Below are 57,671 nucleotides of genomic sequence, written 5' to 3'. Positions count from 1 at the left end.
TGAAGTTTAATAAAGACCACCCTGAAGTGATGAAGTTTCAGGTACATATGGGACAGGGTGCAGGAAAGGCTACAGGGCTTGCACTTAGCATAAACGGCAATGACATCCCTGCTAAGAACTTCACTATTGACGAAGAAGGACTGGTAACTGTTTATCCGGATGCGTTTAAGGACTTAAAGAAGGGACATTATCAGATAGATGTTAAGTTCAACAATGACTTTGGAACACATAGCAATACCAATCTATCAGTAACTATTTCTGAGGGAGATCTTCCAAAGAAGGCAGAGCCTGCAAAGCCTGCCGAGCCTGCTAATCAGGCGGAATCAGCAAAACCGGTAGAGGCTGCAAAACCAGCAACTCCTGAATCAGCAAAACCTGCAGATACAACAACTACTCCTTAATTATATAAGGAAATATGTCCTACCTGCTCCAAGAGTACATAGTTATTTTATGAAAATGAACGAATAACGAATATTTTGAGGCCAGAAATAACCCAAGAGTTTTTCATAGGAGATTGCAATAATATTTCCTATGAAAAATATTTTGGAGTAGTGGTAAAAGGTATTAATTTTTAACATAGGTTAGCCGATATTATCTTTGTGGAGGTGAGGATGTGAATATAAATAATGGAAGTTTGGGCTCCATTGAGCAGATTAGAGGTAAATATCTTGGCAAGCAGGAAAACAAAAACCAAGATGCGGCCGCCCTTAAGGGGAATAGCTTTAGAGATGTACTTCTAAGTCAGGCTCAAAAAGACGAAGGAACACTCAAGTTTTCAAAGCATGCCAATGAAAGACTTGCCAGTCGTAATATCAATCTTTCAAATGAACAGATGTTAAGGCTTTCAGAAGGAACTGACAGAGCAAGGCAGAAGGGAATCAAAGAATCACTTATAGTAGTTGATGAGCTTGCATTTATAGTAAATGTAAAAAACAACACTGTAGTAACTGCTGTAGGAGATAGTGAAGATAAGATTTTCACAAATATTGATGGAGCTGTGATAAGCTAAAGCCGGACCTTTATGGAGGCTTTTGTTTCTGAATGACAGATGAAACACTTATCAAAACAATAAAAGTTTAATATGGAGGTCATTTATTATGATGAGATCACTTTTTTCTGGTGTCGCAGGTCTTAAGGTACACCAGACCAAGATGGATGTTATTGGTAACAATATTGCAAATGTTAATACAGTAGGATTTAAGTCCAGTTCAGTAGTATTTTCTGATGTTTTCTATCAGACTACTCAGTCTTCATCAGGTCCTAACAAGGAATCAGATGTAGCAGGTATTAACTCAAAACAGATCGGTCTTGGCGCAGGAGTTTCTGCTATATCTAAGAATATATCAGGAGCAGGCGGTTCTCAGGCAACTAACAACGCATTCGACTGTATGCTTACAGGAGATTCATTCTTTATTACTAAGAATGCGGGAAGAACTTATTTTACAAAGAATGGTGCTTTTACAGTAGATGCTGACGGTACACTTACAACTTCAGACGGAGCTAAGGTTCAGGGATGGCAGGTAGATCCTGATGACAAGAAAAAGACTAAGCCGGGTCCTGTATCTAACCTTAACATTATGGCACCTGAAAATATGTATACAGATCCTGAAGCTACAACAGCAGCTTATATGTCAGGAAACATAGATAAGACTGACACACAGCTTGCATCAGGTTCAGCAGGCCGTACTTTCCAGACTAACTTCTATGATAACTTAGGATATGAGTATACAGCTAAGTTTAATATGAAGCAGAGTTCAGTATCTGACAATGCTTACTACATAGAGCTTAAGGATATACTTAAAGATGGTAAGTCTATGCTTTATACAGCTACAACAAATGATAGTGGAACTACAGAATATACTGCTACAGGCTGGGGTGCGAACGTTACCACTGAGAAGCAGGATTTAAGTGGTGTTGGTGCACCTGATGTAACAGACGGTAAGCTTACTTTTGCTGATAACTTTGCATTTATGGCTGTATTTGACGGAACTACAGGTAAGTTCAAGAGCCTTGCTGCTGACGGAGCAGATCCTGCTTATGATTCAACAGGTCTTGATGAAAACGCCAACATTAAGAAAATGTTCTTAAATATCGGTGGTAAGTCACCTAACCCATTCAAGAACATCGAGATTGACTTCTCACAGATGACAATGTTTGCTAGCTCAACATCATCTAAGATTGAATCCACCATGGGTGATGTAGACGGTAACGGTAAGGGTAAGATGAAGGGTACCTTAAAGGGTGCTTCCATTGACAGCTCAGGTAAGATTTACGGTTCTTATGACAACGGAGATCTTAAGCTCCTTGGTCAGATTGCTGTAGCAAACTTCAAGAACCCTGCAGGACTTGAATCTGTAGGTAATAGTAACTTCGTAGAGACTATGAACTCAGGCAGGTTTGACGGTGTTGGAAAAGACGTTACTTCAGAAGGCGGCAAGATAAGCACAGGTATGCTTGAGATGTCAAACGTAGACCTTGCTGCACAGTTTACAGATATGATTACTACACAGAGAGGTTTCCAGGCTAACTCAAGAACAATCACTACAACAGATTCAATTCTTGAAGAGCTTATCAACCTCAAGAGATAATAGATATACTTAATAACTTTGCCCAACAAAACTTCCCCTATAAACAAGAAAAGCCACAAGGCAGCAATGCTTTGTGGCTCTTTCCATATTTACAGACAGATGTCTATTTGTTATACTTTATGATACGAGTAGAAAAAGATAGTGATTTTAAAAACTGAGAAAGAAGAATACTTATGACCTTTGATATTATTATACCCACTTACAAGCCTGGAGAAGAGCTTAGGGCTTTGCTTAAGGGAATTCTTATCCAGACTTTAAGGCCTGATAACATTTATATAATCAATACGGAAGAGAAATTCTGGAAAAAGGAATATGAGGAGATACTGCCTGTGAAGGTAACCCATATTAAGAAGTCGGAATTTGACCATGGTGCTACCAGAAGACTTGGGGCTAAGATGTCTGAGTCTGATGTTTTTGTCTGTATGACGCAGGATGCAAGACCTAAAGATGGCAGGCTTTTTTCTAACCTGCTTTCAGGCTTTAATGACGAAAAGGTTGCAATAGCCTATGCCAGACAGGAAACTGATGAAAAGGCTGGGGAGATTGAAAGATATACGAGAGAGTTTAATTACCCTGACAAGGACAGGATTAAGACGGTTGAGGATATAGAGACCATGGGGATAAAGGCCTGGTTTTGCTCCGATGTCTGTGCTGCCTACAAAAAGCAGATTTATGAGGAAGCAGGAGGCTTTGTACATCCTACGGTGTTTAATGAGGACATGCTGATGGCGGCTAAGGTTATGGAGCTTGGCTACAAGGTGGTATATAAGGCGGATGCAAGGGTGGTTCACTACCACGAATACAGCCTGTGGCAGCAGTTTAGCAGGAACTTTGACCTAGGAGCCTCACACAGGGAGTACAGGGAAGTATTTTCAAAGGTATCCTCATATAAGGAGGGTGGCAGGCTTGTAAAGGATATCGCCGTTCACTTATTAAGGAAGGGGAAGTTTTATCTGCTTCCTAAGCTTGTATTTCACAGTGGTGCTAAGCTAATAGGCTATAAGCTAGGCAAGAACTATGACAGGCTGCCTAAGAAGCTGGTGCTTAAATTCTGTATGAATAAGGATTATTTTAAATGATTGCAATAATAATGGGTGTGTACAACGGTGAAAAATACATCAAAGAACAGATTGGCTCAATAATAGCGGGTGACTGTAAGGACTGGAAGCTCTTCATCTTTGATGATGGCTCTAAGGATAATACCGAGATTATAGTTAAGGAGTTTATTAAAAACTATCCTGATAAGATATATTTTGAAAAGAATAGAGAGAACTTTGGTGCGGCAGGGAATTTCTTTAACGGAATTAAGAAGGTTGCGATAGAACTTGCACCAGAGGCAGAGTACTTTTGTTTTTCTGACCAGGATGATGTGTGGGTGGAGGATAAAATAAGCCGCTCACTTGCTAAAATAAAGGAAATAGAGGGGGGGAGACCTGCCCTTGTGTTTTCCGATGTGGCAATTACGGATAAAAACCTTAAAGTGACGGCAGATTCTTATTTTAAGGCAGAAAAGGTTGATAATACTAAGATAGCCCTTAATTACCTCCTTATGGAGAATAAATTCATAGGTGGAACTGTTATGATGAACAAAGCTTTGGTGGATGCAGAGCTAAAAGCTGAAGAAAAGGGACTCATCCCATATAAAAAGGCCAAGATGCACGACTGGTGGTTTGGTCTGATAACTGCAGGACTTGGAAGAATAGGAGAAGTTAAGGGATTTACCGAATACTACAGGCAGCATGGAGGCAATGTAGTGGGTGGAGAGACCTTTGGCTCATACTTTGTAAGCAGAATCAGCAAGTTTAAGGAAATAAGGCAGAGGATTTATCAAAATATAGAGCAGGCAGAGGAGTTTCTCTTATACTTTGGAGACAGCCTCCCTCCTGATAAGAAAAAGATAACTGAAGAATTTGTAAAGCTTAAGGATAGGGGATTTATAGGAAGAAGGGTGAGTCTTATTAAGAACCGCTTTTTTAAGTCAGGCTTTATAAGAAACATAGGATTATTTATATTTATATAGCAGTGAGAATCAGTGAAATAGGAGATTTAAATGAAGATTTCTACTAAAGGTAGGTATGGGCTAAAGGCCGTACTTGATATAGCTATGCATGATGAGGCTTCATCAGTTAGCAGCATAGCGGCAAGACAGTGTATATCGGAGAACTATCTTGAGAGACTTATAGCCATGCTTAAAAAAGCAGGGATTGTCAATAGCTTAAGAGGTGCCCAAGGAGGCTATGTGCTTGCAAGGCCTGCGGAGGAAATCTCTGTAGGAGAGGTGCTAAGAGTTCTTGAAGGAGACCTAAATCCGGTTGACTGTGCCGAGATAGATGGCTCGGGAGACTTTTGTGAGGGAGCAGAGACCTGTGTGACCAAATTTGTGTGGAAGAGGATATCTGATAGTATAAATCAGGCAGTAAACAACCTGATGATATCTGAGCTTGCTAGAGATGGTAAACACCTGATAGAAGAAAACGGTGGGGATAAGAGTGCAAGCCCCGTATGTAACAGAAGATAAAGGAGAAAAATGTCAAAGAAAGTAGTAGTTGGAATGTCCGGAGGGGTAGATTCATCAGTAGCTGCCTATCTCTTAAAGGAGGAGGGCTATGAGGTTTATGGTGTTACCATGGATATATGGACAGAAGGAGCTATCGATACGGTAAACGGAGGCTGTCTTGGAAGCAAGGCAAAGGAAGATGCGGCAAGGGTTGCCAGCCATCTTGGCATACCTTATGAGATAATAGATGTAAGAGGAAGATTCCGTGATAATGTTATGGATTATTTTGCGGATTCGTATAAGAATGGGCAAACTCCAAATCCCTGCACCCTTTGTAACAGAATGGTAAAGTGGGAGGCTCTCTTTAAGGGGGCCCAAATTTTTGGAGCAGACTATGTGGCGACAGGCCATTATGCCAAGATAAGAGAACTCCCAAACGGAAGATACTCTATAGCAAACTCACATACGGCTGCAAAGGACCAGACCTATGCCCTTTGCAATCTTACTCAGGAACAGTTAAAGAAAACCCTGCTTCCTATAGGAGATTATGAAAAGAGCGAGGTTAGGAAGATAGCCCAAAAGGCGGGAATAGAGGTAGCCTCAAAGCCTGACAGTATGGAGATTTGCTTCATACCTGATGGAGATTATGCGGCCTATCTTGAAAATGAATATGGAATAGTGGCTAAAAAGGGCAACTTTATAGATGTGAGCGGCAAGGTTTTGGGAGAGCACAGAGGAATAGTGCATTACACCGTAGGTCAGAGAAAAGGACTTGGAATTACATTTGGAAAGCCGATGTTTGTAAAAGAAATAAGGCCTGAGACTAATGAGGTGGTACTTTCTGACAATGAAGGACTCTTTAGCACTAGAGTAGTGGCTGAAAGGGTTAACTTCATGGCTGAAACCAAGGAAGAGATAGAGAGTGGCGACAAGACCTATATGGCAAAGATAAGATATAACCATAAGGGCGGAGACTGCAAGCTCTCCTTTGATGGAGAGAGAGTGGTGGCAGAGTTTCTAGAGCCGCAAAGAGCATCTGCCCCGGGGCAGACCTTAGTGGTCTACAACGAGGCAGGCGAAGTTGTCTGCGGTGGCAGGATAGTTAGAAGTTGATTTTTATTGGCTTTCTATTTTCAAAAATATAATATCCGTCAAAGCCCAGTTCTTTTAAGAGGACTTCACATTTATTAAAATCATAGGCAAGATGTTCAGGTTTATGGCCATCTGAGCCTATGGTTATTTTTGTGCCACCAAGCTTTATGTAGCGTTTAAGTACCTCAGGCTGTGGATTTGGCACTCCAAGACCGTATTTATATCCTGCAGTATTTACCTCAAGAGCCTTATCAAGCTCAATTACTCTCTTAAGTATCGGATCTATGAGACTGGCATATTCCCTGTATGCATAGTGGGATTCGCCGGGGTTCCCTGCCTCATCTCTTATGTATCTAAAGATATAATCGAGATGACCCAAGGTATCAAAGTCGGCAAACTTGTTTATCATATCAAGCATTATAGTAAAATACCTCTGCACAGCATTTTTGCTGTCGTGGTATAGCCAAAAATTCGGATAATAAGGATCCATTCCGTCTATAAGATGGATGGAGCCAATGACAAAGTCAAAGTTATTCTCCTTTAATAACTCCTCGTATTCAGGCAAGGCTTTTTCACAAAGTCCAAGCTCTATACCTGTAAGGATGTTTAACTTCCCGTCAAAATTACTTTTCAACTCTTTTATCTTAGTGATATAATTAGGAACATCTAGCTTAAATATATTGACGGGATTACCATATTCATCCTGTACCTCAGGGTAATACAGGTCTTCGTGGTCGGTAAAACAATAATGTTTCAGACCTAGTTTAACGGCTTTTTCAGCCTGTTTTTCCATAGGAGTTTCCGAATCTCCCGAAAAATCTGAATGTGTGTGCATATCTGCTATTATCATATCTGCCTCCTATATCTGTCTAAGTTCTGATATATCAGAATCAGTTGTTAGAGAGTAATTGGTATAGTAAACTACAAAGCCGGGCTTTGCACCGTTTGGCTTCTTTATCTCTTTTTTCTGTACATAGTCCACGTCATGCTTAGTTCCATCACCCTTAAGGGAGGATGAGGTATTTACACTTGAGTAGTGAAGGGCAAGCTTTCCCGCCTCTTCAAAGGCTCTGTCAGGAACCTCCCTGCCGTTTGTCACGAGGAGGACATGAGAGCCTGCACATTTTTTAGCATGGAACCACCAGTCATTGTTAGCAGCTAACTTGAATGTGAGATAATCATTTTGTATATTATTTTTCCCCACGTAGATGTCAAATCCATCGCTTGATACAAAGTGAAGTGGAGTTCCCTTAGCTTCTTTTGCCTTACCCTTTTTAGAGTTTATTCCTGTTTTCTTGGCATAGCCTGCACTTTCAAGCTCTTTCCTGATTTCTGCAAGGTCTTCCTCATTTTCTGCTAATTCAAGTGACACCTTGATTGACTCTAAGTGGCTTAATTCAGCCTCGGCCTCCTCTTGCTGTGAAATCACAGCCTCATAAGTTCTTTTAAGACGGGCATATTTATCAAAGTATTTTTTAGCATTTGCCATAACAGGGATGGTTGTATCAAGGCTTATATTAACTTCCTTACCTGAATAGTAATCAGTACAGGTAAGCACCTTATCTCCCTCCTTTGCCTGATAGCCGTAGGTAGTTATCAGTTCTCCGTATATCCTGAATTTATCTCTATTTTCGGTATCTCTAAGCTGCTTAGCAAATATATCAAGCTTGTTAGCAGTCCTTGATATAGCGTTGGTTATGAGCTTTCTTAGGTCTGCTGACTTTTGCCTCATTCTGTCATTCTTATCCTTTGAATTGTAGAACTCCTCAAGGAGGGATGAAAGACTGGAAAAGGTCTTACTCTCCATAGTCTCATAAATGCTGAGAGAAAAAGCAGCAAAAGCCTTAGGCTCGAGGTTATTACCATAGTATATTGTAGGGGTGAATTCACCTTTTTGGATGAGACTTATAAATTTACTAAAATTCTTAAAAAGCTCATTTATATTCTCTGCATTAAGTGAGGCTGTGGACTGGTCTGCGTCAAGCCCTGAAAGAGAGCAGATTTCATTAGCTATCTGAGGAGAGAAGCCCGTAAGTGAGGTATAAATTGCCTTTCCTATGGCATTTGGCTTACCTGCTATCACATTTACAAAGTAGTCATAATCAGCATCAAAGGGGTTTATCCTACCCTCCTGCTCAGGCACAAAGTAGCTTCTCCCCGGAAGTATCTCTCTGACCGAGCTTACAAGCAGGGATACATGTTTTATACTGTCTATTACTTTTTCTTCATCATCTAGGAGGATGATATTGCTGTATTTTCCCATTAGCTCTATGACTAACTGTTTCACTGAGAGGTCGCCCATCTCATCCAAATGCTCGGTCTTAATTCTTATTATTCTCTCAAGCCCCGGCTGTGAGATGTCTAGTATTTTAGCACTTCCCAGATGTTTCCTAAGAAGCATGCAAAAGTTTGGAGCTGTCAAGGGCGACTTGCGGCTCTCCTCTGTAATGTATGCAAGAGGAAGAGAAGCGTTGGCAGATAAAAAAAGTCTATATTGAGTTCTGTTATTTTTAACGGTAAGCACGAGGGCATCCTTCTCAGGCTGTGCAATCTTTGTTATATAGCCACCGGTAAGGCAGGTGCGAAGCTCATAGGTTATGCCTGCCACCACTGTTCCATCAAAAGACATAATATTTCCTTTCTGGTCTGAACAAAATAAAGTAAAAATTCTCAACCTAATTATATAACAATCATAAAAAAAGTAAATGTACAAATATGTAAAATATTGAGAAAAACAAGAGATGGTATTAATTACTTTGGATTATCATCCGATATATAATTATGATATTTATGTATTTTTGCTAAAAAACAAGTCTTTATGAAGATGCAGCTTAAGAAGTCTACAATCTGTATCACTATAATATGACTTACTATGATAACTAGAGGAGAAATTTATGTGGAAAAAATATAAAGGTAGTTTTTTAAGCTTCATACTTATAATCGGATTAGTTTTATCGGGACTTAGCGTGCCTTCATATGTAAGTGCAGCTCCTCCTGCAACGGATAATGTAACCAATACTCAGGCAGTTCTAGACCACAGCATGGTATTTTTCCAAAATGGACAGGAAATCACGCAGACTGGTAATAATAAAGTAGATTTGACCACTGATATAACGGCTACAATCAAGGATAAGTTCAAATTTGACAAAAATGCTACACATCATATAACAGATAATTCGTATGTAGAATATGAACTTGGTGCACCGTTTATACTGCCTAATGGAGTTCTTAGTAAAGAAGAGTATACTAAGCCCGACATTGCTCTAAGTCCTGTTGAAATTAGAGGTAAGAATATATGTAAGACTTCTTTTGTGACAGACGCACAAGGTAAGGTTAAGGTTAGATTTGATTTTTCAGAAGCTGATCCTGTTATGTTTGACCAGGATGAGATTGAGATAAAAGCAGTAGTTAAGCTAAGAGTAGATGTCAACAAACTAGAGGCTCCTGCAGGTAATGGTAAGGTAAAAATCTCAGACTACGAAGTTGACGTAGATGATACCAAGGAAGACCTAAGGACTGAGAAAAAAGCTGAACTAAACATTCCTAACGGAACGGTGGACTGGACAGTGACAGTTGATAAAAAGATACTTGGCTCAGTTAATTATCAGTTAAGCCTTAAAGACTATGTATTTGTAGATGACCTTACAAAGGTTGGTGAGTATAAGAGTGGTTCCCTGACTATCAATGGACAGACAGTAACTCCGAGCTATACAGATAAGGTGCTTAAATACACCATACAGCCATCTGATGTACCTGATCCTAACATAGGAAGGGCAGTGATTAGATTCAGTACCAATATATCAAATGATGAATACAAGTATGGCAAGGTATATAAAAACAGCGCAGAGCTATACAAGGATGGAAAGTTAGAAAGTAAGACCAATGAAGCAACGGTAAAGCTCATTCCTTTTGGAAAGAAGGAAGGACTTACATCAGCTGATAACAAAAGTATTACCTGGAGTATTGTGTTCAATGAGCTTGATGCAAATCTTGGGACGGTAACTGTTAAAGACAAACTTGCTAATTCAACTATCGGAAACATTGCTCAGACAAGAAAAGAGAGCTACTATCAGGTATGGGATGAAACTAAAGGAGATTGGTCAGAAACCAAACATAACGTTAATCCTGCCGGTACTGATAATGATGAGTATACCATCCCAAGCGTGACTAAAAAGACAAGACTTACCATAGTTACTAATGAATTAACCCTTCAGGACAACTATTATGAATTTAAGAATGATGCCATCATAGGCTGGGGCGGAGTGAATGAAAGAGTCAAGTTCTCCGCAGTTGCCAAAATCGGTAAGAAAAAGTTAGAAAAGATAGCCAAAATATACGAGCTTGAACCTGGAGAGACTGAAAATGAAGATGATAGAAGACTTGAGGAGAATTCAGGTGTCAAGATAAGAAGGGCTGCATTTGAAACCGAGTGGAGTGCAAACTTTGTAAGAGAAAATTCAGATACTAATACTTACTACATTTACGATACCTTTATCTTTGACAATGATGTAAAAGCAAATAGAAAGGGTCTGGAGACAGGCTACAAGATAACAGGCTTAAATGACACAACCACAAAAACACTTAAAACAAATCTTACCTTTGATAAGGTAGTAAGTGTGGATGCACAGAATCATCAAAGGCTGGTAAATTCTTCTTCACCGCTTCTCGAAAATAACTCAGGGATTGAGTACGAAGTGTACGCTATAAGGGATAATGCAGATAAGCTGGTAGGACACTTGCTTGAATTAAAGATGGACCCAGCAAAAGGAGAGGCACTTCCGGATAATAGGAAAAAGACTGTAGTTAAGTTTAGGTCAAAGCTTGTGGAGCCAAAGCAGGTTATGGATACAAGGGATACAGCGGCATATAACTTTATGAATCTCTTTAAGCCTGATGGAACCCTTATAGAAGAAGCAGCGAATGCAACCAAGTATAACACCAAAATGCTTAACAAGCAGGTGCTTTCAAAGGATGCAGCGAAGAGATTTGTAAACAATCTAGCTGTATCAGCAGGCAACAATATAATAAATGATGATGTCTTTGACTATGCGGCTAAAACTGCCAAAGACAATAAGGCAGTGGCTTATAACAGGGAAGATAAGTCTATCATCTACAGAATAAGTGTGAATGCAGCGGGGGTAAACGATGTAGACGGAGACCTCGGTGCAGTTACCCTTACCGACATCATCCCTGAGGACTTTGAACTTGCTAAGATAAACGGGAACAACGACTATCTCATTTACAACGGTAAGGCAGCTACTAGCTTAGCAAAGGCTGATGCAACTGTACTTGCAGAGGGTTCACCACTTTCCCTTGGTACGGATAAGCTTACATTTACAAATGATGTTTCTCACAATAAACTGATATTTAAATTTACAAAGCTGGATGAGACTTATGTTATCCTTTTTAAGCTGCGTATTAAGACTGATAAGGTAGATTCTTATTTGAACAAAAGGGAAAACATAGTAAACAAGGCTGAAATCACCGCTGAAAAGAAGTGGATAGATACCAACGATGCTGACAGAAAAAAAGAAGTAAAGATAACTGACAATCAGGGAGTGGACGTAAACGAAGAATTCATCTGGAAAACCTATGATGAAAATGTCTCAAAATATGCTGAAAAAGGCTTTATAAAGTGGAGTATAGTATACAGACCATATAAGACTTATAGTGCAGGTGAAAAGGTGCATTTTGAGGATGGCCTTAGTAACAATATCATAGTAAGGAAGAAAAAGAACAGCCCTGAGCTCGTATTCCAGGGAGACAACTTTAGGATATTTGAGGGAACCGTAGATGACAATGGTAAGTTTATACCACAGCGTGAAATAAAAGATAATCTTAGTGAGATATTTAAGTATGAAGATACAGGCAGAAAGTTCATTATCAACCTGCCAAACAGTAATGCAAACTACAAGATTACTTACATAACAGATTTCAGTGCTCCGATTAATTCGGGTGAAGAGGTAAGAAATACTGTATCTCTTTTTGAAGACTTGACTGAAAAGGTGGTAAAGAAGCCTGATGTAGGCTATGCTGTAAATGTATCCTCAACAGGAAGGGTATGGGGCTTTGATAAGCTAACCGTATTCAAGACCAATCAGGCTAAGGATAAGTTCCTCTCTGGGGCAAAATTTGAGCTAACAAAGGATGGAGCGCAGGTATACGGCTCACCTAAGACAACTGATGCAGAAGGAAGGATTGAATTTGACAGAATAAGTTCAGGTGACTATGTGCTTAAGGAAGTTAAAGCTCCTGAAGGATATAGGCTAAATCCTACAGAATACAGGATAAGAGTTACTGAGCTTCAGGTAGGCAGGATGATAGAGCTACTTGACTCATATGGCAATGTCACTCAGGATGGCAATGAACTGACTATAACCAACTTGTCAACATCAGAATCAGGAGGCGGTGGAATTGCACCTCCTTCTGGAGGTGAACCAGACCCTAATCCTCCTAGTGAAGATAAACCAAATGCTCCAAAGAAACCGGTTAAGCCAAGCGTACCTAATACGCCTGTAAAACCTACACATCCTAATCAGCCGTCAGACCCGTCAGCTCCTGAAAGCCCAAGTGAACCGGGTACTTCGGAGAAGCCTTTAGAGCCACATCCTACACCTGGCAATAATACAAATCCCAACATACCTACCTACAATCTTGACAATGTTCCTGACCCAAACGATCCGAACAGCAGTTATGAGATTATTGTCATAGATGATGATGGCTATCCTCTTGGACATTTTGTAAAGAAGACAAAGCCTGACAAGCTGAAAGAGTACGTGCTTAAAGATGATGGTACCCCTCTGTCTCATTTTATACAAAACAGAGCGAAGAGAAGACTCCCAAGAACAGGTGGGGCAGGAACTCTTTTGTATTATGAGCTTGGAGCAGGACTACTCTTAATAGCTGTGTTTACAGGAAGAAAGCGTAAAGAGAAAAGAGAATAATAAGCAGTTTAACTCCCCCTATGCATAATATTGTACAGGGGGAGTAAGTCTATACTGCTACAATGGTGCAGACTTTTATGAGTTATGACTATAATCTGTGGTAAAAGACTGTCTTAATATGTAAATGTAAAATTATAGAAATAAAAGGCATGAAGTGTTAACTTTTTAACTTATTAGCCGATATAAGTAAGTGTGAGGAGTTATTAAAACATCACAAATGCTGTACTTTTATTACTCCAGATAAGCTTTTATGAATTGTGGTAATAAAAGAAAAAATAAGTTGAAGGAGGACTTTATGTGTCGAAATTATAAATATAGTGTTGTACGATTTATACTTATTTCAGTGATTATTTTGGCAGGATTTGGAAGTCCTGTGTATGCGAAAACCACGCCTTCTGCGGCTTATGATGAAACAAATACCGGAAAGGTAACGCAGTACAGTGCTACCGCATCAGCAAGTGCTGTAAGAGAGATAAAGTCAAATGGAGACAATGAATATGAGGTTACTGAGGATGGTACTCCTTTAGCCGGATTTAATGCAAATAAGGCTGATACATCACCATCAGACTCGATAATACCTGATGGCTGGTACTACTCAGTAGGAGCAATCCTGATTCTTGTTGCAACCTTTGCAAAAAGAAAGATGGAAGTTGAACATTAGTAATCAAAAGCCCTGCACATATATGTGCGGGGCTTTTGACTATGGTGGGATTTAAGAGACCACTGTAGTAGCAGGATTTCTAAGGTTGTCGAGGAACCATGTTGCATTTAAGCCCCAAAACTACACCTTCAACTTGCAGCCACATATTTTAAAAAACCTATTGACATTTCCCTCATAAACATTTATAATACCCTTGTTGTTTTGAGAGAAGTCTTGAAACTGATATGGCGAAGTAGCTCAGTTGGCTAGAGCACACGGTTCATACCCGTGGTGTCGGGGGTTCAAGTCCCTCCTTCGCTATGATACAGGGTGCCTGAGTTACAGCAATGTAGTCAGGTGCTTTTTTTATAACCAAGAACTGTGGGAGAATGTATGGAAAGAAGAGATAAGATAAACTATTACCTTGATATAGCGGAAGTGGTATCGCAAAGAAGTACCTGCCTTAGAAGACATTATGGGGCAGTCATTGTAAAGAACGACGAAGTAATTGCAACGGGATATACAGGGGCGCCAAGAGGCAGGAAGAACTGTTCAGATCTGGGCTTTTGTATGCGTGAGAAGTTAAAGGTTCCAAGAGGAGAGCGATATGAGCTTTGCCGCAGTGTTCACGCAGAGCAGAATGCCATCATAAGTGCTTCAAGGGAGGAGCTTATCGGAAGCGACATCTACATTGTAGGTATTGAAATGCGCGGTGGTGGCTATGTTGAGAATGCCAATAGCTGTGCTATGTGTAAGAGGGTAATCATCAATGCCGGCATAGAAAGAGTCTACATAAGAGATGATAAGGACAACTTTAGAGTAATAAGCGTGAATGACTGGATAGAGAATGATGACTCCCTAAGCGGTATGTTTGGCTACTAGATATAAGGAGAAAAATTGAGGTATTATATTTCAGATTTGCATTTTTTCCACGAAAAATTAAACAACGAAATGGACAACAGAGGCTTTAGAGATGTAGAAGAAATGCATAATTATATTATAAAGCGGTGGAATACCAGAGTAAATAAAAGGGATGAGGTCATCATACTTGGAGACCTCTCCTATGGTAAGGCGGAAGAAACCAACGAACTCCTTAGCAGACTAAACGGAAAGCTCTGCCTTATAAGGGGGAATCACGACAGTCTCTATCTTAAGAAGACAGCCTTTGACGAGAGTAGATTTGAATGGATTAAAGACTATACGGAGCTAAAAGACAATAACAGAAAGATTGTGCTTTGCCATTATCCCATTATGTGTTACAATGGGCAGTACAGACTTAATACTGAGGGAAAGCCAAAGACCTTTATGCTCTATGGTCATGTTCACGACACTCACGACCAGAGGCTCATAGAGGAATTTATAAGGATTACACGTGAGACCAAGTCCTGCTATAAGGACGGTACGGTTAAAAATATTCCCTGTAACATGATAAATTGTTTTTGCATGTATTCAGACTACACTCCCTGGACTTTGGACGAGTGGATAGTGTACTGGAGAGAAAGAGGAACGGTTGAATAATGAGAATAGGAAACGGATATGATGTACATAGGTTGGTAGAGGGCAGGAAGTTGATTCTCGGAGGTGTTCTGATACCATTTGAAAAGGGGCTCCTTGGGCATTCTGATGCCGATGTGCTAACCCATGCCATTATGGATGCCCTGCTTGGGGCAGCGGCAGAGGGTGACATAGGCAGACATTTCCCGGATACAGACGAGAGATATAAGGATGTGGACAGCCTTAAGCTCCTTGCTGTAGTCGGTAAAATTATTGAAGATAAGCTTTATGTAATAGAGAACATAGATGCAACCATTATGGCCGAGAGGCCAAAGCTTGCGCCTTTCATACCTGATATGGTCAAAAACATAGCAAAGACCTTAGGGATAGAGGAAAGTCAGGTAAATATCAAGGCTACCACAGAGGAAGGCCTTGGCTTTACAGGGACTGGAGAGGGGATGAAGGCTCAGGCAGTGTGTCTTCTTAAAGAAGCAATCAATGAAGATGATTATATGATGGGCGGCTGCGGTGGCTGCGGCGGCTGTGGAGGGTGCGGCAGATAATGGGATTTATTAAATTTTTTAAGGAAGAATGTGCTTCCATACGTCAAAGAGATCCTGCCATCAAATCAAAGTATGAAGTCCTGCTTTACCCGGGATTTAGAATAATGATGAGATATCGTATTGCTCATAAGCTTTACTTAAAAGGGCATTTTTTTCTTGCTAGAAAGATAATGCAAAAAGGGGCTGACAAGACGGGTATAGATATCCATCCTGGTGCAACAATAGGAAATAACTTCTTCATTGACCATGGCATAGGAGTGGTTATTGGTGAAACTGCCGTAATCGGCGATGACTGTACCCTTTATCAGGGAGTTACCCTTGGCGGTACCGGAAAGCAGACAGGGAAGCGCCATCCTACCATAGGCAACAATGTAATGATTAGTGCGGGTGCGAAGGTGCTTGGCAATATTACCATTGGAGATAACACTAAGATTGGTGCAGGAAGTGTGGTGCTTAAGGATATTCCGTCAAATTCTACAGTTGTAGGAGTGCCTGGAAGAATAGTTAAGCGAAACAATATCAAGTGTGAGCATATTGACCTTGACCAGATTCATTTTCCGGATCCGGTGCTTAGGGATATTACAGCCTTAAGAGAAGAGAATAAGAAGCTTAGAAAGAAGCTGGATAAGCTTGCTAAGAGTTTTGAAGAATATACGAAGGGAAGAGAAGATGAAAATACATAATACACTTACAAACAAAGAAGAAGAATTTACACCGATTGAGCCTGGTAAGGTAAAGATGTATGTCTGCGGTCCTACAGTGTATAACTTTATGCATATAGGAAATGCAAGACCTATCATTATCTTTGACACTATCCGCAGATATTTTGAATATAAGGGATATGATGTGAACTTTGTATCTAATTTTACGGATGTGGACGACAAGATAATAAAGCGTGCCAACGAAGAGGGTGTAAGTGCATCAGAGATATCAGAGAGATATATTAAAGAAGCAAAGACTGACATGGAAGGCTTAAATGTGCTTCCTGCGACCAAGAATCCCAAGGCTACCGAAGAGATAGACGGGATGATAGAAATGATAGAGGAGCTCATTAAAAAAGGCCACGCCTACGCTAAAAACGGCAGCGTTTACTTTAGAACCAGAAGCTTTGAGCCTTACGGCAAGCTATCCAATAAGAATATAGATGACCTTGAAGCAGGCGCGAGGATTGCCATCAATGATGAAAAAGAAGATCCTCTAGACTTTGTACTCTGGAAGCCAAAGAAGGAGGGAGAGCCTTTTTGGGTATCACCTTGGGGTGAAGGAAGACCGGGCTGGCATATAGAGTGTTCTGTTATGAGTAAGAAGTACCTTGGTGAGCAGATAGACATCCACGCAGGTGGAGAAGACCTTATCTTCCCTCACCATGAGAATGAAATAGCCCAGAGTGAGGCTGCAAACGGCAAAGATTTTGCCAAGTACTGGATGCACAACGGTTACCTTAGGATTAACAACGAGAAGATGAGTAAGTCTCTCGGAAACTTCATTACCATAAGGGATGTAAGCAAGGAATACGACCTTGGTGTGCTTAGGTTCTTTATGCTTGGAGCTCACTACAGAGGACCTATCAACTTCAGCCACGAGCTTATGGAGGCGGCTAAGACAGGGCTTGAGAGGATTACAAATGCGGTATCAAACCTTGATTTCCTCCTTGAAAATGCTGTATTAAGAGAGCTAACTGATGCAGAAAAAGAAACGAAAGAGAAAGCTTTAGCTTTCAAAAAGGACTTTGAAGCATCCATGGAGGATGACTTCAATACTGCTGACGCCGTTTCTGCTATATTTAACCTCGTAAAGCTTGCTAACTCTGAGATAAGTGCTGAATCTTCAGCAGAACTAATCAAAGAGATAAGAGGAATAATAGTGCTTTTATCTGATGTTCTTGGATTAAAGGTAGTAAAGCAAAAGGAGATTCTTGATGAGGAGATTGAGGCTCTCATAAAAGAGAGGACAGAGTCAAGAAAGGCCAAGAATTTTGCCAGAGCAGATGAAATAAGAGACATACTTACATCAAAGGGTATAGTTTTGGAAGATACCAGAGAGGGTGTTAAGTGGAAAAGGATATAGATATATCGGGACTTTCGGTAAATGAAATTGAAGGCTATTTTGACATTGAAGACAAGGATATAAGGAGCTTTTCCCCTCTTACCCTTGCCTACATAGGCGATGCCATTTACGAGGTTGTGATTCGTACTATAATTGTAGAAAAAGGGAATGCCCCTGTCAATAAGCTCCACCACAAGGCAAGCTCCCTTGTAAAGGCGACTGCGCAAAAAGAGACTATGGAAATCATACTGCCACTCCTAAGTAGCGAGGAAGAGGCTGTGTTTAAGCGTGGAAGGAATGCAAAGTCTTATACCTCTGCTAAAAACGCCAGTATTATAGACTATAGGATAGCTACAGGCTTTGAGGCTTTGATGGGATATCTTTATCTTACAGGTAAAAATGAGAGGATGCTTGAACTAATAAAGGCAGGCGCAGGTTCAAGACTATGAAGATATTAGGCTTATAGCTTACGGAATTTAAGGATTTATTGCAAATAATTATGAAACTGTGCTTTTTGCTAAAGGAGAAAAATGAAAGAAAATTATAATGATAATGAGGAGACTAGCCTTGTTATTTACGGTAGGAATGCCGTACTTGAAGCTTTTAGGTCAGACAGGACAATAGACAGGCTCTATGTGCAGGAGGGAGTAGCAGATGGAACCCTGCAGTCCATACTAAGGGCAGCCAAAAAGACTGATGCTATCATAAGCTTTGTAAGCAAAGACAGGCTTAATAAGTATGCTGAGGGAGACAAGCATCAGGGAGTTGTGGCTATGGCTGCAGCCTATGGGTATGCTGAGGTTGACGACATCTTAAATGCCGCCAAGGAAAAGGGAGAGCCGCCTTTTGTCATAGTTCTTGATGATATAGAGGATCCTCATAACCTTGGGGCTATAATAAGGACTGCCAATCAGGCGGGGGCTCACGGGGTTATCATTCCAAAGAGACATGCTGTAGGACTTACTGCCACTGTGGCAAGAACTTCAGCAGGTGCCATCAATTATACACCTGTAGCCAAGGTTACTAATATCAGCCGCACCATAGATGAACTTAAAGAAAAGGGAATCTGGTTTGCTTGTGCGGATATGTCAGGAGAACTTATGTATAACTGTAACCTCACGGGAGCTTTAGGACTTGTTATAGGCTCTGAGGGAAGCGGAGTAAGCAGGCTTGTTAAGGAAAAATGCGATTTTGTAGTAAGGGTGCCTATGTTTGGGCAGATTGATTCCTTAAATGCTTCAGTTGCGGCAGGAGTACTTGCATACGAGATAGTAAGGCAGAGACTTACCACAAATAAATAATGGGGATATTTTAGTTTATGAATTTTGAAAAATTCACAGACGAGGAGCTCTGTGAGAAGGCAAAAGAGGGAGATGTAGAGGCTGAGAGCTATCTTATAAACAAATATAAGAATCTGGTAAGGGGTAAGGCTAAAACCCTGTATCTGCTTGGAGGAGACAGAGAAGACCTGATACAGGAAGGGATGATAGGACTTTTTATTGCGGTAAGAGATTTTGACAAGTCAAAGAATGCTATGTTTTCAACCTTTGCCAATATGGTCTGCGAACGAAGGATGTATAACGCAATAAAGGCAGGGCAGGCAGGTAAAAACCGACCTCTTAATACCTATATTTCGCTATATGCAGGGCAGGCTACGGGAGAGGATGCAGATGATATAAAGCTCATCAACAATCTCCGTGCAAGCAGTCTCTTTGAACCTGAGGGCTTTGTGGTAGACAAGGAAAATACAATATTTCTACTTGAGAAGCTTAGCGAGTCCCTATCAAAGCTTGAGGAAGAGGTGCTTGATCTCTATCTGTCAGGAAAGGACTATGTGGAGATAGCAGAAGCTCTTGAGAGAAGTCCTAAGTCCATAGACAATGCGCTTGTAAGGATAAAAGCCAAGTTTAAGAATATAATTGAAAGCGAGAAATAGGAGAAGCTTATTTGATGAGTGACAAGTTTACTATAAAGCTAAATGACTTAAATCTAAAGCAGATAGCTGATTCAGGCCAGATATTTAGGATGAATGAAGAAGAGGAAGGGCTGTACAGGGTTTGGTTTAGAGAACACACTACTCTTGTAGAAGAAAAAGACGGAAGCTTTGTATTTCACTGCAGTGAGGAAGAATTTAATAAAGTCTGGTATGATTATTTTGATTTGGGACTGGACTATGCTAAGGTCAAGGCCTTGGTGGACGCGGAGGATGAATACTTAAAGACTGCCATAGAGCATGGCTATGGGATAAGGATACTGAGACAGGACCTTTGGGAGATAATCATTTCTTTTATAGTTTCACAGAATAACAACATTCCCCGTATAAAAAACAGTATAGCAAAGCTTTGTGCCTTAACAAAAGACGGAAGCTTTCCCTCTGCAGCAGTTTTAAGCCAGGTACCTGTGGAGGAGTTACATTCTTATGGTCTGGGTTACAGGGATGAATATATACATAGACTTGCTCTTAAGACGGTAAAGGGGGAGTTTGTGCCTGAAAGCCTCGTTGGACTTTCTTATGAGGAGGCAAAGAAGGCACTTATGGCAGAACATGGCATAGGTAAAAAGGTGGCTGACTGTATTTGTGTTTTTGGCCTTCATCACCTTAATGCCTTCCCTATAGACACCCATGTAAAGCAGATACTAGCCGCACATTATAAAGATGGCTTTCCTTTTCATAGATATAAAGGCTATGCCGCTATCATGCAGCAGTATATGTTCTACAATGACCTCTTAAACTCTAAAAAAGTTGCCAAAACAAGCCCACAGAAGGTAAAGAAAACAAAATCCCAATAAGATATACCACCTGTGGGAGGCAAGGATTATGTCTAGCACCAGCCGCCATCAAGAGAAATAATCTGACCGGTCAGATAATCATTTCCTGTGGCAAGACTATAGGTAAGCTCGGCTACTTCTTCGGGCTTTCCAAGTCTTGATGCAGGAATTTCGTCTATAAGGGCGGCAAGTTCATTATAGTCTAAAAAGCTGTTCATTTCTGTATCTATGGCTCCACAGGCTATGGCATTTACCTGTATATTGCTTGGGGCAAGCTCCTTAGAAAGAGCCTTAGTAAAGGAGTTCATTCCGCCCTTGCTTGCGGAGTAGGCGACCTCCATAGATGCGCCTACATTTCCCCAAACAGAAGAAATATTTATTATTTTACCTGCACTTTTTCTAACCATGTCAGGAATGACAAGGCTTGAGAGATTGTATAGAGAGGTAAGGTTGGTGTTTATTACCTCATTCCATTCATTAGGCTTCATATCTGAAAGCAGTCCTATATGAGATATTCCTGCATTGTTTACCAGTATGTCTACACTTCCAAGAGTGTTTTTTACCTCATCGACAAAATCTTTACAAAACTCATAATTTCCTACATCGCCCTGCCCCACTAGCACTGGCACACCTAAAGAGATGAGATAATCTTTGGTTTCTTCAAGCTCATCTTTAGATTTGTTTGCATTTATTGCTATCTTATATCCCTCTTTTGCAAATCTTGTGGCAATTGCCCTACCTATTCCCCTGCCTGAGCCGCTTATAAGTACAGTCTTATTCATCTTTCCTCCGATGTATATAATCCGCATTATACCCCGTGTTTACAGACTGAAAACAGTTTGTCCTACTTTGCCATCACAAAAGGATGTATACTATGGGGTGAAGAATCCGGGTTGCTTAATGTATTATACTTTTTGATACTTATATCTATGTTAGCAATAATTTTATAACTGTGCAAGTTAGTAGTGAAAATAGATGAAATTTATGTTATACTCTTATGTGGGGAATTCTTTCTCACATATTAACTTGTAGGAGGAGATTATGAAAAATAAATTGTTTGTTGTGCTTCTAAGTGCGACAGTAGGTATATCAACATTGTTTAGTACAGAGGCAGTAGCAGCGGCTAAGAACTACCTCTACACTTCAAAGAAACCTGTCACCAAGAAAACCATTTATGTGGGAGGAGGCAGTGTAAAGCTAAAGTATAATATCGGTGGTAAGACCAAGGGCATTAAAGGTACCTGGAAGTCGGATAATAAGGGTAGGGTTAAGGTAAGTAAGAACGGAAGCTGTAAGGCCGTAGGAAACGGGAAAGCCACAGTCAGCTTCAGATATAAACTTGGAAAGAAAACCTATACTCTAAGATGTAAGTTTACAGCAGAGACTAAGGCAGGTGAGGTAAGTCTTTTAAACGCCGCTGGAACAGCTGATGATGTCGAGGTAGAAAGCGGCTCTACCTATAGGTTTAAGTCCAAAATCACCCCTGTGGATGAGGCGCTTGAGATAAACGAAGGCATTAAGTCAACTGACAAAGTGTTCTATCAGCTTTTTGCGGATGAAGACGTTTTGACTAAGTCAAATCTTGGAACCATAGACAAGAACGGTATCTTTACAGCGGGGGATAAATCAGGAACCTTGTATGTGAGGGCTTCTGCAAAGAAGAGTACAACATCAAAGGATGATGTTGTAAGTGATTTAATTAAGATTAGCATTACAGGCGGCTCAAAGAGTGATGATACAAAGAAGGATGACAATACTTCCGCTAGTAATAATGTGAATGGAAAGCCTGCAAGGATTGAACTTTCTACCAATGCTATTGTAAGGGATATGACTGTCCAAAACGGTGTATTATTCGCAGATGTATATTTTAAGGTCATAGATGATAAGGGAAAAGAAATTACTGCAAGTCCTGATATTCTTAACGACAGGTTTAGCGTAACCTGGAAGGGAGACAGCGTTTCGGTAAATGAAGCAGGCAAGGTAACGCTGATTTTTCCTTCCAATATACCGAACCAGCCTACGCCAATTGGCTCCTCGGGAGAGCTTAAAATAAGCTATAAAAATGCTGACAACAGCGAGATTAGTGCTACACAGATTGTTAGAGTTGTACCGCCATCATTTATTATGTCTGCTGAGTTTAAGGGAATTTACAGATGCGTATACAGAAATACTGTAACATCTTCAGGTATATTTTACGAGCCTGTGGTTGACAAGGATGTAACAAAGCTTAAAAACGGCGATGTAATCAGGGATTTTGGGAGCAATGTCTGGGTAAATATGAATCCTGACAGTTATTATCTGCTTATCAAGGTATCCGATAATTACGGTAACAACATTAACACAATGGGGCTTAAGGATACTAAGCTTTCTGTGTCTGCAACAGGAAGTGCCTTGGTAAGTGTAGATACTGTGCTTGAAAATGGAGTAGAAACCAAGGAGTCAATAAGGCCTATAACAGTTGACGGTGTTAGTTATCTGACCTATCCTTTAAGTGCAGGCACTGTTAAGTCGGGTGAAATAAACATAACCATACAGGGTGGTTCTGTAAGACAGGTCATAAAGAAAACAATAACCGATGGAAGTACTTTAAGTATATTCTACTTCACCGGCAACAATAATTACTTAGGTCAGGACAATATTGTGCCTTATGCCCTTTATACAAGCAGTGGGGCAGCAATAAAAGACTATAATTCAGTCCTTTATTACCTTGGACTTACAGATCAGTTCAATCAGGGAGTGATTATCCTTCCTACTGACTCAAAGGTTATGTCCTCTTCTAAGGGGTCAACTTTTACGATAAGAAGAAATGCCATTACCGGGGAGGCCGAGATTCACTATCAGCCAAACCCCAACGTACTTATAAACGGAAATGTGATGCAGGATTTTGGCACGGATGAAATCACGGTATTAAAGGGATTTGGGCCAAATCTTGAGAAAAAATTACAACTGATTGTTACCAGAAAGAGGTAGTAAGGCGGATGACTAAGAAAGTAGCAAAGATATTCGTGTTAACAACAATCATAATTATGTTGTTAATTATTGCTTTATTACTTGTCTACATCTATAAGTTTAAGGATGCAGATAACGGGAGCGGAGAGAATACAAATAATACTAAGAAAGATATTAAAATAACTCAGACTACTCTGCTAAATAAAGCCCTGCCTGATGCGGCTACCGAAGAGGTTATAAGAGGTATAATCTTCATAGGTGATAAGGAGGACAAGGAACTTATAAGTTCTGCTTATTTTGTAAACTTTGACAAACAGGAGAATAAAATCAGTTTTTATAGTTTCCCGGGAGACATGAAGTTTGAAGTCTCAAATGAGCTATTCAAAGAGATATCCACCTCACTTGCCGATGTGCCACAGGTACTTACTTTGTCGCACCTGTATAAGTACAGTAAGAATAAACAGGGGCTTAAGGCTGGGATGTTGATGCTTGAGGACTACCTTGAACTGGGTATCTCACATTTTCTATTCTTAAGTGCAGAAGATGCCGACAAAGTATTCTACTTTAATACAAAGGGTGACTCTACATTTTTACAGACCTTCATAAATAGTGTTATAAACGCGGATAAAAATGCGAAGTCCGAATTTGTTAAAAGCCTGTATAACAGCAAGTTCACAGATATTAAAAAGAGTACCTATGTGGATATCTTAAGTAAACTACAGGAAGTAAGTAAGGACAACATCAGGTTTATCTCCATACAGGGGGAGAGATTTGATGGAGGTGTGATTATTAAGAAAGAAGATATAGTAAATATGCTGTCTTCGGGCAGTAAATAAAATTAGAGAGGTTAATTACTAAAATGATTCAGACAATTACAAAGATGCAGAAATCCAAATACAGAAAGTTATTCGATGTTGTATTAATATTACTCGGAACCTTTTGTATGTCAGCACCGGTAAAGCTTATCTACGAGCCAATGAAGATGGTTATGGGAGGCTTTGGAGGCTTCGCTATAGTTATCAAGTATTTTGCGCAGAACTTCGGGCTTGATATTCCTGTATGGCTAAGTAACGCCCTGTTAAATGTACCGGTATTTATCATAGCTTTGATTGTACTTGGTAAAGACTTTGTGGCTAAGACACTGCTTGGTGCAGTTGCATTTGCCGCCTGGCTCTATGTAATCCCTACCTACAATTTGTGTGGTGGAGACTATTTCCTTGCAGTAGCACTCGGAGGCTTGCTTGACGGTGTAGGCATAGGACTTATCTTCCTTACCAACTCCACCAGTGGTGGTACTGATATGGTAAGTGCCATTGTCCACAAGTTCCTTAAACACTATTCAGTACCAAGTATTCTCTTTGTAGTAGACGGACTTATAGTCGTACTCGGTGCCTTCGTACTGGGCTTTAGAAATGCAATGTACGGCATTATTACTATATACGTATTAACCAAGATATCAGATACCATGCTTGAGGGTGTGAAGTTTGCTAAGCTTGTATATATAATATCAGACAAATATGACGAGATAGCAAAGCTTATAATGAGTGAGATGGACAGAGGCGTAACAGCTCTTTCTGCAAAGGGAATGTATACCAACAATGATAAAAATATGCTTTTTTGTGTAGTTGGCAAGAAAGAGATTGTAAAGCTTAAGGAAATCGCATCTATTACTGATCCTAAGGCCTTCATCATAGTAAGTGATGTAAGAGAAGCCTTTGGAGAGGGCTTTATAGAGTATTCACACAATAGTGCGGTTAAATAAAATCAAATCAAGCCACCTGACTAAGGAGAGAAGACTATGGGATATGTATTGGGAATAGACCTTGGAACAAGTTCATTAAAAGGACTTTTGATGAATAAAAGCGGTGAAGTAGTGGCATTTGCAGGCGCAGACTACCCTCTGCTTCATCCTAAGAAGGGCTACAGTGAGCAAAACGGTGAAGAGTGGATAAAGGCCTGTGAGGTTGTATTTAGTAAACTTCTTGAAAAGGTTTCTGATTTTAAGAAAGAGCTTGAAGGAATAGCTATATCAGGGCAGATGCATGGTCTTGTTACCCTTGATGAAAATTATAATACAGTAAGGCCTGCAATACTTTGGAACGATACCCGTACGACGGCTCAGTGCGCAGAGATTATGGAGGGCTTTGGAGAAAGACTTATAGAAATTACCAAAAACAAAGCCCTAGAGGGATTTACCTTACCGAAGATACTCTGGATGAAGGAAGAAGAGCCAAAGCTTTGGGAAAAGACAGCTCATATCATGCTGCCAAAGGACTATCTTATCTTCAGGCTTACAGGAGAACTTGCAACAGACTACTCTGATGCAGCAGGAACTCTGCTCTTAGATGTGGCGGCAAAGAAGTGGTCTGATGAAATCCTTGAGAAATACGGCATTGATGCAAAAATTCTTCCAAAGCTTTACAATTCGATTGACTGTGTTGGAAAAGTTAGTCCTGAATATAGAGAGAAATTTGGCTTTGAAAAAGAAATAAAGGTGATGGGAGGTGGTGCAGACAATGCCTGTGCAGCAGTAGGCTCAGGTATAACTGTAAGTGGACTCGGTATGGTAAGCATAGGTACATCCGGAGTATTCTTGTCATATGAAGAAGAGGCGCACAGCCACTATAAGGGACAGCTGCACCTTTTTAACCACGGTATCCCGGATGCGTATTACTCGATGGGAGTGACTCTGGCAGCAGGACATAGCCTTAACTGGTTTAAGGAGACATTTGCTCCTAATGAAAGCTTTGAAGAGCTGCTTTCTGACATCCGAAGTATACCGGCAGGCTCAGATGGCTTGCTTTTTGCCCCTTATATAGTGGGGGAGCGTACTCCTTATGCTGACAGCAAGGTTAGGGGAAGTTTTACAAGGATAGATACAACTCATACCAGGAGCCATTTTGCAAGGGCGGTTCTTGAGGGAATAACCTTCTCATTGAGGGATTCTAAGGAGCTTATGTCGGGGCTTACAGGAAGAAAATTTGATAAGATTCTTTCGGTAGGGGGAGGAAGTAAGAATAAAGAGTGGCTGCAGATTCAGGCAGATATCTTTGATACTGAAATTATAACCCTTACCACAGAGCAGGGACCGGGACTTGGAGCAGCTATGATGGCAGCAGTGGGTCTTGGTTGGTTTAACAATCTAAATGAATGTGCCGGGACCTTTGTGCATTACAAATCAGCCGCTCATCCAAAGAGTGAGAATGTCCGTAAGTACAATGAGGTTTATGAAAGCTACAAAAAAGTCTATGAGGCGACAAAGGATTTGTAGATAAGATGATAATAAAAAGCTCAATGACAGTGATGATTCATTGCCATTGAGCTTTTTGCCTGATAGTAAATCTAGGAGAAACTCCCTATTAAAAATTCTCTCTCAGTATCCGCAGTGTGAGATAAGTAAATGTCACTTAAGTCTAAGCATCACCAAATAATGTCTGATTTAGTGCAGACTGTAGATATTCCTGTCTTCCGCTACCAGGCATCTTAGGAGAACCCATATTCTCAGCATAAGCTGCAAGTTCTTCAAGGCTGGCTGACTTGGAGCGGATTTTCTTACCTATTTCACTCTCAAAGCTTTCGTAACGCTCTTTTATAAAGTTGTCAAGAGTGCCTTCTTCAATGAGCTTAGCAGCCTTTATAAGACCAAGGGCAAAGCTGTCCATACCGAGTATGAAGCCATAGAACATATCTTCATAGGTATAGCTTGGGCGGCGGTTTTTTGCATCAAAGTTAAATCCACCTGTAAGTCCGCCATTTTTAAGAACCTCATACATGCACATTGTTGTATCATATACATCGAATGGGAATTCGTCGGTATCCCAGCCAAGAAGGGTATCGCCCTGATTTGCATCAACACTTCCAAGCATGCCGTTTATAGCAGATATACGAAGCTCATGCTGGAAGCTGTGTCCTGCAAGAGTAGCATGGTTTGCTTCTATGTTTAACTTAAAGTCTTTATCAAGGCCATAGCTTCTAAGGAAGCCTATTGCTGTTGCTGCATCAAAGTCGTACTGGTGCTTCATTGGTTCCTTTGGCTTAGGCTCTATGTAAAAGTCTCCCTTAAAGCCTATGCTGCGTCCGTACTCTACGGCCATCTTCATAAGGTTTGCTATATTTTCCTGTTCAAACTTAACATCTGTATTAAGTAAGGTTTCATATCCTTCTCTACCGCCCCAGAATACATAGCCGCGGCCTCCAAGCTTAACTGTAATATCAAGAGCCTTCTTTATCTGTGCTGCAGCAAAGCAGTATACATCAGCACTGTTTGTAGAGCCTGCACCATTTACAAATCTTGGGTTGCTGAACATATTGGCTGTTCCCCAAAGGCACTTAATATCAGTTCCTTTCATTTTCTCCAGTATGTAGTTCGAAATCTCATCAAGGCGGGCATTTGTTTCCTTTATGTCTTCTGCCTCGGGAACAAGGTCAACATCATGGAAACAGAAGTATTTGATCCCAAGCTTCTCCATAAATTCAAATCCGGCATCCACCTTAGCCTTTGCATGTTCCATACTTCCATTTTCAGTACCAAAGTCCTTGTTTGCTGTACCTCGTCCAAACATATCCGCTCCTGTAGCACAGAGATTGTGCCACCAAGCCATAGCAAAAGGAAGGTGCTCCTTCATTGGTTTTCCGAGTATTATTCTATCCGCGTCGTAGTAGCGGAAAGAAAGAGGATTCTTTGATTTTGGCCCCTCGTAGGCAATTTTAGGTATATTGTTAAATAATTCAGCCATAGTACTTCCTCCTATAAAAAGTATTATTGTTTACTACAATAAGAATTATAAAGTTTGAATATCGAAAGCTTTTGCGTTTGCATCCTTATAATGCGAACTGTAGTTAATTGCTTCATAATTGGATTATAGACTTAAGTAGCACTATTTACAATTATTTTTATGCGATTTCAGTACGACAATCTTGCGATTTCAATAAGAATTAAACTACTTACAAGTTTGATTGTATTTAATTAAATTTAGTTTAATTGTAGAGTGAATGATGGGCTTTGTATTTGTAAACTTAAAAATGAAGTAAAAATTACCTAAAAAATCCTCAAAAAATTGTGCAAATTTTCTATTCAGTGCGCACTTTTAATGTTTTTAGGACAAATGTAACAAAAAAAAGGTTTCGATTTTGTGTAAAAAAAGAATGGTTTAGTTGACTATAATGGTGTATTATGTATTCATAAAGATTTGTTCACTATTATTACTTTACATAGATTGTTTAAAATCTGGTAAAAAGTTTATAAGGGAGGAAGCTATGGCAAGTTTATCATTAAGAAACGTAACAAAGAAGTATCCAAACGGTTTTGAGGCTGTTAAAGAATTCAATCTTGAAATCGCAGACAAAGAGTTCATCATTTTTGTTGGACCATCAGGTTGTGGTAAGTCTACAACACTCCGTATGATTGCAGGTCTTGAAGAGATTTCAGGTGGAGATCTTTACATTGGAGATAAGAGAGTAAATGATGTTGAGCCTAAGGACAGGGATATCGCGATGGTATTCCAGAACTACGCTCTTTATCCACATATGTCAGTATTTGATAATATGGCATTCGGACTTAAGCTTAGAAAGACTCCAAAGGAAGAGATTAACAGACTCGTTAATGATGCTGCTAAGATCCTTGACCTTGAGAAGCTTCTTGACCGTAAGCCAGCAGCTCTTTCAGGTGGTCAGAGACAGCGTGTTGCTATGGGACGTGCTATCGTTCGTAATCCTAAGGTATTCCTTATGGATGAGCCTCTTTCAAACCTTGATGCTAAGCTTCGTGTACAGATGCGTATCGAGATTAGTAAGCTTCATCAGAGACTTGAGACAACCATTATCTACGTAACACACGATCAGACTGAGGCTATGACACTTGGTACCAGAATCGTAGTTATGAAGGATGGTTATATCCAGCAGGTAGATACACCTCAGAACCTTTACGAGAAGCCTGTTAATAAGTTCGTTGCAGGATTTATCGGTTCTCCTGAGATGAACTTTATCGATGCTCTTGTTAAGAAAGAGGGCGAGACAGTTACCCTTGAATTTGCAGGATTTAAGGTTAAGGTTCCTAACGAGAAGGCTAAGGCTCTCATTGAAAAAGGATATGATGGAAAGACAGTTGAGTTTGGTATTCGTCCTGAGGATATCCATGATGAAGAAGTATATATCAATAGCTCACCTGATACTACTTTTGATGCTACTATCAGAGTATATGAGCTTCTTGGTGCAGAAGTATTCCTCTACTTCCCTGTTGGTGATGTAGAGTTTACTGCAAGAGTTAACCCTCGTACTACCGCAAGAGTAGGAGATGCAGTTAAATTTGCGCTTGATCTTTCCAAGATGCATATCTTTGACAAGGAATCAGGTCTTGCAATCGTGTTCTAATTAGCAAAATAATATAATAGTTATGCCGGTCTCATTAGAAATTATTAATATGAGACCGGCTTTTCTTTACATTTTGACAAATAAATGGTAGAATTAGAGTTGGGTTATTCAAATTACTCACAAAATTAACTTTGAATAGCTGATTATGCCTGTAGGGATTGGCATGTGAAACACTAAAACAATAATATGCGGGGTGAGCTAATGATATCAAATCAGATTTTACAGAGCACCATAGAAGGACTTAAGGGAATCACAAGAGTTGATCTCTGTGTGATGGATACTGAAGGAAAGAATCTTGCTTCTACTTTTGATGGCGCGGAACAGTATGAGGAAGCAGTACTTAATTTGGTGGAGTCACCTGCTGATAGTCAGGTGCTTTCCGGCAATCAGTTCTTCAAGGTTTTTGATGAACAGCAGCTTGAATATATTATCATTGCCAGAGGTGACAATGATGATGTGTATATGGTGGGAAAGATTGCAGGATTCCAGATTCAGAATCTTATCGTTGCCTATAAAGAAAGATATGATAAAGATAACTTTATTAAGAATCTTTTACTCGACAATCTTCTTTTGGTTGACATCTACAACAGATCAAAGAAGCTTCACATAGATATTGAAGCAAGGCGTATTGTATTCCTTATTGAGACTAAAATCGAGAAGGATTCAAATGCACTTGAGACAGTTAGAAGCCTCTTTTCAGGAAAAACAAAGGATTTTATTACAGCTGTTGATGAAAAAGATATAATTGTGGTTAAGGAGCTTGAACCGGAAGAAGACTATGCAGATATGGATAAGGTAGCCAAGACTATGCTTGATATGCTAAACGCTGAGGCAATGTCTTCAGTGAATATTTCTTATGGTACTATAGTTCCTGAGATTAAGGATGTATCACGTTCTTATAAAGAAGCTAAGATGGCTCTTGATGTTGGCAAGATTTTCTATGCTGACCTTAATATAGTAGGTTACAATACACTTGGAATAGGAAGACTTATATATCAGTTACCTATGCCTCTTTGTAAGATGTTTATTAGAGAAATATTTGAAGGTAAGTCTCCTGATGAGTTTGATGATGAGACACTTTCAACCATCAACAAATTCTTTGAAAACAGCTTGAATGTTTCTGAGACATCCAGACAGCTTTATATCCATCGTAATACCTTGGTATACCGCCTGGATAAGCTTCAGAAAATGACTAATCTTGATATAAGAGTGTTTGATGATGCTATTACATTTAAGATTGCACTTATGGTAGTTAAGTACATGAAATATATGGAGAATCAAGAATTCTAATGGCTAAAAATAGTAGAAGAAAAAGGCTTTCAGAGAATAAGAGATTATTCTCTGAAAGTTCTTATAAGTATAGGAATCCTGATGAAGACGTTCCTGCCATTATGCTTGTGAATGTCACAAAGGATTATTCATCAAAGAATAACGGTGAAACAAATTCACTTAAAGAGGTTAATATAACCATAAAAAAAGGTGAATTTGTTTTTGTAATCGGAGACAGTGGTGCCGGTAAATCAACCCTATTAAAACTCCTTATGAGGGAAATAAGCCCAACCAAGGGAAAGGTGTATGTCAACGGTAAGAACTTAAAGAGGCTAAAGCATAATCAGGTAGCAAAACACAGGCGGAATGTCGGGATGGTATTTCAGGACTTCAGACTCTTAAAAGACAGATCCGTGTATGAAAACGTAGCCTTTGCCATGCAAATAGTAGAGAAGGAACCTAAGGTCATAAAAGAGACCGTTCCTAAAATGTTAGATATAGTAGGCCTGGCTGATAAGGAAAAGGCATTTCCAAGGGAACTTTCAGGCGGCGAACAGCAGAGAGTAGCCCTTGCCAGAGCTTTGGTTAATGAGCCAATTATGATCCTTGCAGATGAGCCTACAGGTAACCTGGACCCAAAGAATTCCTGGGAGATTATGAATCTGCTTGAAGAGGTCAATAAAAACGGAACTACCGTTGTCGTTGTTACCCACAATATTGAAATTGTGAAACTGATGAATAAAAGAGTAATTGAATTAAAAAATGGCGAAGTAGCCGGTGATTGGATAAACGGTGTAAATGATGAAAATTCGAACTTTAGTTAATAGTTTTAGGGAGGGGTTAAAGGGTATTCGCAGGAACAGAATGTTTTCTTTAGCATCTGTGGGTACCATAGTCGCCTGCCTATTTCTTTTTGGTCTGTTTTTCTTTATTGTAACCAATGTAGAAAACATAATGAAATCTGCAGAGGGAGGCGTGGGGATTACGGTTTTTTTTGAAGACGGCATCTCAGATGCCAAAAAGAAAGAAATAGGAGCTAAGATAGAGGCTAGGAAGGAAGTAAGGGAAGTTAAGTATGTATCGGCTGATGAGGCCTGGAAACGGTATAAAGAGACTTCGCTAAAACCTGAGCTTGTGGAAACTTTTGGTAATGACAACCCACTTGCAGGAAGCGATTCATATACTGTGTTTGTGAAAAAAATTGAGAATCAGGCGGAGATAGTTAATTATATAAGTTTTCTTGATGGAGTGAGGAAGGTCAACAGCAGTGGCAGCACAGTTTCCGGTTTTACTGCTATTAATTCTCTTGTTGGAATTATATCGGTAACTATCATTGGACTTCTTCTCTCGGTCGCTATTTTCCTTATAAGTACGACTATAGCCATGGGTATATCAGTAAGAAAAGAAGAAATCTTCATTATGAGGATGGTAGGCGCTACAGATTTCTTTATAAGCGCTCCATTTATAATTGAAGGTGTAATCATGGGTGTTGTAGGTGCGGCATTGCCACTTATTCTGCTTTACTTCATCTATGAGAGGGTAGTTGATGTACTTACTGAGAGGTTCAATGCCCTCGTTAACGTACTTGTCTTCATTGATATTAAAGAGGAGTTTGCGGTACTTGTACCGCTTTCACTTGCAATTGGTGTGGGTATAGGCTTTGTAGGAAGTTTCTTTACGGTTAGGAGGCATATAGATGTATAAAAAGAAGGCAGTTTTATTCTCACTGATTTTTGCACTTACTGCTTCATTTGGTGGGAATATTGCCACTCCTATGGCTGATACTATTAAAGAGCAGAAGGCACAGAAAAGAAAGCTTGAGAAAAAGAGGGCAAAAGAAGCTGAGAGGATAGAGAAGTTAAAAGCACAAAAAGTTGAGATTGAAGATGCCATAAAGAAGTTGGATGAAAAGAAGGAAGTTATAGAATTAAATATATCTGATTATAATACCAGGATAGACAAGATGGAGAAGACCATAGCCAAGGTGGAAGTAGAGATAAAGGCGGCCGAAAAGGTCGAAAAAGACCAGTACGATATAATGAAGAAAAGAATCAGATATATGTATGAAAACGGAGAATCTGATTATCTTGATATTATTCTTGGTGCTAAGTCTGTTGAAGACCTTCTTAACCAGGGTGAGTATATGGCAAAGATATCAGACTATGACAACACCCTTCTTGACAGATACAAAGAGGCTAAGAGGATAGCTAAGGAAAAGAAGGTAGAGAAAGAGGAAAAGCTTGCAGAGTTAAATATGACACTATCCGAACTTGAAGTAAAAAAGGCTGAGAATGAAAGGCTTGCAGAGGCAAAGGGAGTTCAGATAGAAAAGTTTGCGGCCCTCATAAAGGAAGCAGGAAATAAAGTAAGTGAATATGATCTTGAAATAGATAAAAAAGAGCAGTACATAGACAAGCTTATTGCAGCTGCTGAGAAAGCTGACAGAGAGAGAAGGGAAAGAGAGGCAAGAGAAGCAGCCGCAAGGCTTGCCAATCAGTCTAATCAAACCGGACAGATTGTAACCGGCAAGGCATCTGCATCCGGTATGATATGGCCTATGCCTTACAGCACACGTATTACTTCCGGTTTTGGATACAGGAGTGAGGTAATGTTTGGCTCAGGGACCTTCCACAACGGGATTGATATAGCGGTAAATGCAGGAACGCCTATCATCGCTGCCAAAGCAGGCAGGGTAATAGGAGCGGGATACCACTATTCTATGGGAAATCATGTAATTATTGACCATGGAGGAGGGGTATATACTGTTTATATGCATGCTTCAAAGCTTCTTGTGTCTGTAGGACAGGAGGTTAGTAGAGGAGAAACTATAGCACTTGTTGGTAGCACAGGTATGTCTACGGGACCACATCTTCACTTTAGTGTAAAGATAAACGGAGCTTATGTGAATCCTCTTAAATATGTATCACCGTAATGTTTGGCTTATGTAATGGAGATGACGGATGAAAGATAATAAAAAGTTTTTTTTAGGCGTATTCATTGGAATGATTGTGATGGTGTTGTTAGCTGTGGGATTGGTAGACCTCGCATTTCAAAACCGTAATGTGAGAATGCTGCTCTTTGATACAGTAAAGAAGATGTCAACCATTTCTTCTGAGGAGACTGGAGCTGAAAAGTCAGGTAAGGTCTCAGGAGCTGCTATTGATTGGAATAAGGTGACTGATAAAGAGGAAGAAATATACAATACCATCGATGATTATTATCTTAATGGAATAGATAACGACAAAATGAAGGATGGAATCTACAAGGGAATGGTTGACAGTCTTGGAGACCCTTATACGGTATATTACAATTCTGAAGAATACAAGCAGTTTACCTCCTCTTCAAGCGGTACCTACAGCGGTATAGGAGTAGCAGTCAGCCAGAATGTGACCACAGGTGCCATCACCATAGTGAAGACCTTTAAGAAGGGATCTGGCGAAAAGGAAGGGATGAAGCCGGGAGATGTTATCTACAAGGTAGAAGGAAAGAAGATTGAAGGTCTTGAGCTCTCTAAGGTAGTGTCTATGATAAAGGGCGAAGAAGGTACCTTTGTCAAGGTAACGGTCCTTAGAGATGGTAAGGAAATCGAGTTTAACCTGGAAAGAAAGAAGCTTGAGGTAGACACCGTTAATTACAGGATGGAAGACAGAAGCGGCAAGAAGATAGGCTATATATCTGTTTCTGAATTTGATGAGGTTACGGCTTCACAGTTTAAGAATGCGATATCTGAGCTAAGTAAGGAAGGAATGGAAGGACTTGTGATTGACCTTAGAGACAATCCGGGCGGACTTCTTGATGTGACCTGTGAGATGCTTGACAGGATGATTAAAAAAGGACTTCTTGTATATACCGTTGATAAAAATGGAAACAGAGTTGATGAGGATGCCACTGACAACGATAGTTTTGACAAGCCGGTTGCCATCCTTGTAAATGGGAATTCTGCTTCCGCTTCTGAGGTATTCTCAGGTGCTATGAAGGACTATGATGCGGCTACTTTGGTGGGAACAAGAACCTTTGGTAAAGGTATAGTTCAGTCCATAGTTCCCTTTGGAGACGGTACAGCTATGAAGGTAACTGTATCAAAGTACTATACTCCAAATGGTGTAAATATCCACGGAACAGGTATTGAGCCTGACGTAGTGGTTGAGCTTAGTAAAGATGCAACTAAAAACGGAAAGTACGAAAGAAAATATGATAACCAGCTGGATAAAGCCTTGGATGTGGTTGTAGATAAGTTAAAGAAATAAAGAAAAAAATGAAATTTGATTTTCCATATCAAGTAGTGTATAATGGTTATTGTAACTAGTTAAACTAAAAAGGAGGTTTGTTATGTCAGTAGAAGATAAGCTTGATCAGGCTAAGGGTGCTGTAAAAGAAGGCTTTGGTAAATTGGTAGGGGATGCTAAAACAGAAGCAGAAGGTGCGGCTGAGAAAGCAGCATCAAAGGTTAAAGAAGTAGCAGAGAATGCTTCTGAGAGTGTTAAAGAAGTAGCAGAGAATGCTAAAGGTGCGGTAGAGGGCGCTATTGATGGCGTTAAAAATATTTTTGGCAAGGATAAAGAATAATCAAAAACATAATTCTGATTCTTGTCTGCTCTAAATGGGAATTTAAGTAAATATAACAAAGTTGTATTGATGGTGCTTGCAATAATTGTTTTGTTGTAGGCACCGTTTTGTATTTAGTTATGCAAATCCTGACTTTGGGTGTGAAAGCCTGATGGCAGGATTTTTTATGTGACAGGAAATTTCTAAGAAATTACCTATCACATAAAGACTCTCTCATATAAAATTATACAAAAAAAGCACATGAACTTCATATGGAATTCATATCACTGTGTTACAATGCAGTCATAAAGAAAGAGGAGAGACGATATGGCGGAAATATTATTCTTGGAAGATGAAGTAACAATACGAGAAGTAATTGCGGAATATATGAATGTAGCAGGGCATAAGGTGACAGAGTGCGGCAGTGGAGATGAGGCAGTGGAGAGACTCAAAGAAAAGAACTTTGATTTGGCTGTCCTTGATATAAAGGTACCGGGAATAAGCGGGCTTAAGGTGCTTGAATATATAAGGAATGAGCTTAAGTCAGATATGGGAGTAATTATGCTTACGGCTTATGAGGATATAAATACTCAGGTTGAAGCCTTTAACTTCTTTGCGGATGACTATATAACCAAGCCAGCTTCACCTATTATTCTTCTTAAAAGGATAGATGTGCTACTTAGAAGAATAAAGAGTGAGAGCAGTATGAAAGAAACTTCACTCGTTATAGATGATAAGGCCTACAGGGCTTATTTTGAAGGGAAAGACCTGAGTCTTACAGTGAGTGAATTCCTACTCCTAAAGACACTTCACGACTTACCTAATCAGGTTTTATCAAGGGAACAGTTAATACTAAGTATCTTTAATGAGGATTACATAGGAAATGACAGGATAATAGATGCTCATATAAAGAATTTGAGAAAGAAACTTCCTGTAAATGTCATAGATACTGTCATAGGTATAGGGTACAGGTGGAAGGAGGATTAAATGAAGCTTGCAAATAAAAACTTATTATACAGCATAGTCCTCGGCTGTGCTGTAGGAGTATTCATCATAGGATATCTCCTACTTATGCTGCCTTCTCTTTATACTTCATATAAAAAAGAGGCTAATTATGATGACTTTAAGAAGTCCTTTATAAGCTTCATAGAAAGTGAAGGAAATTCTGCAAAGGGCATTCCTACTAAAAGTATCGGGATAAAGATACCGATAGATGGCTATGTTATAGAGCTTTCCAACAATTCTATGAAGGGGAGGATAGAAATTAAAGACAAAGACTTAAGAAAGATGCTAGATAAGCTAAGGGAAGGCTTTAAGAATATAGGTGAGGGGATTGATAAAAATAAGATAGAGGACTATGGAAAAGATTTTGAAAAGATAATTGAAAAGTTCAAGGATAAGTTTGATAAAGATAGTTTTGCTGGGAATGATATAATGAAGGTTGACCTTGAGTACAACAACAATTCTACGGATTTTTCAGAAGAAAATGCCAAGTTTAACAGCCTTGGAGGCTCATCCTTCATTGTTGAAAGCAGTGTTAGGGATGAGGTGAATAAGATAGATTATACTACATTTTTAGGGGTAAACAAGGGAGAAAAATACTATTTGATTGAGATGGCTGCGGCGGTTTCACCTTCAGTAACAGATATTATACCTGTTATATTTAGCCTGCTTCCTGTAATCATCCCTGTACTCCTTCTCCTTATCTTCATAACCTCAGGCCTCTATTCCAAAAACATAGTAAAGCCTATTACCCTGCTTTTGCAGGACGCTGACAACAGAAGGGGAAGCAAGGGATATATAGAGCCTATAGTTGTAAAAGGAAGTGATGAAATAGCGGGACTTGCCAACTCTCTCAATCTTTTGTACAAATCTCAGGAAGAGGCATACGATAAGCTTAATAAAGAGGGCGAAAGAAAAGAGATATTTATGAGGGCATTTTCGCATCAGCTTAAAACACCGGTGACTGCTGCTACTCTGCTTACTGACGGCATGATAGAGAATTTCGGGAAATTTTCTGATAGGGATAAGTATTTGCCTGAAGTTAAGAAGCAGCTTACAGTTATCAGGCAGATGACTGATGAGATACTAAGGATTAATCATATAGCGGACAACATCACACCGGTAAATGTATCTGTAGAAGAAATGGCGAATCAGGCTCTAAACTCAGTAAGGACTATGACAGAAGTTAAGAATATAAAGACAAGCTGTGTGGGAGAGGCTGATTGGTACTGTGATCCTAACATACTAGAACAGATTCTTGCAAATCTCATCGGAAATGCAGCTAAATATACCGAAGAAGCAGGAGAGATTTGTATTTTGATTTCAAATGAAAGAATAGAAGTTACGAATCAGCCTGCTCATATAGATGAGGACATCAAAGATTCATTATTTGAAGCCTTTGTGACAGGGGGAAAGAGTGAAGCAGGCCATGGCCTTGGACTCTATGTGGCAAAGTATTTTGCAGAACTATCAGGCTTCATTTTAACCTGTGAAAACACAGGAGATAAGGTTGCTTTTACCATAAAAAGAAAGGAAGAGCCGTTATGTTAACATTGGATAGAGTGAAGGTGAGTTTTAAGGATAAGGTTGCCCTTGACCTTGGACGAACCATAGAGATAGCTGATAATGACAGAGTTGGGGTTATCGGAAGCAATGGAGCAGGAAAGACAACCCTTATAAAGAGTATACTTGGTATAGTCAATTATCAGGGGAGCATAAAAAGGGGGATAGAGGCAGACAAGATAGCTGTTCATATGCAGCAGAATGAATACATAGATACAGTTCCTCTAAGAATTATTCTGGAAATGCTGATAGGAGGGCGTATAAAGAATAATAAGAAGATTCTTGAAATGATAGACTTCTTTGAATTTGAACCCTGCCTTAATAAAAGGTGGAAGCAGTTATCGGGAGGACAAAAACAGAGATTTACTCTGATTTTGGTGATGTGTGCAGAAAGTCCTATCACCCTACTTGACGAGGTTACCTCAGGTCTTGACTTTGAGACCAGACAGAAGCTGATGAAAAAGTTGGTACAGTGGTATAAGGAAAGAAATACAACCTTGCTTGTGACTTCTCATTATTATGAAGAACTTGAGCATCTGGTGAATAAAATCCTTTATCTTGACTGTGGCAAGGTTATCGACTTTGGCAATAAAGACGACTTGTTTAGAAAATACTGTGGCAAGGCAGTTATCTTATGTGAAGAAAACAGTGTTACAAAAGAAATCGCAAAAAATCACAGGCAGATAGTAGCCCCTGAAGGTATGATAGCCCTTAGATGTGATGAAGCAGAGGATGAAATTGCAATCTCTAAAGCTCTTAGTAGTGTGAATGTAAACTACAGAAGGAGCAACAATGATATAGAACTAATGACGATTAATGCTAAGGCTGTGTATTATAGAGGAGGAAAAAGATGAAAAAATCGATGTTTTATCTTGTAAAATATGAGGTTCTAAGCAACCTGTACAATGGCTACTCCTTCTTTTTTGGAGCAATCTTTCCTATCTTCCTTATGGTAATCATATCAAAGGGAGCCTTAAATGATGTTCCGAGTAAATTAAAACCTGAACTGACCGCGGGCCTCTTAATAGGTATGTCAATGATAATTCCACTTTCCACCATGTTTCTTGGCTATGCAGCCACATTTTCAAATGAGCTTGAAAAGGATGTCCCTGTGAGGCTAAGTCTTTTCGGAATGTCGGGAACCAGGCTGTTTATGGGCAAGTTGATAGCTAACTATGTGTTCTTAACTTTTTGTTTTGCTTTATATCTTATAGGAACTCTATGCTTTGTCACGGTTGCATCTCCAAGACCTTTGGCAGTGCTTATCTGGGTTGTAACCATCTACATAATGTCAGGATTTTGTATCGCCCTTGCACATGGAATAGCAAATATAATCAGAAGATTTGGAATTACCTACGCTTTGGTTATGGCTATATATTTTACCATTATGGCTCTGGGAGGAATGATGGGAATTAGGCTTAAAGACCTTCCTTTGGAGCTTCAAAATATTAGCAAACTATTTCCATTCACTCACTTTAGTAATGGATACATAGATTTCTGGATGGGAAGAGATTATAACTTCGCCCCTCTCATCCACTCTCTTATCTTTTTTGCAGCAATAAGCATAGGAGTGATGATGATTTCGTTCAAGGTGAGGGGGAGAGCAGAGAGCTAATTGTATTTTTATATATCTGAAGGCTTTAAAATTCCTCCGGCTTGTTATACAATAGAATAAAATAAACCGGAAAGGTGATACGCTATGAGAGAAAATTGGAAATTTAGTGAACTCGAATATGTACGCCCTGATTTTGAACAGGTGAAAGAGAACTTGAAGTCATATATTAAAAAGGGAAGGGAGGCAGATAGCTTCACAGCTGCCTTGTCTGCCTATACTGAGTCAGAAAATGAAATCAATCATCTTATGATGATGTATACCCTTGTCTATATCAGACATACTTTAGATACCTCAGATAAGTTCTACGAAGAGGAGCACGAAGTGTTTAACGCACAGTTCCCTACCTTTGGGCCAATAAGTGTTGAAAGTGGAGAAGCATTAAATGAAAGTAAGTACAGAGCTGACTTTGAGACCAAATTTGGCAAGCAGTTCTTTGCAAGCATAGAGCTTGAAAAGAAGCGTTTTTCAGAGAAAAACATCCCTCTTTTGCAGGAAGAGGCTAAGCTCACGAGCGAATATCAGAAGATGATGGCTTCCTGCAAGATTAAGTTTGACGGAAAAGAACTTAATCTCTACGGAATACAAAAGTATTTCGAGCATGAGGACAGAGATGTAAGGAAGGCTGCTTTTCAGGCTTATTCTGACTTTTATCATGACAATGAAAAGCGTCTTGAAGAAATATGGGATGAACTTATTAAGCTTAGAAATGAGATGGGAAGAAACCTTGGCTTTGAGAACTTCATTCCTCTAGGCTACCTCAGACAGGGCAGAACTGATTATGGAGTAAAGGAAGTTGAAGCTTTTAGAAAACAGGTAGAAGACTATCTTGTGCCGCTTTGCATGGAACTCTATGGTGCTCAGGCTAAGCGTATAGGTGTAGATACCCTTTACAGCTATGATGAAAAAATGGCGTTTGCGGATGGAAATGCTGTACCTGCAGGTGATGATGACTTCATGATGGAAGAAGCTAAGAAGATGTATCACGAGCTAAGCCCTGAAACTGCGGAATTCATCGACTTTATGATGGAGCACGAGCTCTTAGACCTTAAAAATAAGCCTAATAAGGCATCCACAGGTTATATGACAAGCCTTGCACCTCTTAAGGCACCATTTGTATTCTCCTGCTTTAACGGAACCATATTTGACATGCTGGTTCTTACACACGAGTTGGGCCATGCTTTTGCAGGCTATATGGCTATGAGAAACCAGCCTATATCAGAGTATTACTCAGAGTCTACAGACATAGCGGAAATCCACTCAATGAGTATGGAGCAGTTTGCTTATCCTTATGCAGAGAGATTTTTTGGAAAGGATGCAGATAAGTACCGTTTCCAGCATTTACAGGATGCCATTACCTTCGTGCCTTTTGGGGTTGCGGTAGATGAGTTCCAGCATATCTGTTATGAAAAGCCTGAGCTTACTCCTAAGGAAAGAACCTATGAGTGGCATAAGCTTGAAGAAAAATATATGCCTTGGAGAAAATATGATGAATCAGATGAGTTTATGAATAGAGGCGGTTATTGGTATCATAAGCTGCATATTTTCCAAGAGCCTATGTACTATATCAATTATACTTTAACTACTATGGGAGCGATGGAGTTTAAGAAGAAATACGCTGAAGATAAGGAAAAGGCTTGGGAAGACTATCTTAAGCTTTGTAAGGTGGGAGGAAGCCTTAGCTATCTTGAAACCCTCAAATACGCCAATGTATCAAGTCCTTTTGAAGAAGGTTCAGTAGAGAAGTCCTGCTCCTATGCAAAGGAGATTCTGGAAGAAACCATCAAGTCAGGTAAGTGGGATTAAGCCCAAGCAGTTTGAAGCTGTAATGTACTGATAGGAGAAGACATTGAATAAAGTCAATTATCAAAAGCTTTTAGATGAAAAAATAGAAGAGTTTACTAGAGAGGGCAGGGTTCCTGCCCTCTTTCTACACGCCTGCTGTGCACCCTGCAGCAGTTATACTTTGGAGTATTTGAGTAAGTATTTTAATATTACAATTTACTTTTACAATCCTAATATTGATACTAAAGAAGAGTATGAAACCCGCATACAGGAGCTAGGCAGGCTGATAGAAGAGATGCCTCTTAAGCATGAGGTAAAACTGGTAAGTGGAGCATATGAGCCTGAGAAGTTCTATGAAATAGCAAAGGGCAAGGAGGACCTGCCTGAGGGCGGGGCAAGATGCTACCGCTGCTATGAACTTCGTATGGAGGAAGCGGCTAGGGCAGCTAAGGAGTACGGAGCGGATTATTATACAACAACTCTTTCCATAAGCCCTCATAAGAATGCAGACTGGCTCAACTCGCTTGGAGAAAGATTTGGAGAGAAATATGATATTCCTTATCTTTATTCGGATTTTAAGAAAAAAGGCGGATATCACAGGTCAGTACAGCTCTCTAGAGAATATGGGCTTTACAGACAGGACTATTGTGGCTGTGTTTACTCAAAAGAAGAAGCAGAAAGAAGAAATGAAGGTAGGGCAAATTGATGACCTACCTTTTGTTTATCTTCATCTTGATGAAAATATAAGAAATGAAACGAAATGTAATAATAGCCAATGTTAGAGCCAAAGGGAGAGGGCGTAGAGCTGCAATCTTGATTGGAAGCTTGTAGAGAAAGCCGTAGCAAAGTACCAGATGAAGAAGAATTCCTGCTGTAAAGGTAAACTTCAGTACGGTTAATTCAATTATGTCGTTATCGCTTTCTTTCTTTGGCTTATACTTACTTTTAAGGTTTGATAAAAGCAGCCAGTGGAGAGCATTGTAGAATATAAGGGTGAAGGCAGCGGCTGGATTGTAATTTCCCCAAAAAAGAAGTACAAGGAAAATTATAAAAAAGCTGATATTTATCAGGCTTCTGGTGAGTTTAAGGCTCTTAAACAGGACGAGAGTGTTTTTATCTTCCATAGGTTCTCCCCTTTATTTTACTTTCTCTGGCATTATACTATATTCTTAGACGGGTTTCAAATTTTCACAAATTCACATAAAGAATAAACTGAAATTTCTACTATCTTTTTTTGTGAATAGAGGGTATAATAGTTAAGTGTGACCTTAAATTGAGAATTAATGATATTTGTTGGAAGATAGATTGTTTGAGATAGGAAAGGAGTCTTGTTTATGTTGGGTAGTGATATCGGAATTGACTTAGGAACAGCAAGTGTATTGGTTTATATAAAGGGTAAGGGAGTTGTACTTAAAGAGCCTTCAGTTGTGGCTATAGACAGAGATACCAAGAAGGTAAAGGCTATAGGTGAGGAAGCAAGGTTTATGCTTGGTAGGACTCCGGGCAATATTATGGCTATTCGTCCTCTTAGACAGGGTGTTATATCTGATTATGATGTAACTGAGAAGATGATGAAGTATTTCATTCAGAAAGCGGGCGGCAAGAGATTTTTCAGAAAGCCCAGAATAAGTGTATGTATTCCTTCTGCTGCAACTGAAGTTGAGAAGCGTGCGGTTGAGGAGGCTACTTATAACGCAGGCGCTAGAGAAGTTGCCATTATAGAAGAGCCTATTGCAGCAGCTATTGGAGCGGGTATTGACATATCAAAGCCTTGTGGCAATATGATAGTTGATATCGGCGGTGGTACCAGTGATGTAGCGGTTATTTCGCTTGGAGGCTCAGTTGTAAGTGCATCAGTGAAAATAGCGGGCGATGACTTCGATGATGCTATTATCAAATATATGCGTAAGAAGCACAGCCTTCTCATTGGTGAGATGACTGCGGAAGAGATTAAGATAAAGATTGGTTCTGCATTTAAGCGTCCTGAACTTGTTACCCTCGATGTAAGGGGAAGAAATCTGCTTACAGGACTTCCAAATACAATCACAGTTACCTCTGATGAGACTCTTGAAGCCTTAGAGCTTCCTTGCAAGCAGATTGTGGATTCCGTACACCAGGTGCTTGAGAAGACTCCGCCTGAACTTGCTGCTGATATCGCAGACAGAGGAATAGTGCTTACAGGAGGCGGTGCTCTTCTTTGGGGTATGGAGCAACTCCTTGAGGCTAAAACAGGCATAAATACAGTAACTGCTGAGAATCCTATGAACTGCGTAGCCATTGGTACAGGAAAGTTTGTGGAATTTTTAAGTAATACAAATGGATTTAAAGAATAATAAGGGTTAAGAAATAGTTTCATATTGCCGATATATCCAGATGAAGAAAATTTATCCGAATTTATGGAGGAACTTAAATGCTAAGAAGCCTTTATACAGCCTACACCGGCATGATCAATGAACAGAGAAGACTGGATATAATGACCAATAATCTTGCGAACGCGACAACTGCAGGATACAAGATGGAAAGTACTTCAAGTCAGTCATTTGATAAAGTTTTGGGGATAAAAATCAGGGATGTATCGGAAGCTTACAATGATCACGCTATAGGACAGATGAGCCTTGGAGTGAAGATTGGTGAAGTATTTACCGACTACTCACAGGGGGCGCTTAGAGAGACTGCCGGGAAATATGACCTTGCACTTTCAGGTGAAGGGTTTTTCGCAGTTAGATTTGTGGATAAGAATGGAAATGAATCAACAAAGTATACCAGAGATGGAAACTTCAGACTTACAAAAGACGGTCATGTGACAGATGTATATGGCAATCAGCTTAGAACAGAGAGCGGAGTATTACAGGTGCCACTTGATTCTGAAGATATTTCCATAGGTGTAGACGGAACGGTTTCTGTAAATAATCAGGTTATAGACAAGGTGAAAGTAGTTGATTTTGAAAACTACGACTACATTGAAAAATTCGGTGATAACCTTTATCAGACTGTGGCAGGAGCTACAGAGAAGGAAGCTGAGGCACAGGTCTTACAGGGATATATAGAGCAGTCCAATGTAAACTCAGTTCGTGAGATGGTCAATCTGATAACTATAACAAGGGCGTATGAAGCCGGACAGAAAATGATTCAAAGTTCAGATTCAATTATGGATAGCGCAGTTAACTCAGTGGGTAGAGTTAGCTAAGTAAGAGGAGACTATTATGCTTAGATCTTTATGGAGTGCTGCATCAGGAATGATGGCGCAGCAGGTAAACTTAGATACTATTTCTAACAATATATCAAATATAAACACAACAGGATTTAAGACTCAGAGTATGGAATTTAAGTCTTTGTTGTATCAACAGATTAAAACAAAGTCAACTGACAGTGAGGGTAATCCTAAGCCTATCGGAGTACAGGTAGGACTTGGTGTGCGTAATGCATCCGTTACTGCCAAGTTCACACAGGGTGCAGCCCTTGATACAGGAGAGAAATACGACCTCTTCATTCAGGGAAACGGTTTTTTTGCAGTTAAAATAGCAGGAAAGACTGCCTACACCAGAAACGGTCACTTTAACCTCTCAGCAGTATCTGACGGATGGGAGCTTACCAATACAGACGGCAATCCTGTTCTTAGTACAGCGGGTACCCCTATTAAAATAGACAGCAAGGCTGACCCAAATGCAATAAGCGTTGATTTAAGCGGTAATGTACTATATAGAGTGGATGATAAAGAGGCAAATACCACAAAATATGAGAACCTGGGTAAGATAGCTCTCTTTCAGTTCAACAATCCTGCCGGACTTAACAGAAGCGGCGGCAGCCTTTACTACGTAACTCCTGCTTCAGGCGAGGCAAGAAGCGAAGATACAGATAAAGGACTTAACAAAAGCCTTATAAAGACAGGTTATCTTGAGGGTTCTAATGTATCTGCTGCTGATGAGATGGTAAATATGATAGTTACCCAGCGTGCTTACCAGCTTAACTCTAAGGCAATCACAGCATCTGACGAGATGCTTGAGCAGGCTAACAATCTTAGGAGGTAAGAATGGATTTCCTTTCTATAAATAATAACTATTACAACGGACTTATGGAAAATACAGCCACAGGCATGACTACTAAGAAACTTACCGATTCCGTTAAAAAGGCAGAAAGCACAACGGATGATGAGGAACTTATGAAGGCCTGCAAGTCCTTTGAAGCTTATATGGTTGAGCAGGTTATGGCAAAGATGGAAGAGATTTCACATATAGAAGGAGCTGACCAAGATAACGATAATGAGTATATGTCTATGTTTAAGGACAGCTTCATCAAAGATAAGGCGGAATTGCTTACTGAGAATACTGATTTAGGCATAGCAAAGATGCTTTATGAGTCAATGAAAAGAAATACTACATCTGCGGTTGCGGGTGAGAGTATTTCCGAAAAATAAATATATTAAAATTAACGCCTGCATACGGGTAAAGCTGTATGCAGGCTTGTTAGCTGTAGGAGATTGTAGCATTGGAAAAAGAAACTATTAATGGGTTTGTAGAAAAGGTTGTGTATAGGAACGCTGAAAATGGCTACACTGTGGTAAATATAAGTGTAGAAGGTGATGATGTAGTGTGTACAGGCTACTTTTCGGATATAACTGAGGGGGATCAGATTATAGCGGAGGGAAGCTTTGTTGAGCATAAGCAGTATGGTATTCAGTTTACTGTGGCCTCTTATGAGATAAAGGAGCCTGAGACATCTGTAGCCATGGAAAAGTACCTTGGCTCAGGCATAATTAAGGGTGTAGGACCTGCCCTCTCTGCGAAAATAGTTAAAAAGTTCGGGGATGAAACCTTTAATATTATAGAGAGAGAACCCGAGAGACTTGCAGAGATTAAGGGGATTACTGAAAAGAAAGCAATTGAAATAGGGAGTCAGTTTGAAGAAAAGAAAGAATTTCGTAATGCTATGATTTTCCTTAACCAATATGGGGTTTCCAATGCCCTCGCCATGAAGATATACAAGGAATACGGCATTAAGGTAATGAAGATAGTGCGAGAGAATCCATACAGACTTGCAGACGACATAGCTGGAGTGGGCTTTAAGACAGCAGATGAGATAGCTCTTAGGATGGGTTTTTCTCCCGAATCATCTATGAGGATGAAAGCCGGCATTTCATTCGCGCTTAGTACGGCGGCTTCTAACGGACATACCTATCTTTTGTACGAGGATTTATATGAAGAATCAAAGAGGCTTTTGGGTATTTCAGAGGCTGAATTTGAAAGTGATATATACGAGCTTACAATAGAGAGAAAGATAGTATTAAAGGAAGTAAAAGAGGAGAGAAGAGTCTATAATAACAACCTTTACTATATGGAACTTACAGTTGCCAGAAAGCTCCTAGATTTAAATGCCAAGAGTGAAAATAATTATAAGGTTATGGAGGCTAAGGTTAAGGAGGTTGAGGCAAAGACAGGGATTAAACTTGGAGACTTGCAGAGAAAGGCTGTATATGAGGCTGTAGAAAGCGGGCTTGTTATAATCACTGGAGGACCGGGAACCGGCAAGACTACTACCATCAATGCAATAATCAAGCTCTTTGAGATGCAAAATATGGAAATATTATTGGCTGCACCCACAGGAAGAGCGGCTAAAAGGATGACTGAAACCACAGGAATGGAAGCACAGACCATACACAGGCTTTTAGAGCTAAACGGCAATCCTGAAGAGGGAGGCTCAATGCGCTTTGAGAGGAATGAGCTTAATCCTCTTGAAGCTGATGTGATAATAATAGATGAGATGTCGATGGTAGATATCTATCTTATGTATTCCCTTCTTAAGGCGGTAACTGTAGGAACCAGACTGATACTTGTCGGGGATGTGAACCAGCTTCCAAGTGTGGGGCCTGGCAATGTCTTAAAGGATATAATTGGTTCTGAGAAGTTCAATGTTGTCAGGCTGAACGAGATCTTCAGGCAGGCAGCAGAAAGTGATATCATCACCAACGCTCATAAGATAAATGCAGGCCAGAGCATAAGGCTTGACAACAAAAGCAAAGATTTCTTTATGCTCAGTATGAATAGTTCTCTTCAGATACAAAGAGCTTTGGTGAGCCTTATTGCAGAGAAGCTTCCTCCTTATGTTGATGCCACTAAGTATGATATTCAGGTGCTTACACCATCAAGAAAGGGTGAACTTGGAGTAGAAAATCTAAACAAAATTCTCCAACTATACATCAATCCACCTGCACCTAATAAAAGGGAGAAACAGTGGGGAGAAGTGATTTTTCGTGAAAATGACAAGGTGATGCAGATAAAAAATGACTATCAGATAGAATGGAAGATAGTTACTAAAAAAGGACTTACTATCAAGGAAGGAAGTGGAGTATTTAACGGAGACTGTGGAATCATAAGGGAAATAAACGAATTTGCAGGCACTGTTACTGTAGAGTTTGATGAAGGAAAGCAGGTAGAATACACGGGGGCAACCCTCGAAGAACTGGAGCTTGCATACGCAATCACCATACACAAGTCGCAGGGAAGTGAGTATCCTGCAGTAATTATTCCGCTTCTCAATGCCCCAAGACCTCTGCTTAACAGAAATCTTTTGTATACAGCTGTTACAAGAGCGAGAAAATGTGTTACAATTGTAGGAAGCGAGAACTCTGTAAACGAAATGATTCAAAATGAAAGTGAGATGAAAAGAAATTCCGGACTGGTTGACAGTATCATAGAAATGGAGGAAGCCGACAATGTATACATTTAAGAGTACTGTAAGATTCAGCGAAACAGATAAGGATAACAAGCTGTCTATACCCCAGCTGATAAGCTATTTTCAGGATTGTTCTAATTTTCACAGCAATAGCATAGGCTTATATAAGGATAAATTAATCGGCTTACACAGAGCCTGGTTTCTTACTTCATGGCAGATTGTTATAAACAGGAGGCCAAGGATAGATGAAAAGATTGAAGTTGAAACAAGAGCTTATGAGATAAAGGGCTTCTACGGACTCAGGAATTTCATCATTTACGATGAAAATAAAGAAGTATGTGCTTATGCTAATTCAGTTTGGTTTTATGTAGACACAACTAAGGGTAAGCCTGTAAAATACGAACAGGCAGAAGGAACAGGATTTGAGATAGATGAAGAGTTCCCTATGGAAAAGGCTGATAGGAAGATAACCATACCATTCTCTGCGAGCAGGGAAATAAAGGGAGATTCCTTTAAGGTCAGAGAGTCTCACCTTGATTCAAACATCCATATGAATAATAGAGAGTATGTAAGGATGGCTCTTGACTTTTTACCTGAGAGATTTGAGATAGACAGGCTTATACAAATCAGGGTGGAGTATAAAAAAGCGGCTGTACTTGATGAGATAGTGCTTACAACTTATTATTATGATGATGACAATAAAAAGGTATATGTTTCCCTTGACAGTGAAAATGGAGAAACTTTTGCGAAGGTAGAATTTGAAATTAGATAGAGAGGGTAGGAAATGAGATTAGGTTATACACAGACACTGGTGGCAGTTAAGAAGACGGATTTTGGCTTATTTTTAACTGATATAGAGAAAAAAGATGATAAGAACAGAGCTTTGGAAGATGAGGTGCTTCTCCCTAAGAATCAGGTGACTGAGGATATGAAGGTTGGCGCGGAGATTGAGGTATTTCTGTATAAAGATTCTGAAGACAGGATGATAGCCACAAGGCTTGTACCTAATATTAAAATAGGCGAAATAAAGAAGCTAAAGGTAAAGGAAGTAAATAAAATAGGTGCCTTTCTTGACTGGGGGCTTCCAAAGGATTTGCTCCTTCCTTTTAAGGAGCAGATTTATGAGATAAAGTCTGGGGATGAGATACTTGTAACGGTGTACATTGACCTTAGTGACAGGCTTTGCGCAACCATGGACCTTTATTCAAGACTCTCGCTTTTGCCTCCTTACCAAAAGGATGATATGGTAAAGGGAACTGTTTATCAGGTGCATGAACAGTTTGGAGCCTATGTTGCGGTAGACGACAAGTATTCAGCCCTTGTTCCTAAAAAGGAGCTGCACTATGAGCTAAAGCCGGGTGAGGAGATAGAGGCGAGAGTACTGGAGGTAAAAGAGGATGGAAAGCTTGACCTTTCACTCAGGCAGAAAGCTTATGTACAGATGGATGCAGACGCAGCCATTATACTTGATAAACTAAAGCAGGCGGGTGGCAGCCTACCTTATCAGGATAAGAGTAGTGCACAGGAGATAAAGGAAGAATTCAACCTCAGCAAGGCGGCATTTAAGAGAGCAATCGGAAGACTCTATAAAGAGAGAGTGATTGTAATTGAAAAAGATGGTATAATATTAGCGTAATTCTTATTGACAAGTATAGCTGATTGTGGCATAAATTATGTAATGGGACAAGTGTCAAAGGTACACATATGTGAAGTAGGATTTTTTTAAGAAATGTAATTCTTTGACATCTGTATCCGGTAATAGGATACCGGAAAATTGTGTTCCGATGGAAGAGGTATCCGTGTATAATGTTTCAAGAAGGAGAGTATTAAGATGGAAGAGATCGTTATAGACTGTGGAGAGATGGCTACGAAGGCAATGGCTCACTCATATCTTGAAGGGGTTTTTAACTTGGATGAGGATAGTATTACTGATATGGATACACTCTTGGAGTATCTGCTCTCGATAGAGGATTCGACTGAGATTACCTTTGAGGATGTAGATTTACTTGAAATCAATCTTGGAGAGTACGGTCAGGAAATCTTAGATACATTTGAACAGGCTGAACAGTCGAATGAGAATATTAAACTGGTATGATGAAATTATTAGAGAAGTTTTATCCTGATGAGAGGCAAAAATCGATATACGAGGTTGATTTTGACAGCCTCTACAGAAAGGGCATTAGAGGACTGATATTTGATATAGATAACACCCTCGTTCCCCACGGTGCACCTGCAACAGAGGGGATTGAAAGGCTGTTTAATGAGCTTAAACGAATGGGATTTAAGACCTGTTTGCTTTCCAATAATAAGTTAGAGAGAGTGAAAAGATTCAATGAAAATATTCGTTCTCTCTATATTTATAAGGCAGGAAAGCCGGGTAAAGCTAATTACATCAAGGCAGTCAGGATGATGGGAACAAATAAAGACAATACTCTCTTCATAGGAGACCAGCTTTTTACAGATATCTGGGGAGCTAAAAAGGCGGGGCTTAAGAATATTTTGCTAAACCCCATAGACAAGCATGAGGAGATACAGATAGTTCTTAAAAGATTTCTTGAGAAAATTGTGCTAAGAGCCTATGAAAAGCATAGAAAGGTTTCAAACTAAAATGGAAATTACGGGACATACGGGATTACTTGCCTTGTTTGGCTCGCCTGTAGCACATTCAGGTTCGCCTGCAATGTACAACTATAGCTTTAAGAGGCTTGGGCTTGACTATGTTTATGTAGCCATAGACATAGATAAAGCAGGGCTTAAGGAAGCAGTTTCTGCAGCGAGGCTTTATAAGATGCGAGGTTTCAATCTCACCATGCCCTGTAAGAATGATGTGATTTCATACATAGATGAGCTCTCTCCCGCAGCAGCCCTTATAGGTGCTGTAAATACAGTAGTCAATGAGGATGGGAGGCTTATTGGTTACAATACTGACGGTGTAGGCTTCATTAAGAACCTTGAGGCGCATGGAGTGGATGTGAAGGGCAAGAAGCTTGTGGTTGCAGGTGCAGGTGGGGCTGCTACTGCGATTATAGTTCAGCTTGCACTTGACGGAGCCGGGACTATTAGCATTTTCAATAAAAAAAGTCAGAACTTTGATAGGATGCTTGAAACTATTGAAAAGATAAAAAAAGAAGTACTGGGAGCTGATATCAATATCTATGATATCGAAGATGGCTCGTTGTTTACAGAAAAGATAAAGGAAGCTGATATCTTTGTAAATGCAACTGTGGTGGGGATGAAGCCGCGAGGTGATGAGTCTGTGATTAGGGATAAGTCTGCATTTAAGAAAGAACTGGTTGTAGCTGATGTGGTCTACAATCCGCTAGAGACGAGACTTTTAAGAGAGGCAAAAGAAGCGGGCTGTATCTGCATAGATGGAAAAGGTATGCTGTTGTGGCAGGGCGTATATGCTTTTAAGCTTTATACAGGTAAAGATATGCCGATTGAGGAAGTGAAAAGCATGTTCTTTTAGCAGAAAGGAGAACCGACTATGGATGTAACTGTAAGAAACTTGACTATTGGTGAGGGAAAGCCTAAAATCTGCGTACTTGTTATGGGTAAAAGCAAGGAAGAGGTTCTTAAAGAGGCTAAAAAGGCAGTGGAAAATTCTGCTGATCTTATCGAATGGAGAGCAGACAGGCTTACTGAGAGAGAATTTGACGAGGACTTCCACAATGAAATTCTTTCGGAAATGAGAGAAATAGTAGGAGATATGCCTATAATCTACACCTTTAGAACTTTGCTTGAGGGTGGTAAGGAGATAGAGAATGAGAAGTATAAGGATCTCATTCTTTCAGTTGCCAATGCAGGGATTACCGACCTTATTGATGTTGAAATCTTTTCGTTTAAGCTAAAGGCAAGAGATATAATTGATGAAATACACAGCTTTACAGATGTGAAGGTAATCGGTTCATATCACGACTTTGAAGGTACTCCTGATACTGCAGAGCTTGTGTACAGATTATCTGTGATTGACAACTGTAATGCCGATATTCTAAAGATTGCTACTATGCCTCACAAGAAAAAAGATGTAATGAGAATAATGACTGCTACCATTCTTACTTATACAAGACCTAATCCAAAGCCTATCATAAGCATAGCCATGGGAAGCATGGGAAGGGTGACAAGACTTCTTGGAGAATTCACAGGTTCATCTATAACCTTTGCAAGCATAGGCAATGAAAGTGCTCCGGGACAGATGGAAATAAATGAAGTCAGAGAAATCTTAGACAGGTTAGACAAGGTATTATGACGAATATTGTACTGATTGGTTTTATGGGCTCTGGGAAAACAACTGTAGGCATGGCCCTTAGCGCTAAAAGTGATATGGGTTTTTTGGATACCGATGCACTTATAGAAAGTAAAGAAAACTGTAAGATAAGTACAATATTTGCAGAAAAAGGAGAGGCACACTTTAGGGCACTTGAAAATGCCACACTTAGAAGTCTTGCGACTACAAAAGATGAAGTAATATCAACAGGTGGAGGTATAGTCTCATCGCCTGATAACTGTGAGCTGTTAAAAAAAACCGGTAAGGTAGTTTATCTTAGGGTTAGTCCGGAAACTGTAATTAAAAGGCTGGAGGGGGATATGAGTAGACCTTTGCTTATGGGAGAAGATAAGCTAAGCAGGGTAGAAGAATTATTAGCATCAAGAAGAGTACTTTACGAGAGCACAGCTGACCGGATTGTTGACGTTGATGATTTATCTGTTGAAGAAATTGTTGACTCGATTATGAAAGATTTTACTTGACAATAAAAGTACTAAGCTGTATAATAAACAATTGTGACGGAATAATTATGCCATTATTCAGATAGGCCCGGACATCCTATCTAAGTAATACATATTCTTCTGCCATAGTAAAGAAAACGCAGCACATACTCCTTAATGTGCTTTTAACAATATTTTTTGGGAGGAATAACCATGAAGACATTTATGGCTAACCCTAACAGCGTTGAGAAGAAATGGTATGTAATCGATGCTGAGGGACAGACACTTGGACGCCTTGCAACAGAAGTGGCTAACCTTTTAAGAGGTAAGAGAAAGCCTGAATATACACCTTTTGTAGATACCGGTGATTATGTAATTGTTATTAATGCAAAGGGCATTAAAGTAAGCGGTAAGAAGCTTGATCAGAAGATTTACTATCGTCATAGTGATTATGTTGGTGGACTTAAGCAGAAGACTCTTAGGGAAACCCTTAACACAAAGCCAGAAGATGCTATTACTCACGCAGTAAAGGGCATGCTTCCAAACGGAACTCTTGGTAATAAGATGCTCACAAAGCTTCGCGTATATGCTGGTGCTGAATATGCACAGACAGCTCAGAAACCTGAAGTTTATGAGATCAAGAGCAGATACTAATTAGAGTGAAGGGAGGATATTACATTGGCTACTGTTAAATTTTATGGAACCGGAAGAAGAAAAAGCAGCGTTGCAAGAGTATATCTTGTAGCAGGATCAGGTAAGATTGTAGTAAACAAGAGAGATATAAATGACTACTTTAGTCTTGAGACCTTAAAGACTATAGTACGCCAGCCACTTGCTCTTACAGAGACAGTTGAGAAGTTTGACGTGCTCGTTACTGTACGTGGTGGCGGTACTACAGGTCAGGCAGGTGCTATCCGTCATGGTATATCAAGAGCTCTTCTTGAGGCAGATGCAGACTATCGTCCATCTCTTAAGAAGGCAGGCTTCCTTACTCGTGATTCAAGAATGAAGGAGAGAAAGAAATACGGACTTAAGAAAGCTCGTAAGGCTCCTCAGTTCTCTAAGAGATAAGAAACAGCGATTTTTACATCCCGTAAAATTGGGCAAAATCCCGATTTTATGGGATTTTTCTTTGTCTGCATTTCTTAGCGTTTCTCTCTACTAGTAACACACTAGTAACAAAGTGATAATGATTTTTAATTATTTGTTGTTAAAACAACATAATTTAGTTTAATCCTGTGTTATTATATAGTTACGATGAGGCAGCCAAAAAAAATAAATACTTTAACAAGTAGAACACAAAATATATTATGCTTTTGGTGGTTGTAATATAGTATAATGATTAACAGGAGGATAATGAGATGTCAAAGAAAATAGATTTAAATAAAACAGTTTATGAATTAGTAACAGAGTATCCTGAGCTTACAGATATAATGTATGGTCTTGGTTTTACTGAGATTACTAAGAAGGCTATGTTAAATTCTGTAGGAAGGATTACTACCATACCAAAGGGTGCCAAGATGAAGGGTATTTCAATGATGGATGTAGTCTCTGCCCTTATGTCAAATGGCTTTGAGCTTGTAGGTGAAATGCCTGCTATGGCGGGTGGTAAGGTGGAAAAAGAATCCCCTAACACCTTGGAGACGAGCGAGACTGAGAGAAAAGAGGAGGCTGGTGAAAAGCCTGAGAGCCGTACAGAGCAGTTGAAGGGATATCTTAAGAGACTTGGTGCTGGAGAAGACCTTGAGAGCGTAAGAGCTGACTTTGTCAAGAACTTCGCCTCAGTAGAGGCCTCAGAGATAATGAGGGCTGAACAGGAACTTATCAAAGAGGGAACGCCTATCTCAGAGATACAGAAGCTATGTGATATTCATTCAGCTCTTTTTCATGGAGCAACCACCGAAGAAAAGATTGCCAATGCAGAGAAGGCAGTTGAGGCTTCGCTTATGAAGGAAAGGATTGCTGCGGAGCTTGCAAAGCGTGATTCCTTCCCGAAAAAGGACTATTCTGATAAGCATGAGAGGGCAGCGACACTTACACAGACAGTTGGACATCCTCTCTACACATTTTCTAAGGAAAATGACGCTCTTACTGTACTTTTAGAGGAATTTAAGAAAACCAGAAGTGAGGAAACCTTTAATAAGATAAGGGAGATTTCCATCCACTATGCCAAGAAGGGTGACTTACTCTATCCACATCTTAAGGTAAAATATGGAGTTTCAGGACCTTCAGCAGTGATGTGGACAGTGGATGATGAGATTCGTGATGAACTGGGAAGCCTAGCCAAGGTAACTGAGCGAAGTCCTGAATGGAATGTGCATCTGGATGAAGTATTAAAGCGTGCTGAAGAAATGATATATAAGGAGCAGAACATCCTTTTTCCAATATGTGCAGTTAATTTTACCACTGAAGAGTGGTATGGTATTTACCGTGACTCTAAGGATTATGCAGAGTGCTTTGGAGTTAAGAATGAGCGTTGGGAAGAAGCAGAGAATGCTAAGGTTGCGGCAAAGCCACAGGTAGAAGGAGAGATAGTTATGCCTGGAGGACATATGACTGTTCCTCAGCTCACCGCCCTTCTAAATACTATTCCTGTTGAAATTACCTTTATAGATGAGAACGACATCAATCGCTACTTCAATGAAGGACCTAAGGTATTTAAGCGCCCGGGTATGGCGATTGACAGAGAAGTATACTCCTGCCACCCACCTAAGATAGAGCCTATGGTTCGATCAATCTTAGATGACTTTAAGAGTGGAGCAAGGGACCAGGTTCAGATCTGGATGGAAAAGGGTGGACGTACCATGCTGGTATCCTACATCGCCGTCAGGGATAACTCAGGTAAATATGTAGGAACTACAGAAGTAGTACAGGATATGGAATTTGCAAAAGAGCATTTTCAGAAGTAATAGATAAACGAAATTAACAAAGGACTGCCACATTGGATAAAAGACTAGCTGTCTAACTCTATTGTGGCAGTCCTCTTTGATGTATGCAGGAAAACAAGAGTGATTGCTTGATGTTTCACACAATTAAGTTTCGTGCAGGGTAAATTCATTTTTCTTAAAGGAAATAAGGCCATCTTTTTGCATCTTGCTTAGTTCATTTGATAATGCACTACGGTCTACGCCCAGATAGTCTGCTAGCTGCTGGCGGTCAAAAGGAATGGCAAAATGGGTATTGCTGTTTAACATTGCTTGCTCGGATAGGTAGGAGAGTAGTTTGTCACGTATGGATTTTGGAGCAGTGTGCATCATCCTTGAGGAGAGATTAAGGCTTTTCATTGCGGAGATGCGAAGGAGATTGTGAATCAGCCTTTGATGGAATGAACAGCCACTGGTACAGGTTGTAAGTAGCTTTGTTAGATTAAGAAAGAGAATTTCACAAGGTTCCGCTGCTACAACATCACAGAGAAGTTCCTTTCCCGGAATGGCGGCATAGTTTTCCGCAAATATCATTCCCGTTTCTACATGGCCGAAGATATTGCTGTTTCCCCAGTAAAAGTTTACAACTATGTTCACGCTGCCTGACTGCACAAGGCCTATTTCGTGGACGCTGCTGCCTGCCCTAAATATGATTTCATTCTTTTGATAGGTCTTTTCTCTAGCTCCAAGGCAGGAAAGCAGGTGTTCTATCTCATCCTCCCTTACTCCATGGAATAAAGGGGTATTCATCAGAAAAAAATAATTCATAAAAACCTCTTTTATGTTGTATTGACAACGCATTTTATGTTATAATTATAGTAGAATGAAAAGATAAAGTCAACCAAAGATACTGAAGGGAGAAATTATATATATGAGTATGTTTTTAGGACCAATTCATTACTGGCTATATGACAAGATTAGAAATCAGGAAAAACTGACAGAAAGAGTTGCACTTAAAGCTAAAGAGCAGGGATGGATAGATGAGAGTAAGGCTTATACTAAAGTGCTGCCTGAACTTGAAGATGTAATTGATGAAAGCAATATCCATGGCTGGCTTCAGTCTCAGATTGTAGATGCTGAGAGCAGGTTTGCAAGGCTTATTACTGATGTCTTAGCTAAAGGAGCTGATTTTAACGAACTTAGTAAACTTGCTTTTGACTTTGGCAAGGAGAATAAGGCGGGTTCGTTAAATGGAGTAGAGGATATATACCAATACTTTGAAGATTTCTTTGTAAATGGCATGCCTTGTGACCATGTTAATCAGGTAACAGGAAGGACAGACACAGAGCTGTCTTGGGAAATGATTCAGGATATTCACGCACAGTATTGGGTAGACGGTGATGTGGAGAATTATTACAGACTTCGTAAGGCGGTGATGGACGGTATGCTTGATGGTAGTGAATGTGAAGTAAAAATGAGTGACCCATATCATTATCAGATACGAATAACTGTATAAATAACAGGATGAGAGACTTTTTGTAAATAGGTTTATAAATGAGCCTTGGGCGAGGAAAATTAAACAAGAATCTTGATTGAATAATTTAATAAAAGGGATTAAAATGGTAAAGAATATAAATTCTTTACCATTTTATGATACAAGTGTCAAAAGTATAAAAATTCGATGCAAGCTTGCTTGCAAGAGAA

At 39.8% G+C, this 57,671-nt stretch carries 57 protein-coding genes and 1 tRNA gene (1 of these 58 running past the window's edge); 52 read left to right on the top strand and 6 right to left on the bottom strand.

The genetic code is table 11. The features are described from left to right. The 7 genes from ACO6HM_RS06275 to mnmA all read left to right on the top strand — a co-directional run. Window positions 1–401, top strand: partial view of a flagellar hook assembly protein FlgD gene (locus tag ACO6HM_RS06275; RefSeq protein ID WP_485390275.1) — the 3' end only. Its footprint begins 502 nt before the window's first position; the window shows 401 of its 903 coding nt (coding positions 503–903); its start codon lies beyond the left edge, outside the window; its stop codon occupies window positions 399–401. A gap of 212 nt (window positions 402–613) precedes the next feature. Continuing rightward, complete coding sequence (locus ACO6HM_RS06270) at window positions 614–1,009, top strand: TIGR02530 family flagellar biosynthesis protein (RefSeq protein WP_208428299.1); 396 nt, start codon at window positions 614–616, stop codon at window positions 1,007–1,009. An 88-nt stretch (window positions 1,010–1,097) separates the two neighbouring features. Continuing rightward, the gene (locus ACO6HM_RS06265) at window positions 1,098–2,588 is read left to right on the top strand and encodes a flagellar hook protein FlgE (RefSeq protein WP_485390274.1); all 1,491 of its coding nucleotides are present in this window, start codon (window positions 1,098–1,100) and stop codon (window positions 2,586–2,588) included. Between the two features lie 173 nt (window positions 2,589–2,761). Next, window positions 2,762–3,667: a glycosyltransferase family 2 protein gene (locus tag ACO6HM_RS06260; RefSeq protein ID WP_485390273.1), complete on the top strand. Its 906-nt coding sequence runs from the start codon at window positions 2,762–2,764 to the stop codon at window positions 3,665–3,667. Continuing rightward, window positions 3,664–4,608: a glycosyltransferase family 2 protein gene (locus tag ACO6HM_RS06255; protein ID WP_485390272.1), complete on the top strand. Its 945-nt coding sequence runs from the start codon at window positions 3,664–3,666 to the stop codon at window positions 4,606–4,608. Before ACO6HM_RS06260 ends, ACO6HM_RS06255 begins: the two co-directional genes overlap by 4 nt. Before the next feature lie 30 nt (window positions 4,609–4,638). Next, window positions 4,639–5,106, top strand: coding sequence for an RrF2 family transcriptional regulator (locus ACO6HM_RS06250; RefSeq protein WP_485390271.1), 468 nt, complete (start codon window positions 4,639–4,641; stop codon window positions 5,104–5,106). 9 nt (window positions 5,107–5,115) lie between these two features. Further along, the gene (mnmA, locus tag ACO6HM_RS06245) at window positions 5,116–6,198 is read left to right on the top strand and encodes a tRNA 2-thiouridine(34) synthase MnmA (RefSeq protein WP_485390270.1); all 1,083 of its coding nucleotides are present in this window, start codon (window positions 5,116–5,118) and stop codon (window positions 6,196–6,198) included. Here the strand turns inward: mnmA and ACO6HM_RS06240 are convergent. Further along, window positions 6,188–7,027 carry a histidinol-phosphatase HisJ family protein gene (locus ACO6HM_RS06240; RefSeq protein ID WP_485390269.1) on the bottom strand — a complete coding sequence of 280 codons (840 nt, stop codon included), beginning with the start codon at window positions 7,025–7,027 and terminating at the stop codon, window positions 6,188–6,190. The two genes, mnmA and ACO6HM_RS06240, sit on opposite strands and share 11 nt — an antisense overlap. Window positions 7,028–7,036: 9 nt before the next feature. Next, the gene (locus ACO6HM_RS06235; RefSeq protein ID WP_485390268.1) at window positions 7,037–8,806 is read right to left on the bottom strand and encodes an Rqc2 family fibronectin-binding protein; all 1,770 of its coding nucleotides are present in this window, start codon (window positions 8,804–8,806) and stop codon (window positions 7,037–7,039) included. Window positions 8,807–9,071: 265 nt separating this feature from the next. Between ACO6HM_RS06235 and ACO6HM_RS06230 the strand changes: the two genes are divergently transcribed. From ACO6HM_RS06230 to ACO6HM_RS06175, 12 genes are all read left to right on the top strand, one after another. Continuing rightward, window positions 9,072–13,121: a SpaA isopeptide-forming pilin-related protein gene (locus ACO6HM_RS06230; RefSeq protein WP_485390267.1), complete on the top strand. Its 4,050-nt coding sequence runs from the start codon at window positions 9,072–9,074 to the stop codon at window positions 13,119–13,121. 295 nt (window positions 13,122–13,416) lie between these two features. Beyond that, complete coding sequence (locus ACO6HM_RS06225) at window positions 13,417–13,782, top strand: hypothetical protein (RefSeq protein ID WP_485390266.1); 366 nt, start codon at window positions 13,417–13,419, stop codon at window positions 13,780–13,782. Window positions 13,783–14,008: 226 nt separating this feature from the next. Then, a tRNA-Met gene (locus ACO6HM_RS06220) sits at window positions 14,009–14,082 on the top strand. Between the two features lie 72 nt (window positions 14,083–14,154). Continuing rightward, window positions 14,155–14,643: a deoxycytidylate deaminase gene (locus ACO6HM_RS06215; protein ID WP_208428318.1), complete on the top strand. Its 489-nt coding sequence runs from the start codon at window positions 14,155–14,157 to the stop codon at window positions 14,641–14,643. 15 nt (window positions 14,644–14,658) lie between these two features. Beyond that, entirely contained in the window at window positions 14,659–15,279 is a 621-nt protein-coding gene (locus ACO6HM_RS06210) for a metallophosphoesterase (protein WP_485390265.1), read from the top strand. After that, a complete protein-coding gene (gene ispF, locus ACO6HM_RS06205; protein ID WP_485390264.1) occupies window positions 15,279–15,818 on the top strand; it encodes a 2-C-methyl-D-erythritol 2,4-cyclodiphosphate synthase in 540 nt (179 codons plus the stop codon). The genes ACO6HM_RS06210 and ispF overlap by 1 nt, the downstream gene beginning before the upstream one ends. After that, window positions 15,818–16,501, top strand: a complete 684-nt coding sequence (gene cysE, locus ACO6HM_RS06200) for a serine O-acetyltransferase (protein WP_485390263.1) — start codon at window positions 15,818–15,820, stop codon at window positions 16,499–16,501. Before ispF ends, cysE begins: the two co-directional genes overlap by 1 nt. Further along, window positions 16,488–17,885 (top strand): cysteine--tRNA ligase, encoded by a 1,398-nt coding sequence (cysS, locus tag ACO6HM_RS06195; protein ID WP_485390262.1) that lies wholly within the window; start codon window positions 16,488–16,490, stop codon window positions 17,883–17,885. The genes cysE and cysS overlap by 14 nt, the downstream gene beginning before the upstream one ends. Beyond that, the gene (locus ACO6HM_RS06190) at window positions 17,870–18,313 is read left to right on the top strand and encodes a Mini-ribonuclease 3 (protein WP_485390261.1); all 444 of its coding nucleotides are present in this window, start codon (window positions 17,870–17,872) and stop codon (window positions 18,311–18,313) included. Before cysS ends, ACO6HM_RS06190 begins: the two co-directional genes overlap by 16 nt. Before the next feature lie 81 nt (window positions 18,314–18,394). After that, a complete protein-coding gene (rlmB, locus tag ACO6HM_RS06185; RefSeq protein ID WP_485390260.1) occupies window positions 18,395–19,165 on the top strand; it encodes a 23S rRNA (guanosine(2251)-2'-O)-methyltransferase RlmB in 771 nt (256 codons plus the stop codon). A 17-nt stretch (window positions 19,166–19,182) separates the two neighbouring features. After that, a complete protein-coding gene (locus ACO6HM_RS06180; protein WP_485390259.1) occupies window positions 19,183–19,800 on the top strand; it encodes a sigma-70 family RNA polymerase sigma factor in 618 nt (205 codons plus the stop codon). Window positions 19,801–19,814: 14 nt separating this feature from the next. Next, window positions 19,815–20,654, top strand: a complete 840-nt coding sequence (locus tag ACO6HM_RS06175; protein WP_485390258.1) for a DNA-3-methyladenine glycosylase family protein — start codon at window positions 19,815–19,817, stop codon at window positions 20,652–20,654. A gap of 32 nt (window positions 20,655–20,686) precedes the next feature. On the opposite strand, the gene ymfI is transcribed toward ACO6HM_RS06175, so the two are convergent. Next, a complete protein-coding gene (gene ymfI, locus ACO6HM_RS06170) occupies window positions 20,687–21,415 on the bottom strand; it encodes an elongation factor P 5-aminopentanone reductase (RefSeq protein WP_485390257.1) in 729 nt (242 codons plus the stop codon). A 259-nt stretch (window positions 21,416–21,674) separates the two neighbouring features. Between ymfI and ACO6HM_RS06165 the strand changes: the two genes are divergently transcribed. Genes ACO6HM_RS06165 through xylB form a run of 4 tightly spaced genes read left to right on the top strand, consistent with a single transcriptional unit; the run spans window position 21,675 to window position 26,853 of the window. Continuing rightward, window positions 21,675–23,603, top strand: coding sequence for an Ig-like domain-containing protein (locus ACO6HM_RS06165; RefSeq protein ID WP_485390256.1), 1,929 nt, complete (start codon window positions 21,675–21,677; stop codon window positions 23,601–23,603). Window positions 23,604–23,611: 8 nt separating this feature from the next. Beyond that, entirely contained in the window at window positions 23,612–24,418 is an 807-nt protein-coding gene (locus tag ACO6HM_RS06160; RefSeq protein WP_485390255.1) for a hypothetical protein, read from the top strand. 23 nt (window positions 24,419–24,441) lie between these two features. Next, the gene (locus tag ACO6HM_RS06155; RefSeq protein ID WP_485390254.1) at window positions 24,442–25,344 is read left to right on the top strand and encodes a YitT family protein; all 903 of its coding nucleotides are present in this window, start codon (window positions 24,442–24,444) and stop codon (window positions 25,342–25,344) included. A gap of 36 nt (window positions 25,345–25,380) precedes the next feature. Next, window positions 25,381–26,853: a xylulokinase gene (gene xylB / locus ACO6HM_RS06150; RefSeq protein WP_485390253.1), complete on the top strand. Its 1,473-nt coding sequence runs from the start codon at window positions 25,381–25,383 to the stop codon at window positions 26,851–26,853. A gap of 142 nt (window positions 26,854–26,995) precedes the next feature. Here xylB and xylA read toward each other — a convergent pair whose 3' ends face one another. Next, entirely contained in the window at window positions 26,996–28,318 is a 1,323-nt protein-coding gene (gene xylA, locus ACO6HM_RS06145) for a xylose isomerase (RefSeq protein WP_485390252.1), read from the bottom strand. 520 nt (window positions 28,319–28,838) lie between these two features. Between xylA and ACO6HM_RS06140 the strand changes: the two genes are divergently transcribed. The 13 genes from ACO6HM_RS06140 to ACO6HM_RS06080 all read left to right on the top strand — a co-directional run bounded on the left by ACO6HM_RS06140 (window position 28,839) and on the right by ACO6HM_RS06080 (window position 42,433). Next, the gene (locus tag ACO6HM_RS06140; RefSeq protein ID WP_485390251.1) at window positions 28,839–29,951 is read left to right on the top strand and encodes an ABC transporter ATP-binding protein; all 1,113 of its coding nucleotides are present in this window, start codon (window positions 28,839–28,841) and stop codon (window positions 29,949–29,951) included. Window positions 29,952–30,152: 201 nt separating this feature from the next. Next, window positions 30,153–31,241, top strand: a complete 1,089-nt coding sequence (locus ACO6HM_RS06135; protein ID WP_485390250.1) for a PucR family transcriptional regulator — start codon at window positions 30,153–30,155, stop codon at window positions 31,239–31,241. A 101-nt stretch (window positions 31,242–31,342) separates the two neighbouring features. After that, on the top strand, window positions 31,343–32,044 hold the full coding sequence (gene ftsE / locus ACO6HM_RS06130) for a cell division ATP-binding protein FtsE (protein WP_208430298.1): 702 nt from the start codon (window positions 31,343–31,345) through the stop codon (window positions 32,042–32,044). 40 nt (window positions 32,045–32,084) lie between these two features. Then, window positions 32,085–32,924 (top strand): permease-like cell division protein FtsX, encoded by an 840-nt coding sequence (locus ACO6HM_RS06125; protein WP_485390249.1) that lies wholly within the window; start codon window positions 32,085–32,087, stop codon window positions 32,922–32,924. After that, window positions 32,917–34,152: a murein hydrolase activator EnvC family protein gene (locus tag ACO6HM_RS06120; protein ID WP_485390248.1), complete on the top strand. Its 1,236-nt coding sequence runs from the start codon at window positions 32,917–32,919 to the stop codon at window positions 34,150–34,152. Before ACO6HM_RS06125 ends, ACO6HM_RS06120 begins: the two co-directional genes overlap by 8 nt. Before the next feature lie 28 nt (window positions 34,153–34,180). Beyond that, a complete protein-coding gene (locus tag ACO6HM_RS06115; protein ID WP_485390247.1) occupies window positions 34,181–35,467 on the top strand; it encodes a S41 family peptidase in 1,287 nt (428 codons plus the stop codon). A gap of 82 nt (window positions 35,468–35,549) precedes the next feature. Continuing rightward, window positions 35,550–35,786: a CsbD family protein gene (locus ACO6HM_RS06110; RefSeq protein ID WP_485390246.1), complete on the top strand. Its 237-nt coding sequence runs from the start codon at window positions 35,550–35,552 to the stop codon at window positions 35,784–35,786. Between the two features lie 306 nt (window positions 35,787–36,092). Further along, window positions 36,093–36,752, top strand: a complete 660-nt coding sequence (locus tag ACO6HM_RS06105; protein ID WP_485390245.1) for a response regulator transcription factor — start codon at window positions 36,093–36,095, stop codon at window positions 36,750–36,752. After that, window positions 36,753–38,318 carry a sensor histidine kinase gene (locus ACO6HM_RS06100; protein ID WP_485390244.1) on the top strand — a complete coding sequence of 522 codons (1,566 nt, stop codon included), beginning with the start codon at window positions 36,753–36,755 and terminating at the stop codon, window positions 38,316–38,318. Next, entirely contained in the window at window positions 38,312–39,184 is an 873-nt protein-coding gene (locus ACO6HM_RS06095; protein WP_485390243.1) for an ATP-binding cassette domain-containing protein, read from the top strand. The genes ACO6HM_RS06100 and ACO6HM_RS06095 overlap by 7 nt, the downstream gene beginning before the upstream one ends. Beyond that, window positions 39,181–39,945, top strand: a complete 765-nt coding sequence (locus ACO6HM_RS06090; protein ID WP_485390242.1) for an ABC transporter permease — start codon at window positions 39,181–39,183, stop codon at window positions 39,943–39,945. The genes ACO6HM_RS06095 and ACO6HM_RS06090 overlap by 4 nt, the downstream gene beginning before the upstream one ends. A gap of 84 nt (window positions 39,946–40,029) precedes the next feature. Next, window positions 40,030–41,748: a M3 family oligoendopeptidase gene (locus ACO6HM_RS06085; protein ID WP_485390241.1), complete on the top strand. Its 1,719-nt coding sequence runs from the start codon at window positions 40,030–40,032 to the stop codon at window positions 41,746–41,748. A 43-nt stretch (window positions 41,749–41,791) separates the two neighbouring features. After that, the gene (locus ACO6HM_RS06080; protein WP_485390240.1) at window positions 41,792–42,433 is read left to right on the top strand and encodes an epoxyqueuosine reductase QueH; all 642 of its coding nucleotides are present in this window, start codon (window positions 41,792–41,794) and stop codon (window positions 42,431–42,433) included. A 4-nt stretch (window positions 42,434–42,437) separates the two neighbouring features. On the opposite strand, the gene ACO6HM_RS06075 is transcribed toward ACO6HM_RS06080, so the two are convergent. Then, window positions 42,438–42,851 (bottom strand): hypothetical protein, encoded by a 414-nt coding sequence (locus tag ACO6HM_RS06075; protein WP_485390239.1) that lies wholly within the window; start codon window positions 42,849–42,851, stop codon window positions 42,438–42,440. 210 nt (window positions 42,852–43,061) lie between these two features. On the opposite strand from ACO6HM_RS06075, the gene mreB reads away from it, so the two are divergent. The 15 genes from mreB to ACO6HM_RS06000 all read left to right on the top strand — a co-directional run bounded on the left by mreB (window position 43,062) and on the right by ACO6HM_RS06000 (window position 56,012). Continuing rightward, on the top strand, window positions 43,062–44,060 hold the full coding sequence (gene mreB / locus ACO6HM_RS06070) for a rod shape-determining protein MreB (protein WP_485390238.1): 999 nt from the start codon (window positions 43,062–43,064) through the stop codon (window positions 44,058–44,060). A gap of 77 nt (window positions 44,061–44,137) precedes the next feature. Next, a complete protein-coding gene (locus tag ACO6HM_RS06065) occupies window positions 44,138–44,914 on the top strand; it encodes a flagellar hook-basal body protein (protein WP_485390237.1) in 777 nt (258 codons plus the stop codon). Between the two features lie 16 nt (window positions 44,915–44,930). Then, complete coding sequence (locus ACO6HM_RS06060) at window positions 44,931–45,755, top strand: flagellar hook-basal body protein (protein WP_485390236.1); 825 nt, start codon at window positions 44,931–44,933, stop codon at window positions 45,753–45,755. A 2-nt stretch (window positions 45,756–45,757) separates the two neighbouring features. Next, a complete protein-coding gene (locus ACO6HM_RS06055) occupies window positions 45,758–46,141 on the top strand; it encodes a hypothetical protein (RefSeq protein WP_485390235.1) in 384 nt (127 codons plus the stop codon). Between the two features lie 71 nt (window positions 46,142–46,212). Beyond that, window positions 46,213–48,450 carry an SF1B family DNA helicase RecD2 gene (recD2, locus tag ACO6HM_RS06050; protein ID WP_485390234.1) on the top strand — a complete coding sequence of 746 codons (2,238 nt, stop codon included), beginning with the start codon at window positions 46,213–46,215 and terminating at the stop codon, window positions 48,448–48,450. Beyond that, window positions 48,437–49,168 (top strand): acyl-[acyl-carrier-protein] thioesterase, encoded by a 732-nt coding sequence (locus ACO6HM_RS06045; protein WP_485390233.1) that lies wholly within the window; start codon window positions 48,437–48,439, stop codon window positions 49,166–49,168. The genes recD2 and ACO6HM_RS06045 overlap by 14 nt, the downstream gene beginning before the upstream one ends. A gap of 12 nt (window positions 49,169–49,180) precedes the next feature. Next, the gene (locus ACO6HM_RS06040; protein WP_485390232.1) at window positions 49,181–50,032 is read left to right on the top strand and encodes a CvfB family protein; all 852 of its coding nucleotides are present in this window, start codon (window positions 49,181–49,183) and stop codon (window positions 50,030–50,032) included. Window positions 50,033–50,227: 195 nt separating this feature from the next. Beyond that, on the top strand, window positions 50,228–50,491 hold the full coding sequence (locus tag ACO6HM_RS06035) for a barstar family protein (RefSeq protein ID WP_485390231.1): 264 nt from the start codon (window positions 50,228–50,230) through the stop codon (window positions 50,489–50,491). Next, window positions 50,488–51,003 (top strand): YqeG family HAD IIIA-type phosphatase, encoded by a 516-nt coding sequence (locus ACO6HM_RS06030; RefSeq protein WP_485390230.1) that lies wholly within the window; start codon window positions 50,488–50,490, stop codon window positions 51,001–51,003. Before ACO6HM_RS06035 ends, ACO6HM_RS06030 begins: the two co-directional genes overlap by 4 nt. Window position 51,004: 1 nt before the next feature. Continuing rightward, window positions 51,005–51,865, top strand: coding sequence for a shikimate dehydrogenase (locus ACO6HM_RS06025; RefSeq protein ID WP_485390229.1), 861 nt, complete (start codon window positions 51,005–51,007; stop codon window positions 51,863–51,865). An 18-nt stretch (window positions 51,866–51,883) separates the two neighbouring features. Then, window positions 51,884–52,645 carry a type I 3-dehydroquinate dehydratase gene (aroD, locus tag ACO6HM_RS06020; RefSeq protein WP_208428350.1) on the top strand — a complete coding sequence of 254 codons (762 nt, stop codon included), beginning with the start codon at window positions 51,884–51,886 and terminating at the stop codon, window positions 52,643–52,645. Next, window positions 52,642–53,145 carry a shikimate kinase gene (locus tag ACO6HM_RS06015; RefSeq protein ID WP_485390228.1) on the top strand — a complete coding sequence of 168 codons (504 nt, stop codon included), beginning with the start codon at window positions 52,642–52,644 and terminating at the stop codon, window positions 53,143–53,145. The genes aroD and ACO6HM_RS06015 overlap by 4 nt, the downstream gene beginning before the upstream one ends. A 171-nt stretch (window positions 53,146–53,316) precedes the next feature. Then, entirely contained in the window at window positions 53,317–53,757 is a 441-nt protein-coding gene (gene rplM, locus ACO6HM_RS06010) for a 50S ribosomal protein L13 (RefSeq protein WP_208428352.1), read from the top strand. Window positions 53,758–53,781: 24 nt separating this feature from the next. After that, on the top strand, window positions 53,782–54,174 hold the full coding sequence (gene rpsI, locus ACO6HM_RS06005; RefSeq protein ID WP_485390227.1) for a 30S ribosomal protein S9: 393 nt from the start codon (window positions 53,782–53,784) through the stop codon (window positions 54,172–54,174). A gap of 290 nt (window positions 54,175–54,464) precedes the next feature. Continuing rightward, complete coding sequence (locus ACO6HM_RS06000) at window positions 54,465–56,012, top strand: DUF438 domain-containing protein (protein ID WP_485390226.1); 1,548 nt, start codon at window positions 54,465–54,467, stop codon at window positions 56,010–56,012. 123 nt (window positions 56,013–56,135) lie between these two features. Here ACO6HM_RS06000 and ACO6HM_RS05995 read toward each other — a convergent pair whose 3' ends face one another. After that, entirely contained in the window at window positions 56,136–56,795 is a 660-nt protein-coding gene (locus tag ACO6HM_RS05995; protein WP_485390225.1) for a Crp/Fnr family transcriptional regulator, read from the bottom strand. 103 nt (window positions 56,796–56,898) lie between these two features. On the opposite strand from ACO6HM_RS05995, the gene ACO6HM_RS05990 reads away from it, so the two are divergent. Next, window positions 56,899–57,483 carry a hypothetical protein gene (locus tag ACO6HM_RS05990; RefSeq protein ID WP_485390224.1) on the top strand — a complete coding sequence of 195 codons (585 nt, stop codon included), beginning with the start codon at window positions 56,899–56,901 and terminating at the stop codon, window positions 57,481–57,483. The last annotated feature ends 188 nt before the right edge of the window (window positions 57,484–57,671 follow it).

This window comes from Catonella sp. (assembly GCF_057250765.1).
This window is presented reverse-complemented; position numbering and strand designations above follow the sequence as displayed.

Bases quoted from the DNA above. Each gene is read 5' to 3' on its own strand.
- ACO6HM_RS06265 (WP_485390274.1), top strand. From the start codon at position 1,098: ATGATGAGATCACTTTTTTCTGGTGTCGCAGGTCTTAAGGTACACCAG.
- ACO6HM_RS06260 (WP_485390273.1), top strand. From the start codon at position 2,762: ATGACCTTTGATATTATTATACCCACTTACAAGCCTGGAGAAGAGCTT.
- ACO6HM_RS06255 (WP_485390272.1), top strand. From the start codon at position 3,664: ATGATTGCAATAATAATGGGTGTGTACAACGGTGAAAAATACATCAAA.
- ACO6HM_RS06250 (WP_485390271.1), top strand. From the start codon at position 4,639: ATGAAGATTTCTACTAAAGGTAGGTATGGGCTAAAGGCCGTACTTGAT.
- mnmA (WP_485390270.1), top strand. From the start codon at position 5,116: ATGTCAAAGAAAGTAGTAGTTGGAATGTCCGGAGGGGTAGATTCATCA.
- ACO6HM_RS06240 (WP_485390269.1), bottom strand. From the start codon at position 7,027: ATGATAATAGCAGATATGCACACACATTCAGATTTTTCGGGAGATTCG.
- ACO6HM_RS06235 (WP_485390268.1), bottom strand. From the start codon at position 8,806: ATGTCTTTTGATGGAACAGTGGTGGCAGGCATAACCTATGAGCTTCGC.
- ACO6HM_RS06230 (WP_485390267.1), top strand. From the start codon at position 9,072: ATGTGGAAAAAATATAAAGGTAGTTTTTTAAGCTTCATACTTATAATC.
- ACO6HM_RS06225 (WP_485390266.1), top strand. From the start codon at position 13,417: ATGTGTCGAAATTATAAATATAGTGTTGTACGATTTATACTTATTTCA.
- ACO6HM_RS06215 (WP_208428318.1), top strand. From the start codon at position 14,155: ATGGAAAGAAGAGATAAGATAAACTATTACCTTGATATAGCGGAAGTG.
- ispF (WP_485390264.1), top strand. From the start codon at position 15,279: ATGAGAATAGGAAACGGATATGATGTACATAGGTTGGTAGAGGGCAGG.
- cysE (WP_485390263.1), top strand. From the start codon at position 15,818: ATGGGATTTATTAAATTTTTTAAGGAAGAATGTGCTTCCATACGTCAA.
- cysS (WP_485390262.1), top strand. From the start codon at position 16,488: ATGAAAATACATAATACACTTACAAACAAAGAAGAAGAATTTACACCG.
- rlmB (WP_485390260.1), top strand. From the start codon at position 18,395: ATGAAAGAAAATTATAATGATAATGAGGAGACTAGCCTTGTTATTTAC.
- ACO6HM_RS06180 (WP_485390259.1), top strand. From the start codon at position 19,183: ATGAATTTTGAAAAATTCACAGACGAGGAGCTCTGTGAGAAGGCAAAA.
- ACO6HM_RS06175 (WP_485390258.1), top strand. From the start codon at position 19,815: ATGAGTGACAAGTTTACTATAAAGCTAAATGACTTAAATCTAAAGCAG.
- ymfI (WP_485390257.1), bottom strand. From the start codon at position 21,415: ATGAATAAGACTGTACTTATAAGCGGCTCAGGCAGGGGAATAGGTAGG.
- ACO6HM_RS06165 (WP_485390256.1), top strand. From the start codon at position 21,675: ATGAAAAATAAATTGTTTGTTGTGCTTCTAAGTGCGACAGTAGGTATA.
- ACO6HM_RS06160 (WP_485390255.1), top strand. From the start codon at position 23,612: ATGACTAAGAAAGTAGCAAAGATATTCGTGTTAACAACAATCATAATT.
- ACO6HM_RS06155 (WP_485390254.1), top strand. From the start codon at position 24,442: ATGATTCAGACAATTACAAAGATGCAGAAATCCAAATACAGAAAGTTA.
- xylB (WP_485390253.1), top strand. From the start codon at position 25,381: ATGGGATATGTATTGGGAATAGACCTTGGAACAAGTTCATTAAAAGGA.
- xylA (WP_485390252.1), bottom strand. From the start codon at position 28,318: ATGGCTGAATTATTTAACAATATACCTAAAATTGCCTACGAGGGGCCA.
- ACO6HM_RS06140 (WP_485390251.1), top strand. From the start codon at position 28,839: ATGGCAAGTTTATCATTAAGAAACGTAACAAAGAAGTATCCAAACGGT.
- ACO6HM_RS06135 (WP_485390250.1), top strand. From the start codon at position 30,153: ATGATATCAAATCAGATTTTACAGAGCACCATAGAAGGACTTAAGGGA.
- ftsE (WP_208430298.1), top strand. From the start codon at position 31,343: ATGCTTGTGAATGTCACAAAGGATTATTCATCAAAGAATAACGGTGAA.
- ACO6HM_RS06125 (WP_485390249.1), top strand. From the start codon at position 32,085: ATGTTTTCTTTAGCATCTGTGGGTACCATAGTCGCCTGCCTATTTCTT.
- ACO6HM_RS06120 (WP_485390248.1), top strand. From the start codon at position 32,917: ATGTATAAAAAGAAGGCAGTTTTATTCTCACTGATTTTTGCACTTACT.
- ACO6HM_RS06115 (WP_485390247.1), top strand. From the start codon at position 34,181: ATGAAAGATAATAAAAAGTTTTTTTTAGGCGTATTCATTGGAATGATT.
- ACO6HM_RS06110 (WP_485390246.1), top strand. From the start codon at position 35,550: ATGTCAGTAGAAGATAAGCTTGATCAGGCTAAGGGTGCTGTAAAAGAA.
- ACO6HM_RS06105 (WP_485390245.1), top strand. From the start codon at position 36,093: ATGGCGGAAATATTATTCTTGGAAGATGAAGTAACAATACGAGAAGTA.
- ACO6HM_RS06100 (WP_485390244.1), top strand. From the start codon at position 36,753: ATGAAGCTTGCAAATAAAAACTTATTATACAGCATAGTCCTCGGCTGT.
- ACO6HM_RS06095 (WP_485390243.1), top strand. From the start codon at position 38,312: ATGTTAACATTGGATAGAGTGAAGGTGAGTTTTAAGGATAAGGTTGCC.
- ACO6HM_RS06090 (WP_485390242.1), top strand. From the start codon at position 39,181: ATGAAAAAATCGATGTTTTATCTTGTAAAATATGAGGTTCTAAGCAAC.
- ACO6HM_RS06085 (WP_485390241.1), top strand. From the start codon at position 40,030: ATGAGAGAAAATTGGAAATTTAGTGAACTCGAATATGTACGCCCTGAT.
- ACO6HM_RS06075 (WP_485390239.1), bottom strand. From the start codon at position 42,851: ATGGAAGATAAAAACACTCTCGTCCTGTTTAAGAGCCTTAAACTCACC.
- mreB (WP_485390238.1), top strand. From the start codon at position 43,062: ATGTTGGGTAGTGATATCGGAATTGACTTAGGAACAGCAAGTGTATTG.
- ACO6HM_RS06065 (WP_485390237.1), top strand. From the start codon at position 44,138: ATGCTAAGAAGCCTTTATACAGCCTACACCGGCATGATCAATGAACAG.
- ACO6HM_RS06060 (WP_485390236.1), top strand. From the start codon at position 44,931: ATGCTTAGATCTTTATGGAGTGCTGCATCAGGAATGATGGCGCAGCAG.
- ACO6HM_RS06055 (WP_485390235.1), top strand. From the start codon at position 45,758: ATGGATTTCCTTTCTATAAATAATAACTATTACAACGGACTTATGGAA.
- ACO6HM_RS06045 (WP_485390233.1), top strand. From the start codon at position 48,437: ATGTATACATTTAAGAGTACTGTAAGATTCAGCGAAACAGATAAGGAT.
- ACO6HM_RS06040 (WP_485390232.1), top strand. From the start codon at position 49,181: ATGAGATTAGGTTATACACAGACACTGGTGGCAGTTAAGAAGACGGAT.
- ACO6HM_RS06035 (WP_485390231.1), top strand. From the start codon at position 50,228: ATGGAAGAGATCGTTATAGACTGTGGAGAGATGGCTACGAAGGCAATG.
- ACO6HM_RS06030 (WP_485390230.1), top strand. From the start codon at position 50,488: ATGATGAAATTATTAGAGAAGTTTTATCCTGATGAGAGGCAAAAATCG.
- ACO6HM_RS06025 (WP_485390229.1), top strand. From the start codon at position 51,005: ATGGAAATTACGGGACATACGGGATTACTTGCCTTGTTTGGCTCGCCT.
- aroD (WP_208428350.1), top strand. From the start codon at position 51,884: ATGGATGTAACTGTAAGAAACTTGACTATTGGTGAGGGAAAGCCTAAA.
- ACO6HM_RS06015 (WP_485390228.1), top strand. From the start codon at position 52,642: ATGACGAATATTGTACTGATTGGTTTTATGGGCTCTGGGAAAACAACT.
- rplM (WP_208428352.1), top strand. From the start codon at position 53,317: ATGAAGACATTTATGGCTAACCCTAACAGCGTTGAGAAGAAATGGTAT.
- ACO6HM_RS06000 (WP_485390226.1), top strand. From the start codon at position 54,465: ATGTCAAAGAAAATAGATTTAAATAAAACAGTTTATGAATTAGTAACA.
- ACO6HM_RS05995 (WP_485390225.1), bottom strand. From the start codon at position 56,795: ATGAATTATTTTTTTCTGATGAATACCCCTTTATTCCATGGAGTAAGG.
- ACO6HM_RS05990 (WP_485390224.1), top strand. From the start codon at position 56,899: ATGAGTATGTTTTTAGGACCAATTCATTACTGGCTATATGACAAGATT.